Raw genomic sequence first — 57,122 nt, 5'->3', positions numbered from 1 at the left:
CGAGCAGCTTCAGGTCGCTGATGCAGCGCAGGATGTCCGAATGCATCTCCATCTCGAGCCCTTCGGTGATCTCGAAGGCCAGCCTGTTGCCGGTCACGCCCGTCTCGCCCAGAATGGTCGCGACGGACGCGGCGAAGCCAGGCGTCTTGAGCTGGATCGGCGAGACGTTGACACTGACGAGAGGGACGTGATCGTCCGCCAGCAGCTCGGCGCACACCGTCCGTATCGCCCAGCGGCCGAGTTCCAGGATCGCGCCGGTGCGTTCCGCCACGGGAATGAACAGGCTCGGCGGAACCAGGGTTCCGTCCAGCATCTTGAGACGCATCAGCGCCTCCACCGCTTCGACGCGGCCCGACACGACATCCTGGATGGGCTGGTAGACGAGTGAAACGAGGCCCTGGCCGATCGCGATCTTCAGCAACGCCGCGAGGTTCTCGCTCTCGTCGCTGCTCTGCGGATCGGTCGGGTCGAACAGCCTGGCGCAATTGCGGCCGCTGGCCTTTGCCAGATAGAGCGCGCGGTCCGCCTCGTGGATGATCTTCTCCAGCTTGGCGCCGGCCTGCACCCTGGTGAAGGCGGCGCCCACGCTCGCCGTCACGATCGAAATGCCGTCGCGCCTGAGCTCATGGGTGATCGCCAGGGTCTCCACCGTGCGGCAAATGGCTTCCGCCAGTTCCGCGACCTGATCCTTCTTGTCCATGCGGGCGAGCACGATGAATTCCTCGCCGCCATAACGCCCGATCGAGCCATTGTAGTTCTTGATCAGGTCGCTCAGCGCGTTGGCCACATGGATCAGGCAGCGGTCGCCTTCCTGGTGGCCGTAGCAGTCATTGAACTTCTTGAAGAAGTCGACATCGATGAGGATGGCCGCGAAGCCGTTGCCAAGCTTTTGCCACTCGCTCCAGTAATCGCGCAGCTTCTCGTCGATCGCGCGCCGGTTTTCCAGGCCGGTGAGCGGATCCGTCCGCGACAGTCTGAGCAGGGCCTTGCCGCGTTCGGTGGCCTCCTTGTGCTGGATCTTGGCTTCCAGCGCGTTCAGGAAGACGTTGTAGCGCTCCTCATTCAGCTTCCAGTTCACATAGGAGGTGAAGGTGAAGCACGAAACGTAGAACGTCCCGAACACCATCTTGTATGTCAGCGAGGCGGGCAGGAAATAGTTCACCACGTACAGGATGCACAATATGATCGTCGACGTTATGATCGACACCTTGAAGCTGAACGTGAAAAATAGATTGGCACTCATCATGAAAATGGTGCCGAACACCATGTAGTAGGCGACGGTTTCCTTGTTGGCGCCCAGGGATGCCGGGAACAACCAGCCGACATAGCCGAAGATGATCGCCGCGGCGCAGGTCACGTCGAGCCACTCCGTCGCCACGCCCCGGCGAAGCTGTGTTTCCAGGGTCAGCAGAGCGGTCAATCCGACCGCGAAGCGCGCCGTGATCGTGTAGGCCGCCACGTCGGGTATCAGCAGCAGGTCCGACACCGAAAACAGCACATAGATGACGACGGCGATCCAGAGCCCAGGCCTGGCGTCTTTCCTTCGCTTCGCCAGGGCTTCGGCGCGGTAGAGGATGCGCAGTTCCGCCACCCCCAGTTCCTGGCGCGGATCATACGGTTCCATATCCACCGTATCGGCCGATCTGGACGACGCGCGTTCGCTCACAAATCCCCGGGTTGGGGGATTTTGCGCTCCGAACTCTCTTCCAGCTTCTGCCCCCACGCAGGACGACTCCTTGGGACGCGACACGATCGCCACGCGGTAAAATGCGATGGCGCCAGACAAGTTTGCGTTAACTCGGACCCAGAATCTTATCCGCAATATCGCTAATAAACTGAGATGGTTAGCAGGAAATTAATCATAACAATAAAATGCGCCCGAAGCGCCGTTGGCAAATGGAGCATTCTACGCAATAAGTTAACTGACTGTTAACCAAGGAGTCCTGGTGTGCAAACCGTGTTCGATGGGCAAAGCCTGATTACCGCAGAGATTATCGCCGGCAGCCTGCCCCGGGGTAAGCTCGAGCATCACGGCGAAGAGTTCGAAACCGCACGTGCGGAACTGGCGCTCATCCTCCACGCCACACAGCAGCAGATCGAGCAGCAGAAATATCCCGCCGAGATCGTACGCCGGCTTCTGTCGCTGCTCAGCGCGCTGCGGGCCAAGGTGCATCCCGACGTCTGGCAGGCCTTGATACCGGTGGCGCAGAACCACCCGATCCTGAAGTATTTTCTGGAGGATCCGCTGACGAACTGGTCCTTCACCAAGCCCAGGGGCTATTCCGGCGACGCGCAGCTGCTCGACTACATCTATTGCGACCCGCATGTTGCCGAGAGTGTGGCCAACGCCTCGGAGATCGGCAAGGCGCTCTACAGCCATACCCAGAACGTTCCGTCATGCGTGGCGGCACGCGAACGGCGCGATCTCCTGACCCGCTATGTCGACGAGGCGGCGGCCAAGAACGGACCCGAAACCGAGGTTCTGGCCATCGCCGCCGGCCATCTGCGCGAAGCCAACCGCTCCGTCGCTCTGGCCGAGGGCCGTCTCAAGCGCTGGGTCGCGCTCGACCAGGATCCGCAGAGCGTCGGGCTGATCGCACGCGACTTCCAGGGCACCGCGGTCGAGGCCGTCGACGGCTCGGTGCGGACCGTGCTGACGCGGGGCCACAAGCTCGGCAAGTTCGATCTCATCTATGCCTCGGGCCTCTACGATTACCTCCAGCACAATGTCGCCGTGAAACTCACCAAGACCTGCCTGCAGATGCTGAAGCCGAACGGCACATTCCTGTTCGCCAACTACGCCGAGGGCACCCCTGACGCCGGCTACCGCGAAACCTTCATGGACTGGGTGCTGCTGCTGCGCTCGGAGGTCGACATGTGGAACATCGTCAACGCCAGCGTCGACCGCAACGCGGTAGAGGCCAAGGTGTTCTTCGGCGAGAACCGCAACGTGCTTTACGCCGTGATTGAGAAGCGCGGGTAAGCAGGCGGCGCGGGCATCCGGGAATGCCTGCGTGAATTGTTGGCTGTGTTTGGCTGAGAGGCGACCTTCGCCTCCTGGCCGCTTTCCGCCTCATCGCGGTTCTGGGAAGCCCTGAGCGGTTCGTCGGGCAGGCGCAAGGCCATGGCGTGGACGGTGTCTCCGTCCGTGCCGACGCCGGAACGCTTGACGAAGACGCGCTTGTCGACGGTGACGCCGACCCCGGTCATAGTGCGCCAAGAGCATGCCCGTGCGGCCTCATCGCCGATGCACTCGCGCCAGGCCTGGCGACCGAAGACCGAACGCAGGGGATCATGAGCACAGTCATCGTTGTCGGCCACGTCAATCACGACCAGGTCTGGTCGCTGTCTTCGCCCCTCGCCTCGGGCGCGCGCCTCACCTATTCCGATCGTGTTGTCAGGCTTGGCGGCGGCGGCTTCCACACCGGCACCCGGCTGGCGAAGCTCGGCAATGATGTCCGGCTGATCAGCAATCTGATGGACGACGGCCATGGCCGGGCAGCACTCGCCGAATTGCGGGCGAGCGGCATCGACACCGGCTACGTCACCATGTGGGCCGGCGAAACCCGGTTCACCGAAATCCTGCTCGAGCCGAACGGCGAGCGCACCATTTTGAACACCAGCGGCCAGCTGCGCCCTCTCTTCGCCGCACCGGAGCCTGTCAGTGGCGACGCCGCCTATCTCAACGCCCTGGTGCTCGACGACGGTCTTGTCGCCTCGCTGCGGACGATCCCGCTGGTGGTCTCGCAGTTTCCGCTGCGCAGCACCTCGCACCGCCCGGCCGACATCGTCATCGGATCGCGCGCCGACTTTCCCGGCGAGAACACGCACGCGATCTGGGAGCGGGCATCAAGGATTGCCGGGCCTCGCCTGAGGACGCTGGTGCTGACCGATGGAATGCTGCCGATCTCGCTCTATGACGGCGAGGCGCTCTATCACGTCACGCCGCTGAAGCAGGTCTCCGTGCCCGACACGATCGGCGCCGGCGACTGCTTTGCGGGGATCTTCCTGCACGGCCTGCTGCAAGGGCTGACCCTTGAGCTTTCCGCCGAACAGGCCAGCCGGCAAACCGCCGAATGGCTGTCGGAACGATCACGTACCGGCTGAATTAGTGGCTCCGGCAAGGCCGGCTTTCATGAAAATGTCATAAAAATCAAATGGAAACCGGCATTCGAGTGAACTAGAAAACATGTCCTGGAGAGATCGTGATCGAGGCGTCGGCAAGCCGGCGCATCGTCGCCATGATCGGCGTCTTCATCATCCCAACGATGTCGCCGACCTTGTCGCCCGCGCAATCCACCTTGAAATCGCTGCCTTGCAAGAGACATGACATGTGGCTGAGTGAATTCGAAATTGTCCTGCGCGACCGCGTCATCCCGAACGGCGCCGTCAGGATCGAGAACGGCCGGATCGCCGAGATCCGCGAGAAGCCTGTCGGGCACGCCGACATCGAGGGCGGCGGCCGCCTGCTGCTGCCCGGCTTCATCGACATGCATGGCGACATGGTGGAGAGGGAAGTCGAGCCGCGCATCGGCGTGCATGTGCCGATGCGGATCGGCATTGCCGAGCTCGACAAGAAGCTCGCCTCCTGCGGCATCACCACCGCCTATGCCGCGCTCTCCTTCATCGGCGCCAGCGTCACCAGCGGCGTGCTGCGCTCGGAAGACCATACGACAGAAATCATCGGCACCATTGCCGGGTTGAAGGACCACCTGTTGGTCGACCACCGCATCCATGCCCGCTTCGAAGTGACCTTCACCCCGGCGCTTCCCACGCTGCGGAAGCTGATGGACGCCGGCAGGCTGCACCTGATCTCGCTGATGGACCACACGCCCGGACAGGGTCAATACCGCGACGTCGAGCTCTACATTGCCCGCATCGCCAAGGAGCGCGGCATGTCGGTTGCCACGGCCTCCGAGGTCGTCGGCAAGCGCATGGCGGGCCGCGAAGGGCAAGGCGATGTGCTGAACGCCCTGCAGGACCTGTCGGCGCGAGCCCAGGCCGCCGGCATCGTGCTCGCCTCGCATGACGACGACACGCTGGAAAAGGTCGAACTGGTGCATGGCCTGGGCGCCGCGCTCAGCGAATTCCCGGTGACCCTGGAAGCGGCGCAGGAGGCCCGCAGGCTCGGCATGCATACCGCCATGGGGGCGCCCAACGCGCTGCGCGGCGAGTCCTATTCCGGCAATCTTTCCGCCCGGCAGGCCTATGAGGCCGGCTTGCTCGACATACTGGCCAGCGACTACCATCCGGCGTCCATCCTGCCGGCCGTGCTCGGCCTGGCGGAGCTGCGAGGCAATGGCCTCGCGGCGGCGGCGGCGCTGACAAGCGCCAACCCGGCCAACGCCCTGGGGCTCACCGATCGCGGCGCCATCGAGCCCGGCCTTCTGGCCGATTTCGTGGTGGCCGACCGCCATCCCGTGCCACGCGTCCGCGCCACCTTCCGCGCCGGCCGCATGATCTACGGTGATGGCACGCTTGCACCAGCGGGCAAGGCAGAACGCGTTGGCCCGGTCGCGGCTGAACGGCTACCTGCTGCCGCCCGGGAAAGCGCGTAGCGCTTTCCCGGGGAATTGCATCTAAACGTCGAGGACGACCGTCATGCCGCGCACCTCGGCCATTTCCAGCAGCATGTCCTGCAAGGTTTCGATGGTGTGCGCCGCGCCGGTCAATGCCAGCAACTCGGTGATACTCTCTCTCATGGAAATGACCGCGACTCCGGTCTTCTCGGAAAGCAACCGTCCGATGGCCGTGCGGATCATGGCATTGTGGTCAGGCATGATTCCCCCCTTTCATGCTGGATGACGGTAAAAGCCTTCTCAAACGGCATGCTTTTTGCACAACTTCTGCGAGCTTTAGCTTACGCTTGCAAGCCGTTTTGGTATGTCTGATCTCCAGTATTTTTCTGACAGTTGCTCGGCGGCGACAGCGACGGCAGCACCCATGGATTGCCGCTTGGCGGCAAACGGGCCGGCGGCGGTGCGACAGAGCCTGGTGAGAGCCCCGCCCTGCCGAGCCGGCAATTCCGGAAATCTGTCGAAAGCGGCCCAACGAGCCAAAACCGCTTCGCACCATTTTAAATCTTGACGCGTGTCAATTTTTTATCAAACATGCGCAAATGCTGACGGGGCTAGGTCAGCGCTCTGGGAGGAGAAATGCCTGGCATGGAAAAGGTCCCGACCGGGTCCGTCGTCCGCGAGACGTTTGGCGTTCGCCGGGCCGCGGGCCGCGCGGCGTTGCCGATGCAAGCATGGCTCTCGCAGCACCGGCCACTGGCGTCCGTGGGCTTGCCGACAAGACACATCCAACAATCAAGAAGCGGAGGAACAAAATGCGCATCTTCAACGGCCTGACGCTTGGCGCGGGCCTGCTGGCAACCATCGTCTCGGCCCACGCCGGGGACGCGGCCAAGGTCGCGGCCATCGTCAAGGGCCTCGACAACCCCTTCTTCCAGACCATGCAGAAGGGCATCGAGGAGCAAGGCAAAGCCAGTGGCGTCAATGTCAGCGTCCAGGCCGCCGCCAATATGGGCGACGCCACCGGCCAGGCCGACCGTCTGACCGCCATGGCCATGCAGGACTTCGATTGCTACCTGGTCAACCCGATCAGCGTCTCCAACCTCGTCCAGGCGCTGGTGCCGGTCGCCCAGAAGAAGAAGCCGATCGTCAACATCGACTCGACCATCGACCCCGAACAGGCAAAGGCCGCCGGCTTTGCCGTCTCGACCTATATCGGCACCGACAATGTCGCCGCCGGCGCGCTGGCCGGCGAGGAAATGCTAAAGCTGGTGCCGAAGGGCTCCAAGGTGGCGCTGATCGCCGGCATCGTCGGCGATGTCGGCTCCAATGCCCGCATCAAGGGCTTCAAGCAGGCCGTCGAAGGCAAGCTCGAGGTGGCGGTGATGGTGAGCGCCGACTGGGATCGTGAGAAGGCGTTGACCGCCGCCACCGACATCCTCGCGGCGCACCCCGATCTCGCCGGCTTCTTCGCCGCCAACGACATCATGGCGCTCGGCGTCGAACGCGCCGTGCAGACCTCGGGCAAGGACGTCAAGGTGATCGGCCTCGACGGCATCGTCGACGCGCTGAAATCGATCGCGGCGGGCGAACTCACGGCCACCGTCGCCCAATATCCCTATGTCGTCGGCGCCATGGGTGTCGAAGCCTGTGCGTTGGCCGCCAAGGGCAAGGAATTGCCCGCCAACGTGCCCGCACCCGTGCTCCTGATCAACAAGGACAATGCCGACGCCTCGCTGAAGAATTTTCCGCGTCCCGGCGGCGATTATCCAGATCCCTTCCGCGAGATGTTGAAGTGAGCAATCCCACGGACAACGCGCCCGTCGCCCATTCGGCGGGCGCGGCGGAGGAGAGCCGCCCCTCCCTGTCGGCTCTCCTCCTGGATCCTTCCTTCTGGGCCGACTGGGCATCCGTCGTCGGCCTGGTCGGTCTCGTCATCGTCTTCGGCATCGCCCAGCCGGTCTTTCTCAGCGTCGCCAATCTGCAGGCGCTCTTGCTGGCGGCGGCCATCCTGGTCGTGTTGTCGATCGGCCAGACCTTCGTCGTCACGACGTCAGGCATCGACCTGTCGCTGGCGGCGGCCGTCATGCTTGGCGCCATCATCCTCGGTCTCCTCAACGCGGCCGGCTATGGCATCTTCATCGCCTGCGTGCTCGCGGTGCTCGCCACCAGCGCCATCGGCTTCCTCAACGGCCTCATCATCACCGCAGGCAAGATCCCCGATTTCGTGGTGACGCTCGGCACGCTGTCGGGCATCACCGGGCTTGGCCTGATCCTGTCGGGCGGCGAACCGACCATGGTCGGCTCGACCTTCCTGCTGAAACTCGCTTCGGGCTCGTTCGGACCGTTCGGCTATCCGGTCTGGGTAGCGATCGCGGCCGTCATTGTGGCGCATATCACGCTCTACCACACGCGCTTCGGCGTCCATCTCTTGGCGACCGGCGGCCAGGTCGAAAGCGCCGGCGCGCTCGGCATCCGCACCAACCGCGTCAAGATCGCCGCCTACACCATCTCCGGCTTCTGCGCCGGCATCGCAGCCATTCTCCTGGTTGCCCGCATCGGCTCGGCCGAGCCGCAGATCAACACCAGCCTGCTCCTGAATTCGGTGGCAGCGGTGGTTCTGGGCGGCGTCAGCCTGTTCGGCGGCCGCGCCAGCATATTGGGCCCGGCCATCGGCGCGCTGATGCTCACCGCGCTGGTCAACGGGCTGACGCTGCTCAACGTCTCGGCCTTCTACCAACCGCTTGCCGTGGGCGCCATCGTGGTCCTGGCAGCGCTGATCATGCGGTACCAGAAATGAGCGCCGTCAGCCCCTCCTCCGCCTCGGACGCGATCATCGCCTGCAATGGTCTGAGCAAGCATTTCGGCGGCGTGCGCGCCTTCACCGATGTCGCCTTCCAGGCGCGCCGGGGCGAAGTCACCGCCGTCATCGGCGACAATGGCGCCGGCAAATCGACGCTGATCCGCTGCCTGGTCGGCGTGCATATGCCGGATGCCGGCTCGATCGTCTTCGATGGCCGCGAACATCCCTTCTCCAACCCGGACGGGGCACGCAAGGCCGGCATCGAGACCGTGCACCAGAACCTGGCGCTGATCGACGAACTGACGGTGGCACAGAACCTGTTCCTCAACCGCGAGCTCGTGCGCCGCATCGGCCCCTTCGCTTTCCTCGACCGCAAGGCGATGAAACGCGAGGCGCGTTCCATGCTGTCGCGCCTGTCGATCAACGTGCCGTCCATCAACCAGCGTGTGCGCCGTCTGTCTGGCGGCCAGCGGCAGGCGATCTCGATCTGCCGCGCCGTCGGCTCCGGCGCCAAGCTGGTGGTGATGGACGAACCGACGGCAGCGCTTGGCGTGCAGGAGACCGCCAATGTCGAGGCGTTGATCCGCCGCCTGCGTGAACAGTCGGTCTCGGTCATCCTGGTCAGCCACAATTTCGATCAGGTGCGGCGCCTGTCCGACCAGATCTGGGTGATGCGGGCGGGAAAGATGGCAGCGACGGTGCGTGCCTCCGAGACGTCAGGCAATGAATTGGTCGCGCTGGTCACCGGCGCGGCGTGATCGCCCAACCGTGAAATCGATCGCTGCCCGCCTCGGCCGCAAATGAAATCAAGGGAGTTTGAGAGTGGCGCCACTTCGTGTCGGGCTTGTGGGTCTTGGAGAGGTCGCGCAGTCGATCCATCTGCCCGTTCTGGCTGACCAGCGCGACCGCTGGGCAATCGCGGGCGTTTACGACGTTTCGCCAAGCCTGGTGACGCTCGTCACATCCGAATATGCCGCAAGAGCCTTCGACACGGCCGAGGCGCTGATCAATTCCCCTGACATCGACGTCGTCTTCGTGCTGTCGTCGGACGACACCCACAGCCGCTTCGTCCGCGCCGCCATGCAAGCCGACAAGCACATCCTGCTCGAGAAGCCCGCTTGTCTCACGGTGCGCGAGATCGACGAGCTGCTGGCGCTGATGCCGGCCTACAGGAAGACCCTGTTCGTCGGCTATATGCGCCGCTATGCGCCGGCCTATCTGGCGGCCCAGGACGAATTGCCTGATCATGCCGACATCACCCATGTCCGCATCTTCGACCTGATCTCGGAGGGCCGGCATTTCCTGAAGAAGAGCCAGAACATCCTCTACCCCAACGACATTGATCGTGCCCTGCTGGCGCGCGGCGCCAGGGAGCGTGACGCGCTGATCCGCGAGGTTGTCGGCACCGACGCGCCGGCCGACCTGGTGCGCGCCTATCGCGGGCTGACGGCGCTGTCCTCGCACCACATCTCGGCGATGCGCGGTCTCATCGGCGAGCCCAAGGGCGTGATTGCCGCGCACCGCACCAATGGCGGCGCCAACACGTCGGTCACCTTCGACTACGGCCATTTCGCCTGTCTCTATGATGCGGTCGTCGACGACCTCGGCCTGTTCGACGCCATGATCGAGGTGCGCTCCAACACCAGGCGCGTGCGCATCATCTACGACACGCCCTACATCCGCAGCCTGCCGACCAGGCTCGAGGTCACCGAAGCCGGCCCGCTCGGCCCGGTAACGAAAAGCTTCGGGCCGCTTTACGGCGATGCTTTCTCCAACGAGTTGGAGATTTTCCATCGGCATATCATCGAGGGCACCAAGCCGCTGACCGACCTCGCCGATTCCCGCCGCGACCTGGCGCTGATGGCCGCGATCATCGAGCGCATGAAGGAGAGCGGCGGAGACGCCTGAGCACTGTCGGCAAGGCAGGAAAACCACGTTCCGACAAAGATTGACTGCTGGCCCTTGCCGAAGGAAGCGGGCTCGCTCATCCATGGCATACAGATAACAGCCTGGGACCCGTGATGACCGATGCCAGCCTTCATCTCGTCGAAGCGACGATCCATCAACTGCGCCGCGCCCTCGATGACGGCACGGTCACCAGCGTCGAGCTGGTCGCGGCGTATCTCAGGCGGATCGCGCATTTCGACCGGCATGGCGTCAGCCTCAACGCCGTCCCCGTGCTCAATCCGTCCATGTTCGAAGAAGCAGCGGCTTCCGACCAGCGGCGGCGCAACAATACCTTGCTCGGCCCGCTCGACGGCATCCCCTACACCGCCAAGGACAGCTACAAGGTCAAAGGCCTGACGGTCGCCGCCGGCTCGCCGGCCTTCGAGCACCTGGTCGCCAATGAGGACGCCTTCACCATCGCCCGGCTGCGCGCCGGCGGCGCGGTGCTGATCGGCCTCACCAACATGCCACCGATGGCCAATGGCGGCATGCAGCGCGGCGTCTATGGCCGCGCCGAAAGCCCCTACAATGCCGATTACCTGACCGCCGCCTTCGCCTCGGGGTCGTCCAACGGGTCCGGCACCGCAACGGCCGCCAGCTTCTGCGCCTTCGGGCTCGGCGAGGAGACCTGGTCGTCCGGCCGGGCGCCGGCCACCAACAATGCGCTGGTCGCCTACACGCCGTCGCGCGGCGTCATTTCCGTGCGCGGCAACTGGCCATTGGTGCCGACCATGGATGTCGTGGTGCCGCACACGCGGACCATGCCTGACATGCTCGAACTGCTCGACGTGATCGTCGCCGACGACCCGCAGACGCGCGGCGATTTCTGGCGTGCGCAGCCTTGGGTCGCGCTGCCGAAAAGCTCTCAAGTGCGGCCGCAGCGCTGTGCCGATCTGGTGCTTGCGGGCTCACTGAAAGGCAAGCGGCTCGGCGTGCCGAAAATGTATATCGGCCGCGACAGCGAGGCCGATAAACCGATCGAAACCCGTGCCTCGGTGCTCGCCCTGTGGGGACAGGCGGCGGCCGACCTCGAACGGCTTGGCGCCGAAGTGGTCGAAGTCGATTTCCCCGTCGTCTCCAACTACGAGCGCGACCGTCCCGGCGCCCGCACCATGGTCGAGCGCGGGCTGGTGCCGCCGGATTTCGCCGACCGCGAAATCTGGGATCTCTGCATCTGGGGCTGGGACGATTTCCTGCGCGCCAACGCCGACCCGGCCCTGCACGATCTCGCTTCGGTCGATGGCCCGAAGATCTTCCCGCAGCCGCCCGGCACGCTGCCCGACCGCTATGAGGACGGCTTCGACCTGGCGGACTATGTCGAACGCGCCAAATCCGGCGTCACGCCCTTCAGGGACATCCCAACGCTTGAAGACGGCCTGAAAGGGCTGGAAGCGACACGGCGGATCGATTTCGAGGACTGGCTCGACGCGCAAGGCATCGACGCCGTGGTGCTGCCAGCCGCCGCCGATGTCGGCCCGGCCAACGCCGACATTAACGAGGCGTCGGCGGACCTTGCCTGGCGCAACGGCACCTGGGTCGCCAACGGCAATCTTGTCTGGCGCCATTTCGGCATCCCGACCGTCACCGTGCCGATGGGCACGATGGCCGACATCGGCATGCCGGTCGGCCTGACCTTCGCCGGCAAGGCCTATGACGATGAAAAACTGCTGCGCATGGCCGGCGATTTCGAGCGCGCCACCCAGCGCCGCACAAGCCCGCCACGCACGCCCGAGCTGACCGACGATGTGTTTTCAGGACGACCCAGCCGAGCCGGCAATGGCAAGGCGCCACCGCGACTTGCCATCGCGCTCGCCGCTGAGACGCGCAGTTCCGGAGATCAGGACGAGATCACAGTTACGCTCGACCTGCCTGTCGAGCCAACCGAAGCCAAAGACGCCGACGTCGAAGTCCATGTCAACGGAGAGCCGGTCGCGATGCAGCGGGCCGCGGCGCGCTTCAGCGGGCGTGCACTCGTGCCGGCCGCCGAGCATCAGCGCCTCCACAGCGTCTGGCGCGGCTCCTATGGCTCGATCGTGACAGTGGTGGTGCGGTTGGAGGATGGACGCAGCGCCGGCGCCTATGTGATCACGGGAGGAATTGAGTGAGGGCATGATGTGCCGTTCGGCACAAGCGGAAAGCAGTTCCATGGATTCTGGATTGACGCCGTTGGGCTATGATGCGCGGTTGGCGGCGATGAAGGCATCAATGGATCCATAGAAGGTCGGCAGGTCGGCCTTGATCCTCTCGTCGCTCCATTCCCACCAGCGTATAGCGAGCAAACTCGCGATCTGGTCATCGGTAAACCTGTTCCGGATGAACCTGGCAGGATTTCCCGCCACGACCGCGTAGGGCGCCACGTCCTTGGTGACGACCGAGCCGGCTCCGACAACGGCACCGTCTCCAATGGTTATTCCCGGCAGGATGATTGCGCGTCGACCAATCCATACGTCGTTGCCGATTTTTGTCGGCCCGTTGACCACCAGATCATCATATGCCGCGATCGAATTTGTCATGTGAACTTCGAATGGAAAAGTCGAGACAAAGTGCGTCGGATGATTGGCACGACAAAGGAATAGCGTCTCCTCCGCAATGGAGCAGAACGCTCCTATTTCAAGCGGTGAGGTCTCGTCACAGCCATAAATATTGCTGGGCTTTGTGTAGAAGAGCGTTCTTCGCCCGATCGATGCGTGCTGCGGTATGTTTTCCGGCTTTGGCGCTCGTCGAAGACCGAGCATGGTTCGAAGTCTTCTTGCAAATCCCATTTTTTCCAAGCCATGGTTGGTCTTGACCGGCCGTCACGGAAAGCTGGCCGAGCGACTCGCCACAAAGGCCAAGTCCCGCTGAATGACGTCTCGTTTGTCCTGCGACAAGCCGACAAGCAGCTTTTCATCGAGATAACCTGCGCGAATGAGCTGCGCAAACACGTAGAGAAGCTGGGAATAGCGGTAATCGAACGTCCGATCGATGTCCCGCCGCCGTTCGCGCAAATAGTCTTCCAGCTCCCACATCTCGGAGGGCTGCGTCACCGCACCGGCCTTGCTTTTGAATTCGGCCATCGTCTTTGCGAGGGCCGTCTCAAGAGCCGTATCGAAGGCATGGCGCGCGAGCTTCTTCTCGGATGTGGACCAGTTGAAATCACTCATTGGATATCTCCGTAGATGTCCCAGCGAATTCGGCCCAGATTTTCACGGGATTTCGCGTGCCGCTACCCCCGCGCCGCCCACAGCAGACCGCGCTCGACAATCAGCGCCATTTCCGGCACCGCGAACTCGTCCGCGGTGTGCCCAAGGGAACTGTAAAACACCTTCCCCGCGCCATACCTTCGCTTCCAGACCACCGGCATGACGACACCATCGATGCCCGGGAAATGCGCGTCGCTGAAAGTGGTCGTCGCCAGCACCTCGTTGCTGGGGTCTACATGCATGTAATACTGCTCCGACCGGTATGCGAAATCACCGACGCCTCTGGTGATCGGGTCGTCGGGCTGTGTGATCACCACCCGATAGTCGATGATGTTGCCGGGGTGCGCGACCCATTGGCCCCCGGTCATGAACTGGTAGTCGGGCTCGTTGCGGAAGCTGTCGCCCATCGTGCCGTGGAAACCGCCGAGGCCTGTTCCCTCGCGAACCGCGGCCGTCAGGTTCTGCAGCTCGGCCTTCTCGATCGTCGACATGGTGATGGCAGGCACGATGAGGTCGAAGGAAGGCAGTTCCGGATCGGCGAACATCGCCGTGCCCTGGCCCAGCGTGACATCGAACCCGTTGCGCTGAAGCAGCGCGCGGATGACGTTGGCGCTGCGTTCGGGCGTGTGGCCTTCCCAACCACCCCAGGCAATCAAAGCCTTCTTCGCCATGCCGTGAACCTCCTGAATCGCCAACCGCGATCGATGGTTACATGGCGCGGCCGTCAGCGCCAGCCCAGGGCCGGCGCGACATGGGTCAGGATCGCCTCGATGACGTGGGCGTTGTAGTCGACGCCGAGCTGGTTGGGCACGGTCAGCAGCAGCGTGTCGGCCTCGGCGATCGCCTCGTCCTGCGCCAGCTCCTTTATCAGCACGTCAGGCTCGGCGGCGTAGCTGCGGCCGAAGATCGCTCGCGTATTTTCCTCGATGAAACCGATCTGGTCGCGGCTCTCGTTGCCGCGGCCGAAATAGGCGCGGTCGCGGTCGTCGACCAGCGCGAAGATGCTGCGGCTGACCGAGACGCGTGGTTCACGCGCGTGTCCTGCCGCTTTCCACGCCTCGCGATAGATCCGGATCTGTTCGGCCTGCTGGATGTGGAAGGGCTTGCCGCTTTCGTCGAATTTGAGCGTCGAGCTCTGCAGATTCATGCCGAGCCTGGCCGCCCATTCCGAAGTGGCGTTGGTGGCCGCGCCCCACCAGATACGCTCGCGCAGACCTTCCGAATGCGGCTCGAGCCGAAGCAGGCCGGGCGGGTTGGGGAACATCGGCCGTGGATTGGGTTGCGCGAACCCCTCGCCGCGCAGCGTGTCGAGAAAGACCTCGGCGTGATGCCGCGCCATGTCGGCGTCGCTTTTGCCTTCCTGCGGCTGGTAGCCGAAATAGCGCCAGCCATCGATCACCTGCTCTGGCGAGCCACGGCTGATGCCAAGCTGCAGCCGCCCGCCGGCGATGATGTCGGCGGCACCGGCATCCTCGGCCATGTAGAACGGATTCTCATAGCGCATGTCGATGACCGCCGTGCCGATCTCGATGCGGCTGGTCTTGGCGCCCACCGCCGCCAGCAGCGGAAACGGCGAGGCAAGCTGGCGGGCGAAATGATGCACCCGGAAATAGGCGCCGTCAGCGCCGAGCTCCTCGGCCGCGACGGCGAGATCGATGGATTGCAGCAGCGCGTCGGAAGCCGAGCGCACCTGCGATTGCGACGAGGGCGTCCAGTGCCCGAATGACAGAAAACCGATTTTTTTCATGGCCCTGAAGTATATGCGAGCGGCGCGTGCTTCAATGCCAAAACAGCGGGGTTACACACCGTCACCTTGCGCCGTACTCTGGGCTTGAACGCCGTGGAGAATGGAATGCTGAAAGGGACGCGAATCGTCGAGATCGAGGCGCTCGGGCCGGCGCCTTTCGCCGGCATGTTGTTCGCCGATCTCGGCGCCGATGTCATCGTCGTCCACCGCAAGCAGGCGCCTGTGCCTGGCCTGCCCGAACGCTCGCTGCTCGATCGCGGCAAGCGCTCCATCGCGCTCGATCTCCGGGATGCCGGGGATGTCGCCGTGCTGATGCGCCTCATCGCCACCGCCGAGGGTCTGATCGAGGGATTTCGGCCCGGCGTCATGGAGCGCCTCGGCCTCGGCCCGGAGGCCTGCCTTGCGGCCAATCCAGGCCTGGTCTACGGCCGCATGACCGGCTGGGGCCAGGACGGCCCGTTCGCCCGCACCGCCGGGCATGATTTGAATTATACCGGCGTGTCCGGCGCGCTGTGGTACGCCTCCTTGCCGGGCGAGCCGCCGATGGCGCCGCCGACGCTCACCGGCGACATAGGCGGCGGCGCGCTTTACCTGGTGATCGGCATGCTGGCCGCCATCATGAGCGCGCGTGCCGGCGGCCAGGGCACGGTGGTCGACGCGGCCATCGTCGACGGCTCGGCCCACATGATGAACCTGCTGATGGTGCTCGGCCAGTCCGGCGGGCTCGTCGCCGAACGCGGCCAAAGCCTTCTCGACGGCCCGCACTGGTGCCGCGTCTATCGCACCGCCGACGACGGTTTCATCAGCGTCCAGTGCATCGAGCCGAAATTCTATGCGCTGTTTCTCGACCGGCTCGGCCTCGCCGCCGATCCGCAATTCGCCAAGCAATTCGACCGCGATCTCTGGCCGGAACTCGGCAGCCGGCTGGCGGCGATCTTTGCCGCAAAACCGCGCGACGAATGGACCGGCCTGTTCGAAGGTTCCGACGCCTGCGTCTCCCCCGTGCTCAATCCATGGGAGGCGGCACAGCATCCACACATGGCCGCGCGTGGTTCCTGGCTGGCGGTGGACGGCGTCCTGCAGGCAGCCGCCGCTCCGCGCTTTTCCGGGTGGGCGCAAAAGACGCCGACGAAAGGTCCCGCGCGCGACGAACACGGTACCGAGATTCGCGCGGAACTGGCGGGTCCCGCTGCAAACCGTTGAAATCAGCCAGTTTCAGGCTGCTGGAATTGCTATTGGCTGCCGGGCCTGACACTGGCTTGCGCTGACCGCCCAGCGGCCAGCTATTTCCCGCAATGATGATCGTTGATCTTGTTCAACGCGTTCGCATCCGGCCCGACCCGGTGGTAGGAACAGGCGCCCGCCGCCGTCGTGAACAGCTGCTGGTCGTAGTAGCGCGGACCGCCGAACAGGAAGCCGATGAGATCGTCATCGGCGGGAACGTAGCGTTCCGGCTCGGCCTGGTGGTGGCGATGCCTGGACCCGGCGAATGCCGACATTGACATGCCACATGCCATCGCCACGGCAAGAGCGCAGATCGCAACCCGTTTCGTCGTCATCGCCAACACCCTCCTGGCCATTCGTATTTCCTATATAGGCAAAAATCACCAGCCGAACAAAGGTTCCCCCGGCAGGTTCGCCTGCCCCGCGATTTGCCTGCGCCGGACCGAACTGCACAGCGCATCAGACCCGCACACGCGCCAGGGTGTGTCGAGATTCACCCGTCAGTCTGTCTGGATCCAGACAGACTTGGTCTCCAGATACTCATGCAGATGCTCGATGCCGCCCTCGCGTCCATAGCCGGACATCTTCATGCCGCCGAACGGCACCGCCGGGTCGATGGCGTGGTACATGTTGACCCAGACCGAGCCGGCCTTGATGCGGCGCGCCAGCTTGTGCGCGGTGCCGAGATGCGTGGTGAAGATGCCGGCGGCGAGCCCATAGGGCGTCGCATTGGCGCGCGCCACCGCTTCGTCGAGCGTGTCGAAGGGCATCGCCGAGATGACCGGTCCGAAAATCTCTTCACGCGCAATGGTCATCTTGTCCGACACTGCACCGAAGACGGTCGGCGCGATGAAGTTGCCGCCGTCATAAAGCGCGCCCGCCAGCCGCGAGCCGCCGGCGACCAGTTTCGCGCCCTCGTCGCTGCCGGCCTTGATATAGCCCTCCACCTTGCCGGCCTGCCTGGCATTGATCAGCGGCCCGATTTCGGTTTCCGCCTCGATGCCGTGGCCGATGCGCAGCCTGCCGGCGAATTCCGCGACGCGGCGCACGAACTCGTCGTGGATTTCGCGCGCCACGAACAGCCGCGAACCGGCGATGCAGATCTGCCCTGAATGCACGAACACCGCCATCGCCGCGACCGGAACGGCTTTGTCGATATCGGCGTCACGGCAGACGATGATCGGCGACTTGCCGCCGAGTTCCAGCGAAACCCGCTTGAGGTTGGCCACTCCCGCCCGCGCGATGGCTTGTCCGGTCAGCGTCGAGCCGGTGAAGACGATCTTGTTGACGTCGGGATGTTCGGCGAGCCGCGCCCCGGCCTCCGCCCCGGTGCCGGTGACGATGTTGACGACGCCGTCGGGCACGCCGGCTTCCTGCATCAGACGCGCGATCAGCAACGGCGTCAGCGACGCCTCCTCCGAGGGCTTCAGCACGATGGTGCAGCCGGTGGCCAGCGCCGGCGCGATCTTCCAGATCGAAGCGGCGGTCGGCGCGTTCCAGGGAATGATCGCGCCGACGACGCCGACCGGCTCGCGCCTCGTGAAGGAGACGATCTCGCCAGGGATCGAGTTGTCGATCGCCTCGCCATGCAACGCCGTCGCCATGCCGCCATAGAAGCGCAGCATGCCGATGACACGGCGCCGGTTGGCCAGCGTGCGGGTGATCGGCAGCCCCATGTCGAGCGTGTCGGAAACGCTGAGCTCTTCCCAATGCGTCTCGAACAGGTCGGCGATGCGCAACAGCACGCATTGTCGCTCATAGGGCGAGAATTTCGACCACGGCCCTTCGAAGGCCGCGCGTGCGGCGGCCACGGCCGCGTCGACATCGGCCGCCCCGCCGCGCGGCACCGTGGCCAGCACCTCGCCCGTCGCCGGGTTCAGCGCCTGCATCTCCTCGCCGGACCGCGCCGCGACCCACTTGCCGCCGACGAACATCGGCCGGAATTCGCCATGGTAGAGCGTCGTGGCCTTCGCTCTCGGGTCGAAGTTGAGCGTCATCTCTTCCTCCTCACGAACTCCGCCGCGACTATTACTCCCGGCGCGGTCGACCTCAACATGGAAAGGGGAGCTTGGGCTGCATGCCGGCGACGTTGAGCGAAAGAAGGATGGTTCAGTCGAAGAAGCCCGCATCCTCTTCGCTGAGATACTTCCTGGCCGCTTCGGCGTCGATGTCGAGCCCCAGGCCAGGCGCTTCCAGCAGGTCCACCATGCTGTCCTTGACGATCCGCGCCGGCAGGCCGATCACCAGATCCTCCCACCACGTGTCCGAGGCGCTGGGATATTCGAACGCGACGTAATTTGCCGGCAAGGTGGCGCAGACATTGATCAGCGCGCCGAGGCCGAGCAGGCCGTTCGCGGTGCCGTGCGGCGCCATCAGGATCGAGTGCATATAGGCGTGCTCGGCAACCCATTTGAGCTCGGCAATGCCGCCGATATCGGCCGGGTCCGGACCGATCACCCGCACCGCCTGCGTCTCGATCAGTTCCTTGAAATTGTGCCTGAGGTAGATCTGCTCGCCGGTATGGATCGGCGTCGATGTGGAGGTGGTCAGCTCGCGATAGGCCTGCGGATTGACCCATGGCACATAGTCGCCGGTCAGCATGTCCTCGAGCCACATCAGATTGTACTTCTCGACCGCGCGGGCGAACTTGATCGCATCGGGCAGCATCCAGCCCGGGCCGCAGTCGAGCGCCAGGCTGACCTTGTCGCCCAGCACCTCCTTCATCGCGATCACGCAGTCGAGCATGTGATTGAAGCCGCGCTCGCTGATCACGCCCTGATCCATGGCGCCGTGATAGCCGGCCTTCTTCTGCGTCACGCCGTAGTGGAAGCCCTCGATGCTGTCCTTCATGTTGGAATGGAACGAGATTCCCTGCTTGATCATGAAGAAATTCTGCGGCTGCTCCATCATCCATTTGGCGTCGGCGGCGTAATCCTCCGGCCGGTCGCCGGCGCGCTTGCGGCGGATCGAGCCGTTGTAGACGCGTACCTTGTCGCGCACCTTGCCGCCGAGCAGCTTGTAGACCGGCACGCCCGCCGCCTTGCCGGCGATGTCCCACAAGGCGTGCTCGATGGCGGAGACGGCGGCGCCATAGGGCTTGAACGAGCCGCGCTGGCGGATCTTCAGCATCACCCGCTCGACGTCGGTCGGATCCTCGCCGATCAGCGCCTCGCGGAAATGCAGCACGAAGGGCTTGAGATAGGTCTTTGTGAACTCGACTTCGCCCAGACCGTAGAGACCCTCGTCAGTGACGACGCGAACGATGGGATGCCGCCCGATGACGGCGCAGCGCAGGTCGGTGATCTTCATGGCGCAGTCCTAGTTCACAGACGAGAAAGCTGTCGGCGTGAGCAGCTGGCTGCTGATATTGGCAATGATCTGCCCGTCGCGCTCAGACTCGTCCCGGGCCCTGTGCCATGCCGGATCGGTGACGAAAGCCGACCATTTCGCCTCACGCTCGGCCAGCGATTCCCAGGCGAGGAAATAGGTGAGGCGATTGCTGTTTTCGCCGATCGCCGTGGTGAAAAACCCGGCTTGGCGGATGCCATGCCTCTCCCAGATGGCCAGCGTTTGGTCGGAAAAGCGCTTGAGCAAAGCCGGCAGCCTGCCCGGCAGGCAGTCATAGATACGCAGTTCGTAGATCATGGTTTCGTCCGTTTCTTTCTTCACCTCTCCCTTGGGCGAGGTCGACACGAATGGTCGGTGGTTGGCCCTGTGAGCCTGGCGGGAATGATGGCAGGGGGTCTGGGCTAACTCCAGGTCCGGTCCCAGCTATATTCATTGTTCCAATGCTCGGTGGATTGCCATATCCCCGTGACACCGGGCTGCAGATGCTGGCTGATCACCTCGTCGACCACATCGTCTATGCCCAGCCCCGGCTTGTCGGGCACGGTGATGAAGCCGTCCTTGACGAGCGGCTTGGGCAGGCCGATGACGATATCGTCCCACCAGTCGACATCGGCGGAATGGTATTCGAGCGCCATGAAGTTCTCGGTCGCGGTGGCGACATGCGCGGCGGCCATCGCGGCGATCGGGCTTTCGGCCATATGGATGGCCATGGCGACGCCGTGATCCTGCGCCATGTCGCCGATCTTCTTGGTCTCGAGAATGCCCCCGCTGGTAAGCAGGTCCGGGTGGATGACGGAAAGGCCGCCGCTCTTCAGCAGCGGCTCGAAGCCCTCCTTGAGATAGATGTCCTCGCCGGTGCAGATCGGCACCGTGGTGGCCCCCTGCAACTGCCGGTACTGCTCGGTGTGTTGCCAGGGGATCACATCCTCCAGCCAGGCTGGAACGTATTTCTCGATACGGCGCGACAGGCGTATGCCGTCCTGCAGCGAGATGTGGCCGACATGGTCGATGGCGAGCGGGATCTCGTATCCGATCACCTCGCGAACCTCGTGGATGTACTGCTCGAGCAGGTCGATCCCCTTTTCGGTGAAATGCAGGCCGGTGAACGGGTGCTGCACGTTCTGCGCGTCGTAGGCGAGATTGCGGGCCTTGCGCTCCTCGAGCGTGCCGCCACGGCCGCGCGGATTGGCATGAAATCCTTCGAGCGCGCCGGCGGGCGCGGACACGGCGCCCGGGACATGGGCGATCTGCATCAAGCCCAGGTCCATCTTGAGGAAGGTGAAACCGCGGTCCATGCGCTGCTTGAGGCGCTTTCCGGTTTCGGTGCCGCTCGGTTTCTCGGCATCGGTATCGCAATAGACGCGCACCTGATCGCGGAACTTGCCGCCGAGCATCTGGTAGATGGGGACGCCATAGGCCTTGCCTGCGAGATCCCACAACGCGATCTCGACCGCCGAGACGCCGCCGCCTTGCCGGCCGTGACCGCCGAACTGCTTGATGCGGCGAAACAGGCGATCGATGTCGCAAGGGTTCTCGCCAAGCAGCCGGCTCTTCAGCATCAGCGCGTAGGTGGCGCTGGCGCCGTCACGCACCTCGCCGAGCCCGACGATGCCCTGGTTGGTATAGATCTTGAGCAGCGCCGAGGTGAACGGCGCGCCGACGATTTCGGCCACCCGCATGTCGGTGATGCGAAGGTCGGATGGCTTGGAATTCGTGTTGACCCGATTGAGAGCCTCGCCGGCTCCACCCGTTTTTGGCATGATTTGTCCTCGTTCTGGTCGGGGGCTTGTCGCCCCAGGCGCGTGCCGAAGTTGAGCCTTGCTAGCTCAGCTCGATCTCATGGGCTTGCAGGTAGTCGCGGTTCATCTCGACACCGAGACCAGGCTTCGACGTCAGCTTGAGGCTGCCGTTCGAAACATCGAGCGGTCTGTCGATGAGGTGATCGTATTTGCCCAGGTTCCACTCCGACGTTTCGAGCTTGTAGAAGTTCGGAACGGTCATCATCACCTGCGCCCCCGCGACCACGTTGATCGGCCCCGCGGCATCGTGCGGCGAGACCGGGATGTAGTAGGCTTCGCACAGGGCGGAAATCTTCTTGAGTTCGGTAATGCCGCCGGTCCAGGTGACGTCAGGCATGATGTAGTCAGCGAGCTTGTTCTCGAGCACCGGCACGAAATCCCATTTCGTATGGCCGCGCTCGCCCCACGAGATTGGGGCGCTGACCTTGTCACGAACCTGTTTGAGCGCGTTGAGGCTTTCGGGCGGACAGGGCTCCTCGAACCAGTCGATCTGGCCGGCTTCCTCCAGGCTGCGGCAGAGGCGAATGGCGGTGGGGACGTCGAAGCGGCCATGCGCATCGATGAGGATGTCGACGTCGGGGCCTGCCGTTTCGCGGATCAGAGCCGTGAGTTCGGCTGCTTCGCGCTCGTCCTTGCGGGTCATGCTGCCATCGAGATAGCCGTCCCGCTGCTCGCGCGACAGCCCATCGGCGCCGCGGCCCTGATGCGGAAAAGGGTCGAACTTGAGCCCTGTGTGCCCGGATTCGACGATGTCGCTGATTTCGCGGACCACAGCCTCCTTGCTGGTGAATTTGGCCTGGTTGGGATGGGTGTAGAGCGCGATTTCCTCGCGCACCGGTCCACCCAGCAACTCGTAGATTGGCTTGCCGAGGACTTTGCCACGGATGTCCCAGAGCGCTATGTCGATGGCGCTCACGCATTCGACGGCGGCGCCGCGGCTGCCCATATAGGTGAAGCTGCGGAAAATCTTGTGCCACAGGTGCTCGATGCGCGCCGGATCCTCGCCGGTCACGGCGGCGCCGATCTGTCGCAGGATCGTGCAGAGCGCACGGTTGGCAAGCTTTGTCGTGGTGGTGATCTCTCCCCAGCCGCTCACCCCTTCGTCGGTCGTGACTTCGACGAACAGGTACTCTCCCCAATAAGAAGCATCGGATTTGATCAGCCACGGCCGAATGCTCGTGATTTTCATCTCTCAACTACCTTTATCTGGAAGACCCGAAGAGCGGTGTTCCGGGCCGATTGCTCTACCCTGCCCGCGCGGCGTTGCGCGCGCGCATGTGTTCGAGGACATGCCGCCCGGACCCCTCGACATGGCGCGCGATGAGTTCGGCTGCCTCGTCGGCATTTCCCGCCTTCACATGCGCGATGAGTTCGCGGTGCTCGCGAATGATCGCGGCACGCCGGGCGAGCGTGAAATTGAAACGCCGGCTCACGGCGCGCAGCACTTCGCGATGCTTCCACCAAAGCTCGGCGGCATGGCGGTTGTAGTGCCGCTGGTACATCACGGTGTGAAAGGCGGTGTCCAGCTCGCTGTGCCTGAACGTGTCGGCGAAGTTGTTCTCTTCGATCAGACCTTGAAGACGTTCGAGTTCGGCGATGTCCTCGTCGGTGGCCATGCTCACGAACCATCGCGTCAGGGCCGGCTCGATCAGCACACCGATCTCGTAGATATCGCGGACAAAATCCTGGTCTATGGGCCGCACGCGCGCCCCGCGATTGGGGAGAAAGGTGACAAAGCCTTCCCCACGCAGCAGTTGCAGGGCCTCGCGCACGGGATTGGTCGAGGTGCCGTGACGCCGGGCCAGATCGGTGACCACAAGCCGCTCGTTGGCGGCGAGCCGGCCCTCGATGATGTCCTCCCTGATCAGCTCATAAAGCGAGGCGCCCTCGCTCGAGGCCCCAAGAGGATCGATCCCCTCGGGTGGCTCTGCTTTGAATTCCCGCGTTTCGGCCAAGGCCGGTTCCCCTTCCATGAATACACGACTTTTTCGATATCACGCACGATTTCCATAAACAATGTACGATTTGTTGCGTTGACAGCCAATCTGCGATCTGAAAACGTGTAAAGCGCTCGAAGGGATACATTTGAGGAGATGTCCCCGCGGTCGACGAATAAAGCCGCTCGCCTCGATGCAGAGCGGCATGGGAGAGAAACCTGGAGGATACCTATGACGAGGTTCACACTCGGCGGTGCCGTCCTGCGCGGCACTGTCTCCACTGCATTAATCGCATCGTTGATGTCCGCACCGGCTCTGGCTGCTCCGCCGGTCGACTTGAGCAAGTGGTCGCCGGAATATGTGCGCTCCATTGCGGGCACGCAGGAATTTGACACGGCGGCCGATTGCGCCAAGGTCACCCCGCTCGACTACAAGGGGCGACTGACCTTCTGGTATCAGGGCGTGTTCGAGGGCGACCCCGATCTCTTGCGCCAGTACTACAAGGATTTCTTCGAGACCTTCCGCAAGACTTATCCGAACATCCAGCTCGAGGAACAGGCCCTCACCTACAACGATCTCCTGGACAAGTTCCGCACCGCGCTCCTTGGCAATGCGGCGCCGATGGCGGTCCGCCTGCAAATCCTGGGCGGCACCGAGTTCGCTTCAAAAGGCTATCTGCAGCCGCTCAAGCCCGAGGATGTAGGGTATTCGACGGATGATTTCTGGCCCGGCGCCATGAAAGCCGTGACCTGGGATGGCGTGACCTACGGCATTCCAACCAACAATGAAACGATGGCGTTCATCTGGAATGCCGATATCTTCAAGCGCGCGGGCCTCGATCCGGACAAGGCTCCGGCAACCTGGGACGACGTCGTCAAATATTCCAAGCAGATCCACGACAAGCTCGGCATTGCCGGTTACGGCCTCGTGGCGCGCAAGAATGCCGGCAATACCCCGTATCGCTTCATGCCTCAGTTGTGGGCCTATGGCGGCGGCGTCTTCGACGAAGCCAAGGCGAACCCGACCTATCAGCAGATCGAACTCGACAGCCCGCAGAGCAAGGCGGCGCTGCAAGCCTCTTACGACATGTACGTCCGCGACAAGTCGGTTCCGGTTTCGGCGCTCACCAACCAGCAGGCCGACAACCAGCCGCTGTTCCTCGCCGGCCAGCTCGGCATGATGATCTCGCACCCGTCCGACTACAACGTCATGCTCGACCTGCAGAAGAAGGCGACCGGCACCGACAAGGACAAGGCGCAGACCGTCATCGACAACATGCGCTACGGCCTTATCCCGACCGGCCCCGACGGCAAGCGCGCGGTCGTGTTCGGCGGCTCGAACATCCACATCCTGAAGCCCGAATATGTCGAGGGCGGCAAGGTGGACGAACCGGCCGCGAAGGCCATCATCTGCATGTGGACCAGCCCGGAATGGTCGCTGAAGATGGCCTATGCCGGCTCGAACCCGGGCAATCTCAACGGCTTCAAGACCAAATGGATGAAGGAGCGCCTGGACAAGATCAAGTTCCTCGATGTCACCACCTCGATGCTGCCATACGGCATCCCGTTCCCGGCGCTGCCGCAATCTCCCGAGATCATGAACATCATCATCCCAGACATGCTGCAGAATGCCCTGACCGGAGCGATGACCGTCGATCAGGCAGCGGACGACGCGGCCAAGAAGGTGAAAGACCTGATGGGCGGACTCTAGTCCGAGCCTGACCTGCGATCTTAGCCGGCTGCTCCGAGGGTCAGCCGGTTCGTTCCGAAGAACAAGGGCACGCCAAAGTGACGATCGTGACCGGCAAGGCCGAGGCTCGCCGAAGATTGCAATCCGGTGGAGCCGGCGTGCTGCGCAAGATCTGGGAGCATCGCGCCGACTACGCGTACGTGCTGCCCGCGATCGCCGTGATGCTCGTCGTCATCGCCTATCCGATCTACTACACGATCGAGCTGTCGTTCTTTAATACGCCGCCTGGCCTGCAGCTTCGCGACAAGACCTTCATCGGCTTCAACAACTACACCGCCATCCTCACCAGCGCGGTGTTCTGGAAGGTCACCTGGAACACGCTGATCTGGACTGTGGGATCCACCGTCATCTCCTTCGTCCTGGGGTTTGCCGCCGCGCTGGCGCTCCACCGCGACTTTTTCGGCCGTGGTGTCCTGCGCGCCATTCTGATCATTCCCTGGGTCATCAGCGCGGTCGCCGCCTCCTATATCTGGAAGTGGATCTACCACTCGGACTTCGGCATCATCGGCGCGGTGCTGGTCGGCCTCGGATTGGCCGACCGGCCGCCGAATTTCATCGACAGCGTCTCAACGGTGCTGCCCTCCCTGATCGTCGTCAACATCTGGCGCGAATTTCCGTTTGCCATGATCATGATGATGGCAGGCCTGCAGACGGTTCCCGAGCAGCTGCTGCGCGCCGCAAAGGTCGACGGAGCCAATGCGTGGCAGCGCTTCTGGCACGTCACCTTCCCGCATTTGAGCAATGTCTCGACAGTGACGATCCTGCTGCTGGCAGTCGCCAACTTCAACTCCTTCATCATCCCCTGGATCATGACCGGCGGCGGGCCGTCGAACGCATCGCATATCTGGATCACCCACATCTATGAGCTCGCCTTCGGCCGGCAGCGCTGGGGGGTGGCATCGGCCTATTCGGTGCTGCTGTTCATCATCCTGATGACGTTGGGCTACTTCTACGTCCGCGCGCTAAGTGGCAACGACCGCAAGGATGGGGGCGCATGAGCACGATTGCCGAGACTCCTCCTCGAGGCCAGGCCCCTCGCCGCATGCGCATAGACGGATGGCGCTGGGGCGGGCGCATCTTCCTCGTGTTCATGCTGCTTTACACAGCGTTGCCGATGGCCTGGATGCTGATCACCTCGATCAAGTCCGGCTTCGCCGCGATGCAATTCCCGCCGCAATGGTGGCCTGACCAACCGACCCTCGCCAGCTACCAGAAGCTGCTCGATCCGCAGAACAGTGTCGGCCAGGACTTCCTCCGCTTCTTCTGGAACAGCCTTTTCGTCTCCACCGCCACGACTGTCCTTTCGGTGATCGTGGCGGTTCCCGCAGCCTACGCGTTTTCGCGCTTCACCTTCCCGGGCCGGAACTTCCTGTTCTTCACCGTCTTGCTTCGCAACATGTTCCCGGCGGTGATCTTTCTCGTGCCGCTCTTCATCCTGATGCGCGCGATCGGGCTGGTGAACACGCATGGCTCGCTCGTTCTCACCTATCTCACCTTCGGCCTGCCGCTGGCGATCTGGCTGCTCAAGGGCTTCTACGACAACATCCCGGTGCAGCTCGAACAGGCGGCGCGCATCGACGGGGCAACGCGGTTCCAGGCCTTCATCCTGATCGTCATGCCGCTCTCGACGCCGGGCATCATCGCCACGGCGATCTATTCCTTCATCGGCGCCTGGAACGAGTACATCTACGCCTACACCTTCCTCTCCAAGAACGAGCAGTTGACGCTGCCAGTCGGCATCCAGCGCTTCTTCTCGGAAAACACGACGGACTTTCCAGGCCTGATGGCGGCCAGCTTCATGATGAGCGTGCCCGTCGTGGTGCTGTTCCTCGTCCTGCAACGATACTTCGTACGCGCCCTTACAGAAGGCGCGGTCAAGCACTAGGGAGTTGCCGATGGCCCATGTGGTCCTCAAAGATCTCGTCAAGACCTATGGCGGCTTCAAAGCCGTCAACGAGGTTTCGCTGACGGTCAATGACGGTGAGTTCGTCGCGCTTGTCGGCCCCTCGGGCTGCGGCAAGACGACGACGCTCAACCTCATCGCCGGGCTGATCCCGATCACATCGGGCGACATCGTCATCGGCGACCAGGTGGTCAACGACCTCGACCCCAAGGACCGCGACATCGCAATGGTGTTCCAGAACTACGCGCTCTATCCGCAAAAGTCGGTCTACATGAACCTCGCCTTCCCGCTGCAGATGCGCAAGCTGCCCAAGGCCGAGATCGACAAGAAGGTCCGGGAAGCGGCGCGGGTGCTCGACATGACGCAGTTGCTCGAGCGCAAGCCGCGCGAACTCTCGGGCGGGCAACAGCAGCGCGTGGCACTCGGCCGCGCGCTCGTTCGGGATCCGGCGGTGTTCCTGATGGACGAACCGCTCTCCAATCTCGACGCAAAGCTGCGCGTGCAGATGCGCTCCGAAATCAAGCGGTTCCATCAGGACCTCAAGGCGACGATCGTCTATGTGACGCACGACCAGCTCGAGGCCGTGACCATGGCGGACAGGATGGCTGTGATGAACGGCGGCTATCTGCAGCAATACGATTCGCCGGCGCAGGTTTTCGCGCATCCCGCCAACATGTTCGTCGCCAGCTTCGTCGGCAGCCCGGCGATGAGCCTTATTCCGCTGGAGGCATCGACGGCAAACGGCGACACCGTCCTGAAGAGCGCGGAAGGCTGGAGCCTCCAGCTGTCGCAACGCAACGCGCGCAAGGCCCAGAGTGCGACCACCAGGAAGATCGTGCTCGGTGCGCGACACTCGACGATCAAACTCCACAAAAGCGCGGTCCCCGGCGCCATTCCGGCCAAGGCCTATACGGTGGAACCAACCGGAGACGTCACCTTCGTGCAGGCGCTGCTCTCCGGCGCCATCGTCAACATCAGCGTGTCCCCCAACATTGCCGTCAAACCTGACGAGCAGATCTGGCTCGAGTTCGACCAGGAGCGGATGCACCTGTTCGACGGCGAAACTGAAATGGCTCTCGAGGCCGCCTGAGACAGGCGTTTGGGACGTGGGCGTTGATGACGACGAAGCTCAAGATCACCGCGATCAAGCCCTACCCGGTGTGGGTGGGAACGCGCAACCAGATGCTGGTGAAGGTCGAGACCGACCAGGGCATCTTCGGCTGGGGCGAGAGCGGCTTGAGCGGCCGCGAGAGGGCCGTGACCGGCGCGGTCGAACACTATCGCGAATTCCTCATCGGCCGCGATCCCCTGCAGATCGGCCGCATCTGGCAAGAGGCCTATCGCAGCCAGTATTTTGAAGGCGGCCGCGTTTTGCAGGCGGCGATTTCCGCCATCGACATCGCGCTTCACGACATCAAGGGCAAGGCGCTGGGCGTGCCGGTCTACGAATTGCTCGGCGGCAAGCAGCGCGACCGCGTCCCCACTTTCGCCTCGACCGGAGACGAGGCCGAGGGCGATGTTGCCATCGAACGAGCCCGCGAATTGTACGAACAGGGCTGGCAGGCGATCCGCTTCTTCCCCGCCGGGCAAAGCAGCAAGGACATCTTCGAGCCGCGCGAGTCGATCGGCGTGACCGCGCGGATGCTGAACAAGGCCCGCGAGGCCCTGGGCGACGACGCCGTCCTCGGCATCGACTATCATCATCGGCTGTCGGTGGCCGAGGCGGCGAGCTTCTGCAACAAGCTCGGCCGCGGCGTGCTCGATTTCCTCGAGGAACCGATACGCGACGAAACCCCGGAAGCCTACGAATCCCTGCGCACGATGACCGACATCCCGTTCGCCATCGGCGAGGAATTTGCCAGCAAGTGGCAGTTCCTGCCCTACATCGAGCGCGGCATCCATCAGTTCAACCGGCTCGATGTCTGCAATGTCGGCGGGCTCACCGAAGCGATGAAGATCGCTGGCTGGAGCGAGGCGCACTATGTCGACCTGATGCCGCACAATCCGCTCGGCCCGGTGTGCACGGCCGCGACCGTGCATCTCGCCGCCGCGGTCCCCAATTTCGCCTGGCTCGAGACCAGGGTGCCGGAAAGAATGCTGGGTTTCGACAGTTCCGAGTTCTTCCCCGTGCAACCACAACTCGACGGCCCCGCCTATCCGGTCGGCGATCTGCCGGGGCTCGGCGTCGAGGTCAACGAGGCGGCGATCCAGGCGCAGAGCTTCCGCTTCTGGGAAGCGCCCCACCTCAAGCGCCGCGATGGTTCTGTCACCAACTGGTAGTTCAATTTCAACCGGAGTCCACCATGACGCATACCTCCGACATCATCCGGCCGCCCAAGGACCTGATCGAGGGACTGAGGGAGATCGGCGCCGCGACCGTTGCCGGCACGCTCGGCCACATGGGCTTCCGCAATCCGCATATGGTCGGACCGGTGGCGCAGAACCACGGCAAGTCGATCGTCGGGCCGGCGCTGACGCTGCAGTTCCTGCCGCAGCGGCCGGATCTCTTCAACGAGGGAGAATATGCCGATCCGGAGACGCAACTGCATCGGCATGTGCTCTATCACGCCCAGGACGGCGACGTGGTCGTGGTCGACGCGCGCGGCGACATGAGCTCGGGTGTCTTCGGCGATATGATGTCCACCTACTTCAAGGGCAGAGGCGGCGCGGGCATCGTCATCGATGGATGCATGCGCGACAGGCCCAATGTCGAGAAGCTCGACCTGCCGCTATGGCTGCGCGGCTGGACGCCGAACTATCATGTGCAGACCAGCATCTATCCCAATGCCGTCAACGTTCCGATTGCCTGCGGCGGTGTCACGGTGATCCCCGGCGACATCATCGTTGCCGACGATGATGGCGTCGTGGTGGTTCCTGTCGCAATGGCCGCAAAGGTCATCGAAGAGGCGAAGAAGCATCATCACTGGGAAGAGTTCTCACGCGAGAAGCTCCTCCAGGGCGCCCCGTTGCAACGCTATTATCCGCTGCATGACGACGCACGCGCAGAGTACGAGGCGTGGCGCAAGACAAACGGCTTGAGGAATCCGAAGTAGCACAGGGATCACCCGCGGCGGGTGGCAGCCCTTCCGGCAGCGCGATGGCCACTCGCCATATCGTCGAGCGATATTTTGAGCCCGCCTCGCCCACAGGTGGGCTTACAGAAAACGGGACGTATCGAGCAGCTCGGCCACGCCGTCCAGTTCCTTGTGCAGGCGATGCCAACGACGGTCGAGATAGACCAGCGAATGCGCCTCAGGAGGGACCTCGTCCGGCTGTACCTCGCCTTCCAGCAACTCCGCCGCGACCAGCGTCGCGCCCTCGATCGGCAGCAGGCCGAGCCGGCGTGCGCGAAACCAGGTCGAAACGCCGGTATAGCGCGGCTCGCCCGTGGGCAGCCGCGCCCAGGCGCCCCCGGGCGGAAAGCGTTCCGCACCGCTCGACGCGCAGAGTTGCGCCAGGTCGATATCGGTGAAGCGGAGCAGGTGGATCACCATGGTCTCGGCCCGCAGCAGGGGCTCGGACGAGGTCGATTTCATCGACAGCGAGAAGGCGACGACCGGCGGCGCGGCACTCACCGAGATCAGCGAGGACACGGTCATCGCCACCGGTCTGTCGCCGGGGTCGGCCGTGATCACGGCGACGCCCGCCGGATGGCGGCGAAAGGCTTCGCGAAAGGCGTTGGTCATCGGATGCGGCGCGTTCATCGACATGTCTCTTCTGCTGCGTGGAAAGGCGGCCGGGCGGTGTCCACCCGCCCGGCCCTTCGGACTACTTCTTCTCGATCAGGTCGTAGAACTGCCAGACGCGGTCGCTCCACATGCCGCCGATGTCGCGGCCGGCCGAGGTGACGATCGACGGCGCGATCGTGAAGTGGTTGGCCGCCACCATCATCTCGCGGAAGGTGCGCTGGATCACACCGGCGCGCAGCGACGCACCGCCACCTGCGCGGTAGGCGAAGTTGCAGATATCGACGCCAACTTCGTGAATCTCGGACTTGGCCAGATGCACAAGGCTGATCTGCCGCGTCGACATCCTGTTGCCGGCCTCGACCGTCGCCTCGACGTCGCACCAGGTTTCGAAGACAAAGGCGCGGGCGGCACGATAGCGGGCCTCGGCGCGGCCATAGTCGTGCCAGAACTTCTCGCTCTCGCCGATCAGCCCGGCGCGGCCCGACTTCGAGCGGGCGAATTTGGCGATCTCGTCCAGCATCCGCCGGCCGGCACCGAGAGCCCAGCCGGTATGGCCGATGGCGGCGAGGCCCACGACACCGAGGCTGAAGAACTCCTTCTGGCGCAGCGGCGGCGCGGTCAGGATCGGGAAGACGAGATCGTCGGCGATGAAGACCTCCTCGGCCGCATAGTCGATGGAGCCGGTGCCGCCGAGGCCCAGCACGTCCCAATTGCCGAGCTGCTTGTGCTCGGAGATCGGCGCATGCGCGCACATGACGATGACATTGCCGTTCTCGTCCTTGGCGGGCTTGCCGGTGCCGTCATCGACGAAGGCGGCGCTGTGGCTGTAGGTGGCGTGGCTGAAACCGCTGCCATAGCTCCACTTGCCGTTCAGCCGGTAGCCGCCGCCGACCTTCTTCAGCATGCCCAGCGGCGCGCCCTGCCCCGAGAAACGGTTATCGGTGCCCGGCGCGAAAAGCCGCGCGACCGCGCTGTCCGGCAGGAAGGCCGCCGACATCGCGCCGATGCAGCAATGCACCATCGAAACCCAGCCCGCCGATCCCGAATGCCAGGTGATCGCCTCGATCAGCTCAAGGCCCTGCGTGGGTGGCAACTGCGCGCCGCCAAGGCTCTCGGCGGCGAAGATATGCGACATGCGCAGCGGCTTCAGCGCCTCGAACGTAGCCTGGGTCAGTTCGCCGCTCTCCTCGTCGGCGGCGGCATTGGCTTCCAGGATCGGCCCGATCTCGGCGATCTTCTCCAGCAGGTCGCGATGGTCGACGGTCGTTCCCCATGAGCCATGCTTGATGGGTTTGTTCATCGTTTTCTCCTCCTTGTTTGAAATGTGATCAGCCGGCGAGGAAGTCGCCGATCTTGTTCAGCGTTTCTGGTTTTTCCTGCATGACGAAATGGCCGGCATCCTCGACCAGGATCAGGCGTGCATCCGGGAGCGCCTCGACGAAGAGTGGCGCCTGGCTGGCCGGCAGCAGACGGTCCTTGGTGCCCCAAACGACCAGCGCCGGATTGGTGATGCGCGCCAGGAAGCGGCGCAGATTGGGATGGCCCATGCCGAATGGCGCCAGCAGGCGGCCCAGCGTCTCGCCTTCGCGGGCGCGGTCGGCGCCGAAGGCCTCCGCAAAGGCCGGGTCCGAGCCGTCGGGGAAATAGCGCAACGCCACCGAGACGTCATGCGCCAGAAAGGCCGGCAGCTCCTGCGGCGCGACCGCGCCGAGATCGGTGGCCGGGTGCGCGGGATCGTTGAGCCCTGCCGGCGCGACCAGCACCACCTTGTCGAAGCGCTCGCGGGCAAGGCCGGCCAGCTCCGTCGCCATCCAGCCGCCCATGGAAAAGCCGATGAGATGAGGTTTTTCCGACAGTTTCAGGGCATCGAGCAGATTCAGATAGTGTAGAACCATGTCGGACATCCCAGCCACATGCGGCGCGGCACCCGAAAAGCCGAAGCCCGGATGGCTGGGGCACAGAACGCGGAACCGGTCGGCGAGACCTGCTGCAAAGTCGAAACCTTCCAGCGTCGAGGCGCCGTGCAGGAACAGCACGGGCTTGCCCTTGCCGATGGCCTTCACCACCGTTTTTATGCCGCCGACATCGTAGTCGAGCGTTTCGAACTGAACGGTCATTCTTATTCCTCCTCAGACAAGGTCGGGCTGGATCAGCACTTTGCACTGCGTGGTACGGCGGCGAAGGCTCTCGAAAACCTGCGGAACCGGCGAGAGGTCGATCCGATCGGTGATCAGCGCCTGCGGCGCGAAAGGTCCGCCGCGCAGCGCATCGAGGGCGGCGCCGAACTCGTTGCGCTGATGGAAGAAGACCGAGAACAGCAGGTTCACTTCCTTGGTCAGCGCGACGAACGGGTCCCATTCGTCGCCGCCGATGCACAGCCCGACGCCGACCACCGTGCCCTGCAGCCGGACCGCCTTGACCGCCGCGTCGGTGAGACCGCGCTTGCCGACGCATTCGAAGACGATATCAGGCGCACCGCCACAGAGATCGGCAAGGTTCTCGGCCAGCCTGTTGCCCGATAGCGCGAACCCGGTCGCGCCAAGCGCCAGCGCGCGGTCGCGCTGATGGCTGTGGATATCGGCCACGACCACGCACGACGCCCCCATCCGCCGCGCCCAGAAGGCGACGAGCAGGCCGATCGGTCCGGCACCCAGGATCGCGACCCGGTCTCCCGGTTTCATGCCCGAGCGCACGATGCAGTGCAGCGCGACCGAGAGCGGCTCGGCCAGCGCGCCGTCCTCCAGTGCCACCTCTTCGGGCAAGACATGGCACTGGCGCGCGGCGACGGCCGCGTATTGCGCATAGCCGCCACCAATCAGCACCATGTCGGGGCAGCGGCCTGGATCGCCGCGCCTGCAGGCCTGGCAGTGCCCGCAGCCGCGCATCGGCACGACGGCAACACGATCACCGACCCCAAGGCCCGCCACGCGTGATCCCAGCGCGATGATGTCACCGGCGAATTCATGGCCGAGAACGAAGCCTCCGCCGATGCCGAAAGGCACCGGATCCTCGGTGATGTGCAGGTCGCTGCCGCAGATGCCGCAAGCGGCGACACGCAGGACGACCTCGTCGGGCGCCGGCGTCGGGTCCGGCACCGTGCCGACGCGCAGCGGACTGCCGACCGTATCAAAGATGGCTGCTTTCATAAAAACCTCCCTCTCAGCGGTCCGGATCGACGAGCTTGCGTCGGATCGGGAACCATGGCGCATCCCACCGTTTCGAGATCAGGCCCCAGATGCCCGTACGGGCGTAGAGCGCCACCAGCAGCGTCATCAGGCCGAGGACGACGAAATAGGTTGCGCCGTATTCACCGAACCAGCGGTCGGCGATGAAGAAGATCAGGGATCCGATCAGAACGCCCTCGATGGAGCCGATCCCGCCGACCATGACGATGAAGATCGCCACATTCGCCCACATCGGGTCGAAGGCCGAACCCGGCGTGATCCGCAACTGCGCCATGAAATAGATCGCGCCCGCAAGGCCGCAGCCGACCGCCGACGCGACGTAGACGAGGAAGCGCAGCTTTGCGACATTCACGCCCTGGCTGGCAGCCGCAACAGGATTGTCGCGCATGGCGATCAGCGCAAGGCCGAAGCGCGAGCGAAGCAGCCAGTAGCTGCCGCCGAGCGTGACCAGCAGCATGCCGGCGCAGAGCAGCGACATGGCGACATTGCGCTCGAAGGCCGAATAATCCTTCATCACGCGCAGCGACATGCCCGCGCCGGAATTGACCAGCGGCAGGTTCGAGGCGGTCAGCCGGAAGACCTCGGCCACCACCCATGTGCCGATCGAGAAATACGGGCCATCCAGGCGATGAAGCAAAAGGTAGATCGGCACGGCAAGTGCGGCCGGCACCAGCAGTGACAGGAAGACCGCCGCGAACGGATTGATGCCGTAGGTCTGCGCCAACACGAAAAGCGCGTAGCCGGCCGCGCCCATGAAGGCGTGCTGGCCCACCGAGACAAGGCCGGCATAGCCGGCGAGCAGGTTCCACATCTGCGCGACGGCGATGTAGCAGCACAGCACCAGGATCGAGCGGATCGTGCCGGTCGAGGCCCACCACGGCATGGCCGCGACTGCGATCATCGCCAGCACCGCCAGCGTCATCGCGACGCGGCCGGAGCGGGTCTGGCGCTGCACCAGGACTTCGGGCGCCTCGGTTTCCAGATAGGGGATCGCACTCATGACAATGCCTTTCCGAACAGGCCCTGCGGGCGGGTCGCCAGCACGATCAGGAAGACGATGTGTCCGGCGAGCACGCCAAAGCCCGGATCGATGCGGAAACCAATGGCCTGCGAGATGCCGAGGACCATCGAGCCGACGAAGGCGCCCCATACCGTACCCATGCCGCCGATGATCACCGCCTCGAACGCGTAGATCAGCTGGGCCGGTCCATCGGCCGGCGCGACGGTCGACCGCAGCGCCTGGAAGACGGCGGCAAAGCCCAGGATGCCGACCGCCGCCGCCGTCGCCATCGCATAGACGGCGCGCGGGTTGATGCCGGTCATCGCCGCCGCCTCGACATCGGCCGACGCGGCGCGCAGCGCCCGGCCGAAGCGCGTGCGCTTCAATGTCAGATCGAGGCCCCAGGTCAGGCCCGTGGCGACCGCCAGCACGATCAGCGGCAGCAGGCCGACATAGACGCTGCCGATCTCGATGGATTGGCTCTCGATCCCATGTCCGGGCAGCGACCGGCTGTTCGCAGACCAGATCTGCAGCATCAGGTTCTGCAGCGCGATCGACAGTCCGAAGGTCGCGATCAGCGAAGGCAGCGGGTCGCTGCCCACCACCCGGTTCAGCACGGCCTTCTGCAGCACCCAGCCCATAAGCACCGCGAGCGGCACCAACACGATCAGCACAGGCAGCGGTCCCAGGCCCCAGGCCGTAGCCATCGAGATGCCGATCAGCGACAGAAGGATCACCAGATCGCCATGGCTGATGTTGACGATGCGCATGACGCCGAACATCAGCGCCATGCCGAGCGCGTACTGGGCATACATGCCGCCCAGCAGGATCCCCTGCACCAAGGCGTCAAACCACTCCATGGCCCGCTCCAAAATAGGCTTTGCCGATCTGCTCGCGCGTGATTTCGGCCGACCTGCCGGTCAGGGTCACGCGCCCCTCCAGCATGCAGTAGAGACGGTCCGAGGCGGTCCGGGCGAGGCCGACATCCTGTTCGACCACGATCATCGCCGTCCCGGTGGCACGGATTTCGGGCAAGGCGGCATAGATCTCGCGGATCACCTTGGGCGCAAGGCCGAGGCTGATCTCGTCGCAAAGCAGCACGCGCGGCTGGCACAGCAGCGCGCGGCCGATGGCCACCATCTGCTGCTGCCCACCCGAGAGGCTCTGCACCTGCGTGCGGGCCTTCTCCTTGAGGATCGGGAACAGCTGGTGCAGCCGTGGCAGCGTCCATCCGCCCTTGGCGCCCATGCGCGCGGCCTGGTCGATGGCGACGCGCAGATTGTCCTCGACCGACATGCCGGTGAACAGGCGGCGGCCCTCCGGCACGATGGCGACGCCCTTCTGCACCATGCGGTCGGTCGCGGTACCACCGACAGGGTCGCCGTGCAGCCGCACCATCTCGCGCCCAACCGGGAGCAGGCCCATGATCGAACGCAGGAGGGTGGACTTGCCTGCCCCGTTGGCGCCGATCAGGGCCACGGCCTCACCCTGGTGCAGCTCGATGTCGATGCCGTAGAGCGCCTGGAAATCGCCATAGCGGGCCAGCAGCCCGTGGGTGGAAAGAACGGCCGTCATGCCTCGATCCCCATATAGACGCGCTGGACCTCGGGCAGCGCGATCACTTCGGCGGGCACGCCTTCGGCGATCTTCTCGCCGAAGTTCAGCGCCAACAGCCGGTCCGCCACCGCCAGCAGCGCGTGCAGCACGTGCTCGATCCAGATGATGGTGATGCCGCGGTCGCGGATGCGGCGCACCAGCGCCACCAGCGCTTTCGATTCATCGTCGGTCAGCCCGCCCGCGATCTCGTCCAGCAGCAGCAGCTTCGGATCCGACGCCAGCGCGCGCGCCAGTTCCAGCCGCTTGCGGTCGAGCAGCGGCAGGGCGCCGGCCGAGACATTGGCCTTGTCGGAAAGCTCGCAATCGCGCAGCACCTGGGCGCAGAAAGCATAGCTTTGCTTCTCCGACCGGCCGCCGCCGAACGCGGCGGCGACCAGCAGGTTCTCGAAGGTGGTCATGCCGGAATAAGGACGCGGGATCTGATAGGTCCGTCCGATTCCCATCTGGCAGCGACGGAAGGGCGGCTCGCCGCGCAGCGCCGTGTCGCCGAGCTGGATCTCGCCGCCGGATGCCTTCAAATCGCCGCTGATCATGTTGAACAGCGTCGTCTTGCCCGCCCCGTTCGGGCCGAGGATGCCCAGTACCTCGCCCCGATGCACGTCGAAACTCACCTCATGCAGGACGCGGACGGCGCCGAAGGACTTCGACACGCCGCGCGCCGTCAGCAGGATTGCCCTATCCATGGATCCGTCCGCGTCCCTGCTCATGTCACCAGGCGATCGGCTTGATCGCCTGTTGGGGCGCGAAGAGCTGATTGACCGTGTTGTCGACGATCTTCAGGTCGTAGGGCCATTTCTCGCCCTTCACCCACTGGCCGCCGAAGATCGGCGTCTTGCAGATGTTCTTGTGCGGCGAACCGTCGAACTTGATGTGGCCGACCAGCGTCTGCAGATCGGTGGCGACCAGCGCGTCGCGGTTGGCCTGGCGGTCGAGCGGATTGGAGGAGCGCTTCAATATGTCGAGCGCGACCTCGAGCAAGGCATGCGAATAGCCCAGCGGCTGCGTCCACTGCCGCTTCGCGTCGGCTTCCCACTGGTCGGCGATGTCGCGGCTGACCTGCCCGGTCAGCGACGACTTGAACGGGAAGGCCGGCGTCCACCAGACCTCGGAGGACATGCCGGCGCCGAGCGGACCCATCGCCTCGACGCCGCCTGGGAACAGCAGCGCCGCCGCCACCGTGACCGCCTTCGGCTTGAAGCCCTGCTGGTTGCACTGGGTGACGAAGGTCTTCAGATCGTCCGGATAGGTGATGCCGCCGATGATGTCGCAACCCTGCTTCTTGAATTCGGATATCTGGGCGGAGAAATCATTGGTGCGCGGCTGGAAGTAGCCGGGCACGACGACGTCGTAGCCGGCCTTGCGGGTCGGCGCCGGCAGGCCGTATTCGTCATTGCCCCAGGTCTCGCCGTCGATGTTCTGGGGAAACAGCATCCCGACCTTCTTGTTGGTCTCCAGATGGTTCCAGAGCCCGACGAAGGTGTTCAGCGCTTCGTCGAGACCCCAGAAGAAATGGTAGGTCCAGTCGAAGGTCTGCTTGCCGCCGCCGCGCGGCATGATCACCGCCTGCCAGGGCGCGCCCGAGGAGATGCACGGCGTCTCATAGAGTTCCGACTGTTCGGCCGCGGGCAGGATCGTGTCGGTGGTCGAAGCCGGAACGAGCAGGTGCACCTCGTCGTTCAGGATGAGGTTGCCGGCGATTTCCGATGCCTTGTTCGGATTGGACTGGCTGTCGCGATCGAGGATCTCGATCTCGTAGGTATTGCCGTTGGCGCATTGCAGCTGGCCGCCGAGCAGGGCGCGGATCTTCTGCAAGGTGTAGCCGTCCGTCTCGCCGAAGAGGGCGAGCGGACCGGTGGTGGGGCTGAGATAGCCAAGCTTGATCTTGCCAGCGGTCGCGGCGCGCACATAGCGCGGCATGGCCAGCGTACTGGCGGCCGCAACACCGGCCCCAATCCCCTTCAGCACGGTCCGGCGGCTGGGCAAACCCGATTTCACGAGTCTGTTGTAGTAGGTCATGTCATTTCCTCCCTGGGTTAAGCCGGCCCGTCCCCTCGACGAGACCGGCGTCGGTTCAAAGCTCCTTCAAGTCATGCGCAGCAGCGAGCCGCCATCGATGACGATCAGCGAGCCGGTGACGTAGGACGCGGCGGGCGACGCCAGGTATAGCGCCAGCCCCTTGATCTCCTCCGGATCGCCGATGCGGCCGACGAGCGACTGGGCCTCGAAGGCCTGGCGGTCGGCCGGATTGCGCAGCCGGCTACCGGCGATGTTGGTGATGAACGGGCCGGGCAGAATGGCGTTGATGCGGATGTTGTAGGCGCCGAGTTCCATCGCCATATGGCGCACGAGATGGTTCACCGCGGCCTTGGCGGGCATGTAGGGCGTGCCCACGATGCTCTCGTTGATCAGCGAGGCGATGGACGACGTGACGATGATCTGGCCGCCGCCATTCGGCTTCATGTGCCGGACGGCATGCTTGATGGTGGTGTAGACCGAAGTCAGGTTGATCTCGATCACCTTGTCCCAGTGCTCGTCAGCCAGGTTCTCGATGGCGCCCTCGGGGTTCCTCTCGCCGGTCGGGCTGTTGAAGCCCGGTCCGGCGTCGATCCCGGCATTGGCGAACACGACATCGATCGAGCCCGCCTTGTCGGCCACCTTGTCGAAGGCTTGGGCCATCGCCGCGCGGTCGCCGACATCGACGACCTGGCCCCAGACATCGCCGCCCGCGGCCCTGATCGCGGCGACGGTCTTGTCCAGCCCGGCGGGGTTCAGGTCGAAGATGCAGACCTTCGCGCCATGCTCGGCCATGATCTCTGCATAGGCCTGGCCGATGCCGCTGGCGCCACCGGTGACGATCACCGACTTGCCTCTGACATCGAACATCTTCTCAAGTGCGGCCATCAGTTTCCTCCCATTTTTGCGCGATACCGACCTGCGTGCGGGCGCCTTCGCGGCACCCACGGCGCGGGGGTCACTTCTTCTTTCGCGAAAGCACGAAATCGAACTCGACGTCGTAGAACGGCGCGGCAACCTTGGCCTTCGCCGCGGCCTCGGCGTCTTCGACCTTGCGGAATTCGGCGAGCAGGCTCTGCTTCACGCCGAAGACGGCGTCCGTATCGATATACGGGTCATCCGGATCGAAGATGTGCGTGGTCAGCGCGTCGAAACCCTCGGCCTCGACGATGTAGTGGAGATGCGCCGGGCGATAGGGGTGGCGCCCCAGCGCGCCGAGCAGCTTGCCGACCGGCCCGTCATCCGGGATCGGGTAGTATTTGGGCTTCGCGCCGCGGAACCAGTAGCGTCCGTCCGCACCAGTACGGAAGACGCCGCGCAGGTTGAAGTCGGGCTGGATGCCCTTCTGCTGCACATCGTAGAAGCCCTCGTCATTGGCCTGCCAGACATCGATCTTGGCGCCAGCGATCGGGTTGCCCTCGGTGTCGAGGATGCGGCCATGCACGAACATCGGCTCGCCCTTCCGGTCGAGGCAGATGTTCGAGCCCATCGGCAGTTCGGGCGCGTCGGCGACATGGAATGGCCCCAGCACGGTGGATTCCGAGGCGCCGGACGGCTTGCGGTTGTTGATCGCATCGACCAGCATCGAGACGCCGAGGATATCCGACAGCAGGATGTACTCCTGCCGCCACTCGTTGCAGATCTGGCCCGTCCGCGTCAGGAACATGATCGCCTCGAACCATTCCTCCTGCGTCGGCTCGATCTCCTTCACCGCCTCGTGCAGCTTGCGGGTGATGACCTCCATGACCTGGCCGAGCCGCTGGTCCTTGGCGTTCTTGTTGCGCGCCACGACGACTTCGGCCGAGTTGGCTTCAGTGAAATAGCCGTGTTCGTGTTCGTCGGTCATGGGATCCTCCTCAGCGCGCCAGAACGGATTTGAAGACGCGGCGCAGCTCGGTCGCCGGATCGGCCGCCAGCGTTTCGGAACGCCAGGCGACGTGATGGTCGGGGCGCACCACCAGGCAGCCGGAGTCGCGGATTTCGCGTGCGCGCGCCCAGTCGCCGGTATGGTCCTCGATCGGGCGGCGCGGGCCGATCACATGGGTGCGGATCGGCAGACCGAGTTCCGCGGCGACCGTCTCCGCGGCGGCGAGCCACGCCTCGCCGCCAATGCCGGTCAACAGCGTGAACTCGCCATGTCCGCAAAGGTCGAGTGTCGAGAGCTTCCTGCCCGCGCGCTCGAACACCCAGACATGCGGCAGGCGCGCGCCGGGCCAGGTCGTGGGCGCATAGTGCAGCTCGCGATCCTTCTCGAAAGCCGGCTCGGGGTAGCCGTCGGTCACCACGGCGCCCGACGCATAGCGATGGTTCATCTCGACGCCATGGGCATCGAACTCGTATTTCTTGAAGGCGATAGCCTTGCGCAGCGCCTCGCGCTGCGTTTCGGCGGCTTGTGTGGCGTCGGCGCGGGCCTCCATGTTCCTCTGGATCTTGTCGTGATCCACGCCTCCATCCATGCCGAGCGCCTCGAAGATCGGGCCGAACTCGGCGATCGACTGGTTCGCGCGCGTCACGATCTGGCGCGCGATCGGCGCACGCTCGGCCGAGTAGCTATTCAGAAGCCCGATCCCCGCCTGCCCTTTGACGACCTTGGCGAGTTTCCAGGCGAGGTTGAACCCGTCCTGGATCGACGTGTTGGAGCCAAGCCCGTTCGAGGGCGGATGCCGGTGCGCGGCGTCGCCCATGATGAACACCCGCCCCTTCTGCATGTGGGTGGCGAAGCAGTTGTTCACGGTCCAGGTGTTGGCGCCCAGGAGCTCGATCTCGAGCTCGGGATCTCCGACCAGCTGGCGCGCGACGCCGGTTGCCAGTTCGGGCGTCACATCGGGCGGCGGCTGGTTGATGTCGTAGCCCCAGACGATGAGCCACTCGTTCCACGGCCGCACCATGCGAACGAGACCCATGCCGATCCCGCCGACATCGGCACCGGGCTGCATGACCCAGTAGAGGACGCTTGGCCGGTGCGCGACGTATTTCGAAAGATCGGCCCGGAACAGGATGTTCATCGACCCGCCGACGCCCATCTTGCCCTCGAAAGGCAGGCCCAGATGCTCGGCCACCAGCGAGTTGCCGCCATCGGCGCCGACGAGGAACTTCGACCGCACGGTGAAGTCCCTGCCCGACAGCCTGTCGTGGCAGGTCGTGGTGACGCCGTCCGCATCTTGGACATGGCTGACATATTCGGTGCTCATGCGCGCCTGCGTGCCGCGCGCGCACGCCGTCTTGAACAGGATCGGCTCCATGAAGGTCTGGGGCAGATCGTTCATGAAGGACGGCGACGACTGGAGATGTTCAGCCTTGGAGAGCGGGTCGGTGCCCCAGCTTTTCATCCGGCCAAGCTCTTCGCCGGCCAGGCTTTCGCAGAACACGTTCTCGCCCATCAGCTCCTGCGGCGAGGCGTGCATCACGGCCTCGGCCTCGACCTCCGGCCCGAGGTCGCGCAGCACTTCCATGGTGCGCTGGTTGGTGATGTGGGCACGCGGCGTATTCGACAGCCAGCGGTAGCGGTTCACGACCATGTTGGCCACGCCGCAGCTGGCGAGAAGTGCCGCCGTGGCCGAGCCGGCCGGGCCCGTGCCCACGATCAGCACGTCGGTTTCGATATCCGCCATCAATGTCCTCCCTCGATCTTAGGACCGGCCAGCCTGCGGCGGACCGGAAACAGGTGCAGGCCGCTGCGGGCCGAAATCAGCCCCCACAGCCCCTTCGGTGCGAACAGCATCACCGCGATGGCGGCGAGGCCGAGTGTCATCAGGTACCAGCTGCCGTAGTCGGCCAGCGCTGAACGCAGCGCAAAGAACACCAGCACCCCGACGATGGGTCCCTCGATGGTGCCGATGCCGCCGATGACGACGATGAAGATGACATAGGCCGTCCAGTCGGTGACGGCGAAGGCCGCCTCCGGCGAGATGCGGGCGGTCTGCACGAAGATCAGCGCGCCGGTCAGTCCGGTGGCGGCCGCGGCGATCAGAAACACCGCCCATTTGAGCCGCCGGACATCGACGCCGACCGCCTGGGCCGCATCGACATTGTCGCGCACGGCCGCCAGCGCCAGCCCGAGGCGACTGCGCAACAGCCAGTAGATGCAGCCGGTGACGGCCACGACCAGCGCCAGCGCCAGCCAATAGGCGAGAATGTCGCGCGCGGCCGCTTCGCGCACGCCGAACAGCGTCCGGATCGCATCCGTGCCCATGATATTGCTGGTCGCCTCGCGTGGCAGCGAGGTGCCGGTGCCGCCGCCGAGCGCCTTCCATTGCGCGATCAGCAGCCGCGTCACCTCGGCGATCACCCAGGTGCCGATGGCGAAATAGGCGCCCTGCAGGCGGAAGGCGAAGAAGGCCGTGGGAACGGCCAGAGCCAGCGCCGCAAGGCCGCCCAGCAGGATCGCGGCAACCGGGTTCCAGCCGAGCAGGATCACGCCGGCGAACATCGCATAGGCGCCGATGCCGACGAAGGCCTGCTGACCCACCGAGACGAGACCGCCATAACCCGCCAGCAGGTTCCAGATCTGCGCCAGCGTCAGCATGGTGAGAATGAAGAACAGGTCCTGTATGACACCGCGCGAGGTCACGGCGGGCAAGGCGAGCCCGGCCACGACGAGAACAATCACGGCGATCTCCGTGGCAGTTCCGGCGCGGGTGCGGGTTGTCAGCCGATACATGCCGCCCTCAATCCACTGCGCGCGGGAACAGGCCCCGCGGCTTGAGCAGCATCACGGCCAGAAAGGCGATGTGGCCCGCCAGGATCTGCCATTCCGGATTCACCGCCGCGCCGGCCGTCTGGGCCACGCCGATGATGATCCCGCCCGCAAGCGTTCCCCACAGGCTGCCGAGGCCGCCGATGATCACCGCCTCGAAGGCATAGATCAGCCGCGCCGGCCCGATCGAGGGATCGAAGTTCGCCCGCATGCCGAGATAGAGCGCCGCCAGCGTCACCACGACCATCGCGATCCCGGTGGCGATGGCGAACACCCGTTTCGGCTCGATCCCCATCAGGCCCGCCGTCACGGCGTCGTCCGAGGTGGCGCGGAAGGCGCGGCCGAGGGCGGTGTGATAGAAGAGCCCGTTCAAGGCCACGATGGCGCAGATCGCGGACGCAAAGGTCATCAGCGGCATCACGCCCACCGTGACCAGCCCGAGATCGAGCGAGGCCCCCTCCAGCGCGCCTGCCGGAATGCGCCGGCTGTCTGCGGAAAAGGCTTCGAGCAGCCCATTCTGCAGGGCAACCGACAGGCCGAACGTGACGAGAAGCGGCGGCAGGATATCCTTGCCAAGCACCCGGTTCAGCACGGCGGCCTGCAGCAGCCAGCCAAGCATGAACATCACCGGCATGGCGATGAGCGCGGCGACCCAGGGCGACAGGCCAAGCAGCGTGACGCCCATCAGCACCAGATAGGCGGCAAAGACGATAAGGTCGCCATGGGCGAGGTTCACCAGCCGCATGATGCCGAAGACCAGGCTCAGCCCCGCCGCGAACAGCGCATAGAGCCCGCCCAGCAGCATTCCCTGCACGAGGGTGTCCAGCCAGATCATCGCCGCGCCCCCGTCATCAGGCGGCGGGAAAATTGCGCGGGCATGCGGGACTGCCTCGTCATGCCGCCACCCCGAAATAGGCGGAATGGATTTCTTCGCGCGTGACATCGGCCGTCTTGGCGACCAACGTCACGCGGCCCTCCATCATGCAATAGACACGGTCGGCCACCGCCAGCGCCTTGCCGATGTCCTGCTCCACCAGCACCATCGCGGCGCCGCTTTCGCGGACCTTGGGAAGTGCTGCGTAGATGTCGCGGATGACGACGGGCGCGAGGCCGAGGCTGATCTCGTCGCACAGCAGCAATTCAGGATTGGACATCAGCGCCCGGCCGATCGCGACCATCTGCTGCTGGCCGCCCGAGAGCGCCGTGCCGGGGTTTTTGCGCCGCTCGCGCAGGATCGGGAAGAGGTCGTAGACCGCCTCCAGGCTCCACGGCCCCGGCGCCTTGCGCGCCTGCCCGCCGATCACCAGGTTTTCCTCGACGCTCAGCGAGGCAAAGAGCCGGCGCCCTTCCGGCACCATGGCGATGCCGCGCTTCATGATCTCGGCCGAGGACAGCGCGCCGATGGGCTCGCCCCGGTGCAGAACCATGGCGGCCTCGTTGCGGATCACGCCCGTGATCGAGCGCATCAGCGTGGACTTTCCCGCGCCGTTGGCGCCGATGATCGCCACGCACTCGCCCGCCGCCACGGAGATATCCAGGCCGAACAGCGCCCGGAACTGGCCGTAATTCGCGGTGAGGGCGCGCGTCTCCAGCAGCATCAGACCTCGAGCCCCAGATAGATTTCGCGAACCTGCTGCGAGACCATGATCGCGTCCGGCGCGCCGATCCCGATCACGCGCCCGAAATCCAGCACGAGAAGCCGCTCGACCACCGACGTCAAAGCATGCAGGACATGCTCGATCCAGATGATCGTGGTTCCCTTGGCGTGGATGGCCTTGATCGTCGCGACCAGCGCCTTGCATTCGCCCTCGGTCAGCCCGCCCGCGATCTCGTCCAGAAGCAGCAGCTCGGGTCCCGTCGCCAGGGCGCGGGCGAGCTCCAAGCGCTTGCGGTCGAGAAGGCTCAGCGATCCGGCCAGCACATTGGCCTTCCTGAGAAGTTCGGTCTCTTCGAGGATACGCGCGCAATCGTCGACCATCTCGGCCTCGCGGCCGCCCCGGCCGAACGCGGCTGCGGTCAAGAGGTTCTCGAACACGCTCAGCCCCTCGAAGGGCTGCGGGATCTGGAAGCTGCGGCCGACACCCATGCGCACCCGATCCATGGCCGGGGCGCGGGTTACGTCGCGGCCGAGGAGTTCGATGCGGCCCTCATTGGCGAGCAGATTGCCGGTGATCAGGTTGAAGAGCGTCGACTTCCCCGCCCCGTTCGGGCCGATGATGCCCAACGCCTCGCCGCGCCGCACCGAGACGGTTACGCCATCGGTAACCTTCAAGGCCCCGAAGGACTTCGAGACGTTTTCCAGCCTGAGTATCATCACTGTCATCCTCGGGTCGCGCCGAACGAGGGCGGCGGCATCCGCCGCTCTCGGCGGCGTCAGGCCAGGGCTTCCATCTTGCCCGCGGCGGGGATCTCCGGCGCGGTGGCGTTTTCGACGATCACCAGATCGAAGCCGCCGCTTGCCTTCTTGCGCCACTGGCCGCCGACGAGCGGCGTCTTGCAGACGTTCTTCGCGGCGAAAGGCGGCAGTCCTGCGCCGCTCCAGGCCACCTTGCCGACCACGGTCGTCATGTCGGTGGCCGCGATCGCCGCCGCGATCGCCTCGGCATTCGTCGGATCCGAAACGCGGCCCATGACATTGGCCGCCACCTCGAACAGCGAATGGACGAAGCCGATCGGCTGGGTCCACGGGCGCCCGGTCTTGGCGGTGAAATCCGCCGCCAGGTCCGCTGAACTCTGACCCGTCACCGACGACTTGAACGGATGCGAGGCCGACCACCACACCTCGGACGAGAGGTTGTGGCCGGCGTCGCCGAGCGTCTCGACCGATTGCGGGAAGAGGATCGCCTTGGCCACCGTCACCGCCTTGGGCTTGAAGCCTTGCTGGCGGGCCTGGTTCCAGAAAGTGGTGAAGTCGGGCGGAATGACCACGCCGGTGACGATCTCGGCATTCGCCGCCTTGAAGGCGTTGACCTGCGCGGTGAAATCGTCCGAGAGGTTCTGATAGCGGCCGGGATCGCTGAGGCTGAAGCCTGCGGCATCGAGGCCGGGCTTCAGCCCGTTCTTGGGGTCGCCCCAGGCATTGCCGTCGGCATCGTTGGGGAACAGCCCGCCCACCTTGCCGTTGGAGGAAAGCTGCTTCCACATGCCCGTGTAGACGGCGATGATGTCTTCGAGGCCCCAGAAATAATGATAGGCGAACTTGAAAGGCTTCCACGACGACGGATCGGCCGGATTGCCCTGTTGGCCAATGAACCAGGGCTGCCACGGCGCCATGGTCGAGATGACCGGCGCGCCCTCCGCCTCGCAGGTGGTGGCGACAGGGTTGGTGTTCTCGGGCGTCGAGCCGACCAGCATCAGGTTGATCTCGTCGTCGACGATCAGGCTCTTCGCCACCTCGGCGGCGCGATTGGGGTTCGACTGGCTGTCCTTGACGATGACGTCGAAATTCTTGCCCGCCTCGGATGCGAGGAAAGCCTTGATGTTGTACGCATCGCTTTCGGCGAAGCCGGCGAGCGGCCCCGTCTGCGGCGAAACATAGCCCAGGCGAATCTTGGCGCCCTGCGCGAGCGCCGGCGTCGCCAGCCGAGAACCGGCGAGCGCAAGACCTGTCGCCGCCGACGCTTTCAGTAAGCTCCGTCTTGTAATCATCTGCTCTTCCTCCCTCTTGCCTCTTGTCAGCCCCCTGGACGGCGTCCCTCAAACGCCGCCTGGAGGAGTTCCCTTATCGACCCCAAGTCGATTGGCCTCGGATTCGCATAGGCGTTCCTCACCGCGATCGCCGCCGCGCGGTCGAGATCGGCTTGCCTGATGCCGATCTCCTTCAGGCTCAGCGGAGAGCCGACGGAGCGTGCGAAATCCCAGAGCCCGCCGCCCGCCGAGCCACCACCGAAGGCTTCGGCCATCGGCCGCAGCAGATCTGGCACCGCCGCTTCGTTGAAGGCGGTCGTGTAGGGCAGCAGGATGGCGTGGGTTTCGGCATGCGGCGTGTCGAACGAGCCGCCGAAGACATGCGCCAGCTTGTGATGCAGCGCCATCGAGACATAGCCGAGCGCGGTCGAGCAGCACCAGGCCGCGTACAGCGCCTGCGTCCGCGCCGCGCGCTCCTGCGGATTGTCGATCAGCCGCGGAATGCCGTCCCGGAACGCAGCCATGGCATCCCTGCACATCAGCACGATCACCGGGTTGCGGTCGGGGGCGTAGAAGGCCTCCATGGCGTGGGCGATCGCATTCATCGCCGAAGTGACGGTGAGGCCAACCGGAAGGCTCAGTGTCAGATCGACGTCGTAGATCACCGTCTCGGGACGGATGTCCGGCGAGCGGCGCGTGGTCTTTTCGCCGGCCGCCGTCTCGCCGAGGATGTCGGTCATTTCCGAGCCGGCATAGGTGGTCGGGATCACCACCTGATCGGCGCCGGTGCGCACGGCGATGGCCTTGCCGAGCCCTGTGGTCGAGCCGCCGCCGAGGCTGACGACCACTGTGGCGCCGCTGGCGCGGAAGGCGTCGACGGCCTTTTCCGTGACCTCGACCGGGGTATGCATGACCGCGCCGGCAAAGACCCCGGCGGCGAGGCCGCCAAGGCTTTGAGCCAGCTTGTCCGCATCGGCCTTCTGATGTGGCGTCGACAGCACCAGCGCCTTGTCATGGCCGAGCCGCCGCACCTCCTCCTCGGCGCGGGCCATCGTGCCGGCACCGAAGATCACCCGCGTCGTGAGCCCGGGAAAGGTGAAACTGTCCATCATCGCGCCGCTCCCATGCGCGCACCCCGGCCGGCCTCCAGGTCGGCGATGATGGTGCCCAGCATTGCAATCTCGGCGTCCGAAACCTCATGGCTCCGGCCGGGAAACAGATCGGCCCGCAGGCTCGCACCACTGCGGCCCAGCGACTGCGCCGTATCGGCAAAGGCCGAGACCGGAATCCAGGGATCGGAATCGCTGCCGGAAAGATAGACCGGCACGCCGGCCGGCACGGCTTCGGAGCGCCCGTCCGCCGGCACACCGACGCGACAGCCCGTGAAGGCGGCAAGCGCGTCCGGCGGCGGCAGCCCGGCGCAGAGATATTCGATCGACAGGCATGCTCCTTGCGAGAAGCCCGCCAGAAGCAGCGGCAGTCCGGGCAATTCCGCCCGCGCCGCCACCACAGCGGCCGCCAAATGGTCGAGCGCGTCGGAAAGGTGCGCGCGGGCGACCGGCGTCAACGGGTCGACGGCGCGCGCCTCCCACCATACGCCGAGCGGCGCGCGCGGCAGGATGAATGCCACGGCCGGCGCGGAAAGCCGCGACAGCACATGCGACTGCATCTCCTCCGGCGATTGGCCGCGGCCGTGAACGAAGACGCAGATCGCCTTCGCTTGCGCGCCCTTTGGCCCGAGCCGGAGTGGACCGCTGCCTGAACTCACGCGAAATCCGCCTGTTCCAGACCGGCCTGCAATTCGCTCTCGCGGTCCTTGAACCATGGCGGGAAGACCAGCGTCTTGCCGATCTGGCCCGGGGGTTCGTCCTTGGCCCAGCCTTCCGGCGTGGTCCAGGCGAGTTCGAACAGCGCGCCGCCGGGCGAGCGGACATAGCACGACTTGAAGTAATTGCGGTCCTTCTGCTCCGAGATATCGGTGAAGCCGAGGCCCTCGATATGAGCGCGCAACTTCAACTGGTTCTCTTCGTCGCCCGTGTTGAGGGCGAGGTGGTGGATCGTCCCGCCCGCCAGCGTCCAGGTGCCTTGCGCGCTGTCGCGATCGACGATCACCTCGACCCGCTGATTGACGCCGGTCGCGTCCGGCACGCGGAACACCAGTCCCTCGTGATTGTCCGCCTCCTTCTCCAGCGGCAATGCGACGGTCAGGAAATCGTCCATCGCGGTGCGATCCATCACCGCCACGACGGCGCCGTAGATGCCCTTGATGCCGTGGGCCTTGCCGATGCCCTGCGCCTCGCTGGTGATGGGCGCGCGCGGATCGCTGTCGCTTTCCACCAGCTCATGCGAGATGCCGCAGGGATGCGCCAAAGCCACGCGGTCGGCGCCAAAGCGTGTGATCTTGGTGGCCTTGATGCCGCGCGCGTTCAGCCGGTCCACCCAGAAATCCGCCGCCCCCTTGGGGATGGATTGCATGATGGTGCGCGACTGGTTGGTGCCGCGGCGGCCATAGACGCCCGGCTTACGGAACGGGAAAGTGGTGATGATCGTCGAAGCATCGCCGTCGGGCGAGCCGTAATAGAGGTGATAGACCGGGATGACGCCGTCGAACAGCACGGTGCGCTTCACCGAATGCAGGCCGAGTGCCTTGGTATAGAAATCAAAATCTTCCTGAGCGCCATCAGTCGACAGCGTCAGATGGTGGTAGCCGCTGACACGGGCCATCGGTCATCTCCTCCCAGAGGTTTCGGTTTCGCCCGGCCGCTGCGGGCAGAGCACGAGATTGAGGTCGAGTGCGTGCTTCCGCTTTCCTCCATGGGGCGGCAGCGCGCGGAACTCGGCCATGAGTTCGGGTTTGACCCCGAAAATGGCATCCCGGCCGATCGCGGGGTCCGACCGGTCGAAGATGTGGGTCGTCAGCGTTTCGAAGCCCGGTGCCGAAACGCGAAAATGGATGTGTGCCGGCCGCTCGAGGCCAAGACCGAGCGCGGACATCAATTGACCGACAGGGCCGTCCGCCGGCAGCGTGTAGCCCTTCGGCTTGACCGTCATGAAGCGGAACCGCCCCTGCGGATCGGCACGGAAGCGTCCGCGCAGGTTGAATTCCGGTTGTCTGTCCGGTTCCTGGTTCTCGTACAGGCCCTCGGCATTGGCCTGCCAGATCTCGACCATAGCATCGCCGATCCCCGCGCCGCCGAGCGCCACGATCCGCCCTGTAACCTCCAGCGGCTCGCCCTTGTGGTCGCGCGAAATGTTCCCGCCGATCGGCATTTCCGGCACATCGGCCCGGTAGAAAGGTCCGGCCAGGGTGTTGGGGGTCGCCCCGGCGGGGCGCGGGCTGTTTTGATCCTCGATCAGCGAGGACACGCCCAGCACATCGGCGAACAGCACCCATTCCTGGCGCCGCGCATCGGCGTAATGGCCTACCTCGGTCAGGAAATCGATCGCCAGCCGGAATTCCTCGCCGGAAGGCCGCAACTCCACTATCAGCGCGTGCAACCCATCCACGGCCGCCTGCGCCGCCGCCGCCAGGCGGGACTGGCCCATCGCCGCCAGGCGCCGCGCGAATTCTTCGGCCTGCGTCGAGATCGCCTTGGGAAATTCATCCCTCTGGGGGTCGTGCTGGCCGTCCATTTCGCCGGGGCCTCCCTTCCCCTTGCCAAACGGGATAACACGGCCCGACGCGATGCTTGATGAGATGTCGCGCCCCTTGTATAGCATTTTGCTATGAAGCTGAATGAGCGCCACCTGATGCAGCTCGCCGCGGTGCTGGATGCAGGCGGCGTGTCGGAAGGAGCCGCCATGCTGGGCCTGACCCAGCCCGCGGTCAGCCGATCGCTGGCCATGCTGGAGGCGCGGGTCGGCGAGCCCCTCTTCCTCAAGGGCCGCCGGCCGCTGCAGCCGACACCGCTCGGTTTCCAGCTGGCGGCGCAAGGGCGCACGATCATCACGGCCTCGCGCAAGGCGTCGGATGCGGTGCAAGGCTTCATGAAAGGCACCAAGGGTGTTGTCCGCGTCGGCGGCGTGCCTTTCTTCATGGATGCCATGATCAGCCGGATGATCGGCGAATTCCAGAAGCTCGAGCCTGAGGTCACCGTCCAGCAAAGCTATATGAACCTGCCCGAGATGGTCGCGGCGCTGGAGAGCAACCAGATCGACCTCGGGATCGTGCCGATCGGCGTGCTCGACCTCGGACCCGGCTTCGAATTCACCGAGATCCTGCCCGGACGCAATGTCGTGGCTTGCCGGCCAGACCATCCGCTGCTGCGCAATCGCCGCCTCAGGGCGCATGACCTGACCAGCTTTCCCTGGGTGGCGCCCCTGCCCGGCTCTCCGCTGATGTCGGACCTGCAGATGATCCTGATGAGCATCGGCATGTCGGACCTCAACGTGCGCTATTCGGGCGGCTCGCTGATGAGCGTGATCAACTTCCTCGCCGAAACAGATGCACTGGCCGTGCTGCCATTTTCCGTGGTCTTCGCGCAGCGCAAGGAGAACCGGGTGACGGTGCTCCCCTATGAAATCCCGCAGCCTAGCCGCTCACTGGGCATCCTGCGCCGGGTTGGCGGGCCGCGCTCTCCGGCGGCGGAGCGCTTCGCCGGCCACGTCACGACCGCCTTCGAGAATCTGAAGCACATCATAAAACGGCACGAGAATGCCGTCATCTGGGGTCGCTAGAGCAATTCACCGTTTCACGGAAACGACGCCGCAAGCGGCCGTCTGGCCTGTTTTCCGAATACGCATATTCCCGAGACTCGCGATCGCGACGGGAACCGCTGTGAGCGGTTGCACTTCGGGTGACGGCGCGTTGGCATGGCGGGTCTGAGTCTTTAGACTTGTCATTTCGGCCAAGTTCAGTAATTGCGCCAGTTGACCGGCCAGCATCCGGAAGCACACAACGAAGGATTGAGGAACTTGGTCGAACTCAACACCAACATTGCGCATGCCGCGCGTGATCGGAAATCCCCGCGAGTCGTCGCAGTCCTTACAACACGCAACGAGGAACGGTTCGTCGCCGGATGTCTCGAGAATCTCTTTCGTCAAGGCGTACAGGTCTACATTTGCGACAATCAGTCGACGGACCGAACGCTGGAGATTGCCCAGCGCTACCGCGGGGCAGGGTTGATAGGATTCGAAAGCATCCCGCACAACGGCTGGTATTGCTGGGAACAGCTTCTTCGTCGCAAAGAGGAACTATTTCAGTCGCTCGAGGCTGACTGGTTCATGCATCTTGACGCTGACGAGATCCATCTTCCGCCGACTTCGTACTCATCGTTGGTCTCCGCCATTGCGGCAGCCGACGCACTTGGCTTCAATGCGATCGAGTCTTCCGAGTTCACGTTCATTCCCACCAGGGAAGCCCCCGACCACGACAATCCCAATTATCAAGACACGTTGCGCACCTACTACCCGTTCCGGCCGTTCTCCCCACACTGCGTCCGTGCGTACAAGAAACAGGACGGCCCCATGGAGATTGCGTGGTCAGGGGGCCATCGCGTGCGCTTCGGGGAGCCGGTGAGGCTCTCCCCCGAGCGTTTTCGCATGAAGCATTATCTGTTCCTGAGCGCGGAGCACGCCGCGCGCAAGTATGGTGGCCGCCGGTTCCTGAGCGAGGAGGTCAATGGTCGTGGTTGGCACGGATGGCGACCCCGCTTGCGACCAGGCGATATCCAACTGCCGGACACTACCCAGGTGCGCACCACCGCGACGGACGATGATCTGGACGAGGCCAATCCATGGTTGGCGCATTGGCTTGAGCGGTACACCTCGTGAGCGATGGACACCTCCCCCGCATCCTGGCGATCGCGGACCGACCCGGCTGGGCGATCGATAGAAAGACCCAGAATCTCCGGCGCGTGCTGGCAAGGAAGTTCGAGATCGTCGAACGATTTCAGCATGATGTGACTGAGTCCGACGTGAACGCCGCGGATGTCGTGCTCATCTTCTATTGGTTCCAGATCGCGAAGCTGCCTCTGCCGGAATCGGTCCTCGCCCGGCGCTCTGACAGGCTGCTCATCGGGATCTGCAGCCACAGGGAGATGGAGGGCGAATTCCGCGAGCCCGGGCTCGCTATCCTGCAGCGGTTGGCGCGCGCCGTCTTCGTCAACAATCGGCAGCTCGAGCGCGAATACGCTCCTCTACTGCGTATTCCGGTCCACTACACGCCCAATGGAGTCGACACGACATTCTTTTGCCCCCGGCCAGAGCCGCAACCCTATTCTGGCGAGCTCCGCGTCGGATGGGCGGGAAGTCTCGGCAACCATGGTCCGGCACATCGCGGCTTCCACGACGTCATCGAGCCCGCGGTCGCTGCCGTGCCGGGCGTGCGACTGCAGACTGCGATTCGGGAGCAGCACTGGCGCAACCATGACGAAATGCTCGACTTCTACCGGGATCTCGACGTTTATGTCTGCGCCAGTCGCAGCGAAGGCACACCCAATCCTTGCCTGGAGGCGGCGGCGTGCGGTGTCCCCGTGGTGACGACCCGTGTGGGAAACATGCCCGAGCTGATTCGGGATGGCGACAACGGGCTGTTCTTCGATGGAACCGCGGAAGGGCTTGCGAACAAGCTCGCCCTGTTGCGGGACACGCCATCGCTCCGGTCGCGGATGGCCGCCCGCATGATCGAGACGATCCGGGAGTGGGATTGGGGCGTGCAGGCGGAGAACTACGCGCACATGTTTACCTCGTTGCTCACCGCAGCGGAGCGGTCGGGCCGATGAGACGTGCGGCTTCAGACGTGCCCGGCCAAACCTGATCTTTGGCGGCCGAATTCGATGCCGAAACACGTCGCGCAATGCTCCAGCAAAACGAAATAAATGCCGTATGACCTGTGGCACCGGCAGCCTCTGCTGTCGGTGGATTTCGAGCGCCTCTGCTGCGAAGATCGACAGGATGGCGAGCAGCTTCGGGTATTTTGAGCCTGCGGCGTGCGCCCCCTTGGCCGGCGGTCGATCCAGGGTCATTGTGTGGCGGGTAAGCTTTCACTAGTCTTTCGGCTGGGTCGAGGATAGCACGCATGACGCCGAAACTGAACCGCTGGAAGCGCTTCGCCGACTGGGACGAGCGGCCGTTGCGGCTGGACAAGTTTGCGGCGGAAGACCCCGCCAACGGCTTCTCCGCTTTCTCCAGTCCGGCCGATCCCCAACCCGGCATCGGCATCAGGGACGGGCGCGTCGTATCCCTCGATGGGGTGCTCGAACACGACTACGACATGATCGACCGCTTCATCGCCCGCCATCACATCGATCCGGAGGTGGCACCGGAAGCGATGGCGCTGGATTCGGCGACCGTCGCACGCTGGCTGGTCGACATGAACGTGCCGCGCGAGACGCTGGTGCGGCTCGCCCATGGCATGACACCCGCCAAACTCGCCGAAGTGGTGTCTCAGCTCAACGCGCTGGAGATCGCCTTCGCCTACTCGAAGATGCGAGCCCGCAAGACGCCGGGCAACCAGGCGCACGTCACCAACGCCAAGGACGATCCGCTGCAGCTCGCCGCCGATGCCGCGACCGCCGTCGCCTTCGGCTTCGACGAGATCGAGACAACGATGCGCGTGTCGCGCAACGCCTGGTCCAACGCAGTGGCATGCGCGGTAGGCGGCGCGGTCGGCCGCTGGGGAACGCTGTTCCAATGCTCCAGCGAGGAAGCCGAAGAGCTGCGCATCGCCATGGCCGGCTTTACCTCCTACGCCGAAACCGTTTCCGTCTACGGCACTGAAAAGTCGTTCACCGATGGCGACGACACGCCGTGGTCCAAGGCATTCCTGGCCGCCGCCTACGCCTCGCGTGGCGTCAAGATGCGCTGTACGTCGGGTGCCGGCTCCGAGTTGCTGATGGGCTTCCACGAAGCCAAATCGCTGCTCTACCTGGAAGCGCGCTGCCTCTGCCTGCAGCGCGGCATGGGTGTGCAAGGCACGCAAAATGGCGGTATCGACGGAGCGCCCTTGACCGCCACCATACCCGGCGGCGTTCGCGAACTGATGGCCGAGAACCTCATCGCCGTCTGGCTCGATCTCGAATGCGCCTCGGGCAATGACGCGCGCTCGACCGAATCGGAAATTCGCGTCGGCGCCAAGATCCTTCCCTACCTGATTGCCGGCTCGGATCTGATCTGCTCCGGCATGGGATCGATCCTGAAATACGACAATTCGTTCAACCCGTCGCTGATCAACGGCGAGGAACTGGAAGATTATCTTGTGCTGCAGCGCGATTTCGAGGCCGATGGCGGATTGACGCCGCTGCCCGAGTCGCGCGCGATCGAGCTGCGCGAGAGGGCGGTGGAAGCGATCGCCGCCGTGTTCGAGGAACTCGACCTTTCCTCACCGACCGAGGACATGAAGAGCAGCGTGGTCTACGCTTCCGGTTCCGACGATACGCGCAGCCTGATGCCGCGCGACGTCAGCTTTATCAGCGAAGCCATCAAGGAGCGCGGCATCACCGTGATCGACGTGGTCAAAGCGCTGGCCAAGCGTGGGTTCCGCGAAGAGGCGGAGAACCTCCTCGACGTGGTCAAGCTGCGCCTTTCCGGTGACTATCTCCAGACATCGGCGATGATCCGCAATGGGCGGATCGTCAGTGCGGTCAACGATCCAAACGACTATCTCGGCCCCGGTTCCGGCTACCGCGTGTCTGAAGAACGGCGCCTGCAGCTCAATGACATCCGCGATGTGCTGGACCAGAAGGAGGTGCTGCGCTCGGAAGCCCTGCACGAGAAGGACGAGGCAAGGCACATCCGCTATCGCAACCTTGGGCCGGCGGCCAATGGATCGGCGAAGGACGATGTGGTCATCGGCATCAGCCCGGCCTTCGGGCTGAAGCTTTACCGGACGACGGCCGGACATCGGCTCTCCGAAGTGCTCGGCGCCATGCTGGATGCGATCCAGGCACGCGGGCTCAAGGCGCGCGTCGTCCGCTTTCGCCATACGGCCGATACCTCCTTCCTCGGCCTGTCCGCCGCCCGGATGGCCGGCAGCGGCATCGGCATCGGCATCCAGGCCAAGGGCACGGCCGTCATCCACCAGCGCGATCGCCAGCCGCACAACAATCTGGAACTGTTTTCCAATGCGCCGATCACCAGGCTCGAGCACTATCGCGCGCTGGGTGCCAATGCGGCGGCCTATGCGCTGGGCGAAATGCCGGAGCCCATCGTGGTGCCGCAGCGGGGCGAGGCCATGGGGTCTCGCTACCACGCCCGCGTCGCCCTCATCTACGCCATCGAAACCGGGCTGACCGAGGCCGGCGCGGCTCCCGAAGAGGTCGACGTCACCCTGACGGGGGTGAAATCGTGACCCACACGCGCGCCGACTATCCGCTCGCCGAAACACAGCCCGGCGCCGTGACGGGCAAGCGCGGCAAATCGCTTGCCGAGATAACGCTGGATTCGGTGCTCGCGGGCGACGTGACGATGGAAGACCTTCGCATCACCCCGCAAGCGCTGCAGGCACAGGCCGATGTGGCGCGCGATGTCGGACGGCCGACACTGGCCCTCAACTTCGAGCGTGGGGCGGAGCTTGTCGAGGTGCCGCAGGATTTCATCATGCAGGTCTATGAACTGCTGCGCCCCGGCCGCGCCAAAGCCAAGGAAGAATTGCTCCAGGCCGCTGCCACGATGCGCGATACCTACCAGGCCGAACGCATCGCCCGTTTCATCGAGGAAGCCGCCGAGACCTACGCGGCGCGAGGCCTCTTCACGTTCCGCTTCTGAAAGGACCGCATGAGCTGGAAAACCGGATTCCGTTCGCTCTACTATCTCGGCGCGCCCGAGCCGGATGATCCGATGCTGGTGCCGGCGCAAACCGCCATCCTGGTCATCGACGTTCAGAACACCTACCTGGAACGGCCGGATCGCGCATCGCTTTCGCAGCAGGAACAGCATCGCTACGATCTGTGGACGCCGTTCCACGAGCGTATGCACGGCACGGTCATACCGAACACGGGACGACTGCTGGCGCTGGCACGGCAAAACGGCATCGAATGCCTTTTTGCCCGCATCGCCTGCCACACCAAGGACGGGCGTGATCGCTCGCTCTCTCAGAAAATGCCGGGCTGGAACAATTTGCTGCTGCCGAAGAACGACGCACCGTCGCAGCTGGTTGCCGAGCTTCAGCCGGCCGGCGACGAGATCGTGGTGACCAAGACC

General features: G+C 64.5%; 55 protein-coding genes and 1 pseudogene (2 of these 56 cut by a window edge). 21 read left to right on the top strand and 35 right to left on the bottom strand.

Going from position 1 to position 57,122, the window contains the following annotated elements; all coding sequences use genetic code 11:
- A protein-coding gene (locus CK226_RS25085; protein WP_245437837.1) for an EAL domain-containing protein crosses the window boundary here: on the bottom strand, nt 1-1,624 show its 5' portion. Its footprint begins 335 nt before the window's first position; only the first 1,624 of its 1,959 coding nucleotides appear in the window; it begins with the start codon at nt 1,622-1,624; its stop codon lies beyond the left edge, outside the window.
- 324 nt (nt 1,625-1,948) lie between these two features.
- Here CK226_RS25085 and CK226_RS25080 point away from each other — a divergent pair, with 324 nt between their 5' ends.
- Nucleotides 1,949-2,983 carry a class I SAM-dependent methyltransferase gene (locus CK226_RS25080; protein ID WP_095774959.1) on the top strand — a complete coding sequence of 345 codons (1,035 nt, stop codon included), beginning with the start codon at nt 1,949-1,951 and terminating at the stop codon, nt 2,981-2,983.
- On the opposite strand, the gene CK226_RS25075 is transcribed toward CK226_RS25080, so the two are convergent.
- Complete coding sequence (locus tag CK226_RS25075; protein ID WP_095774960.1) at nt 2,956-3,210, bottom strand: hypothetical protein; 255 nt, start codon at nt 3,208-3,210, stop codon at nt 2,956-2,958. The two genes, CK226_RS25080 and CK226_RS25075, sit on opposite strands and share 28 nt — an antisense overlap.
- 84 nt (nt 3,211-3,294) lie before the next feature.
- Between CK226_RS25075 and CK226_RS25070 the strand changes: the two genes are divergently transcribed.
- Nucleotides 3,295-4,107 (top strand): PfkB family carbohydrate kinase, encoded by an 813-nt coding sequence (locus CK226_RS25070; RefSeq protein WP_095793372.1) that lies wholly within the window; start codon nt 3,295-3,297, stop codon nt 4,105-4,107.
- Between the two features lie 224 nt (nt 4,108-4,331).
- Nucleotides 4,332-5,558: an alpha-D-ribose 1-methylphosphonate 5-triphosphate diphosphatase gene (locus CK226_RS25065; protein ID WP_095793371.1), complete on the top strand. Its 1,227-nt coding sequence runs from the start codon at nt 4,332-4,334 to the stop codon at nt 5,556-5,558.
- A 21-nt stretch (nt 5,559-5,579) separates the two neighbouring features.
- Here the strand turns inward: CK226_RS25065 and CK226_RS25060 are convergent, their stop codons facing one another.
- Entirely contained in the window at nt 5,580-5,780 is a 201-nt protein-coding gene (locus CK226_RS25060; RefSeq protein ID WP_095774963.1) for a hypothetical protein, read from the bottom strand.
- Between the two features lie 551 nt (nt 5,781-6,331).
- On the opposite strand from CK226_RS25060, the gene CK226_RS25055 reads away from it, so the two are divergent.
- The 5 genes from CK226_RS25055 (at nt 6,332) to CK226_RS25035 (ending at nt 12,371) form a co-directional block, all read left to right on the top strand.
- Complete coding sequence (locus tag CK226_RS25055) at nt 6,332-7,315, top strand: substrate-binding domain-containing protein (protein ID WP_095789891.1); 984 nt, start codon at nt 6,332-6,334, stop codon at nt 7,313-7,315.
- Nucleotides 7,312-8,316, top strand: a complete 1,005-nt coding sequence (locus CK226_RS25050) for an ABC transporter permease (RefSeq protein ID WP_095774965.1) — start codon at nt 7,312-7,314, stop codon at nt 8,314-8,316. The genes CK226_RS25055 and CK226_RS25050 overlap by 4 nt, the downstream gene beginning before the upstream one ends.
- Nucleotides 8,313-9,077: an ATP-binding cassette domain-containing protein gene (locus tag CK226_RS25045; RefSeq protein WP_095793370.1), complete on the top strand. Its 765-nt coding sequence runs from the start codon at nt 8,313-8,315 to the stop codon at nt 9,075-9,077. Before CK226_RS25050 ends, CK226_RS25045 begins: the two co-directional genes overlap by 4 nt.
- A 64-nt stretch (nt 9,078-9,141) precedes the next feature.
- Nucleotides 9,142-10,227: a Gfo/Idh/MocA family oxidoreductase gene (locus CK226_RS25040; RefSeq protein ID WP_095793369.1), complete on the top strand. Its 1,086-nt coding sequence runs from the start codon at nt 9,142-9,144 to the stop codon at nt 10,225-10,227.
- A 113-nt stretch (nt 10,228-10,340) separates the two neighbouring features.
- Nucleotides 10,341-12,371, top strand: a complete 2,031-nt coding sequence (locus CK226_RS25035; protein ID WP_095793368.1) for an amidase — start codon at nt 10,341-10,343, stop codon at nt 12,369-12,371.
- Nucleotides 12,372-12,437: 66 nt separating this feature from the next.
- Here CK226_RS25035 and CK226_RS35645 read toward each other — a convergent pair.
- The 4 genes and pseudogenes from CK226_RS35645 to CK226_RS25015 form a co-directional block, all read right to left on the bottom strand.
- Nucleotides 12,438-12,737 (bottom strand): annotated as a pseudogene (locus CK226_RS35645) (CatB-related O-acetyltransferase); the annotation flags it as partial.
- A gap of 324 nt (nt 12,738-13,061) precedes the next feature.
- The gene (locus CK226_RS25025) at nt 13,062-13,409 is read right to left on the bottom strand and encodes a hypothetical protein (RefSeq protein WP_095774970.1); all 348 of its coding nucleotides are present in this window, start codon (nt 13,407-13,409) and stop codon (nt 13,062-13,064) included.
- A gap of 62 nt (nt 13,410-13,471) precedes the next feature.
- A complete protein-coding gene (locus tag CK226_RS25020) occupies nt 13,472-14,119 on the bottom strand; it encodes a ThuA domain-containing protein (RefSeq protein ID WP_095793367.1) in 648 nt (215 codons plus the stop codon).
- Between the two features lie 53 nt (nt 14,120-14,172).
- A complete protein-coding gene (locus tag CK226_RS25015) occupies nt 14,173-15,195 on the bottom strand; it encodes an LLM class flavin-dependent oxidoreductase (RefSeq protein WP_095793366.1) in 1,023 nt (340 codons plus the stop codon).
- 105 nt (nt 15,196-15,300) lie between these two features.
- Between CK226_RS25015 and CK226_RS25010 the strand changes: the two genes are divergently transcribed.
- Nucleotides 15,301-16,398: a CaiB/BaiF CoA-transferase family protein gene (locus CK226_RS25010; protein WP_095793365.1), complete on the top strand. Its 1,098-nt coding sequence runs from the start codon at nt 15,301-15,303 to the stop codon at nt 16,396-16,398.
- A gap of 80 nt (nt 16,399-16,478) precedes the next feature.
- Here the strand turns inward: CK226_RS25010 and CK226_RS25005 are convergent, their stop codons facing one another.
- From CK226_RS25005 to CK226_RS24975, 7 genes are all read right to left on the bottom strand, one after another.
- A complete protein-coding gene (locus CK226_RS25005) occupies nt 16,479-16,754 on the bottom strand; it encodes a hypothetical protein (RefSeq protein ID WP_095793388.1) in 276 nt (91 codons plus the stop codon).
- 165 nt (nt 16,755-16,919) lie between these two features.
- Nucleotides 16,920-18,416 carry an aldehyde dehydrogenase family protein gene (locus tag CK226_RS25000; protein ID WP_095793364.1) on the bottom strand — a complete coding sequence of 499 codons (1,497 nt, stop codon included), beginning with the start codon at nt 18,414-18,416 and terminating at the stop codon, nt 16,920-16,922.
- 112 nt (nt 18,417-18,528) lie between these two features.
- Entirely contained in the window at nt 18,529-19,728 is a 1,200-nt protein-coding gene (locus tag CK226_RS24995; protein ID WP_095793363.1) for a mandelate racemase/muconate lactonizing enzyme family protein, read from the bottom strand.
- A gap of 9 nt (nt 19,729-19,737) precedes the next feature.
- Nucleotides 19,738-20,064 (bottom strand): NIPSNAP family protein, encoded by a 327-nt coding sequence (locus CK226_RS24990; protein ID WP_095793387.1) that lies wholly within the window; start codon nt 20,062-20,064, stop codon nt 19,738-19,740.
- 104 nt (nt 20,065-20,168) lie between these two features.
- Entirely contained in the window at nt 20,169-21,527 is a 1,359-nt protein-coding gene (locus CK226_RS24985) for a mandelate racemase/muconate lactonizing enzyme family protein (RefSeq protein WP_095793362.1), read from the bottom strand.
- Nucleotides 21,528-21,588: 61 nt separating this feature from the next.
- The gene (locus tag CK226_RS24980) at nt 21,589-22,755 is read right to left on the bottom strand and encodes a mandelate racemase/muconate lactonizing enzyme family protein (RefSeq protein ID WP_095793361.1); all 1,167 of its coding nucleotides are present in this window, start codon (nt 22,753-22,755) and stop codon (nt 21,589-21,591) included.
- A 55-nt stretch (nt 22,756-22,810) separates the two neighbouring features.
- Complete coding sequence (locus tag CK226_RS24975; RefSeq protein WP_095775052.1) at nt 22,811-23,521, bottom strand: GntR family transcriptional regulator; 711 nt, start codon at nt 23,519-23,521, stop codon at nt 22,811-22,813.
- Nucleotides 23,522-23,734: 213 nt separating this feature from the next.
- Between CK226_RS24975 and CK226_RS24970 the strand changes: the two genes are divergently transcribed.
- The 6 genes from CK226_RS24970 (at nt 23,735) to CK226_RS24945 (ending at nt 30,208) form a co-directional block, all read left to right on the top strand.
- On the top strand, nt 23,735-25,213 hold the full coding sequence (locus tag CK226_RS24970; protein ID WP_095789864.1) for a sugar ABC transporter substrate-binding protein: 1,479 nt from the start codon (nt 23,735-23,737) through the stop codon (nt 25,211-25,213).
- 77 nt (nt 25,214-25,290) lie between these two features.
- Nucleotides 25,291-26,250, top strand: a complete 960-nt coding sequence (locus CK226_RS24965; RefSeq protein ID WP_095793360.1) for a sugar ABC transporter permease — start codon at nt 25,291-25,293, stop codon at nt 26,248-26,250.
- Nucleotides 26,247-27,137, top strand: a complete 891-nt coding sequence (locus CK226_RS24960; RefSeq protein WP_095774980.1) for a carbohydrate ABC transporter permease — start codon at nt 26,247-26,249, stop codon at nt 27,135-27,137. The genes CK226_RS24965 and CK226_RS24960 overlap by 4 nt, the downstream gene beginning before the upstream one ends.
- 10 nt (nt 27,138-27,147) lie before the next feature.
- Nucleotides 27,148-28,245, top strand: coding sequence for an ABC transporter ATP-binding protein (locus CK226_RS24955; RefSeq protein ID WP_095793359.1), 1,098 nt, complete (start codon nt 27,148-27,150; stop codon nt 28,243-28,245).
- Between the two features lie 26 nt (nt 28,246-28,271).
- Entirely contained in the window at nt 28,272-29,435 is a 1,164-nt protein-coding gene (locus CK226_RS24950; RefSeq protein ID WP_095793358.1) for a mandelate racemase/muconate lactonizing enzyme family protein, read from the top strand.
- A 23-nt stretch (nt 29,436-29,458) separates the two neighbouring features.
- Nucleotides 29,459-30,208: a ribonuclease activity regulator RraA gene (locus CK226_RS24945; RefSeq protein ID WP_095793357.1), complete on the top strand. Its 750-nt coding sequence runs from the start codon at nt 29,459-29,461 to the stop codon at nt 30,206-30,208.
- A gap of 102 nt (nt 30,209-30,310) precedes the next feature.
- Here CK226_RS24945 and CK226_RS24940 read toward each other — a convergent pair whose 3' ends face one another.
- The 21 genes from CK226_RS24940 to CK226_RS24840 all read right to left on the bottom strand — a co-directional run bounded on the left by CK226_RS24940 (nt 30,311) and on the right by CK226_RS24840 (nt 50,615).
- Complete coding sequence (locus CK226_RS24940; protein ID WP_245318270.1) at nt 30,311-30,865, bottom strand: flavin reductase family protein; 555 nt, start codon at nt 30,863-30,865, stop codon at nt 30,311-30,313.
- Between the two features lie 58 nt (nt 30,866-30,923).
- Entirely contained in the window at nt 30,924-32,144 is a 1,221-nt protein-coding gene (locus CK226_RS24935; protein WP_095793356.1) for an acyl-CoA dehydrogenase, read from the bottom strand.
- A 28-nt stretch (nt 32,145-32,172) separates the two neighbouring features.
- The gene (locus tag CK226_RS24930) at nt 32,173-32,961 is read right to left on the bottom strand and encodes an alpha/beta hydrolase (protein ID WP_095793355.1); all 789 of its coding nucleotides are present in this window, start codon (nt 32,959-32,961) and stop codon (nt 32,173-32,175) included.
- Nucleotides 32,962-32,973: 12 nt separating this feature from the next.
- Nucleotides 32,974-33,990, bottom strand: a complete 1,017-nt coding sequence (locus CK226_RS24925) for an alcohol dehydrogenase catalytic domain-containing protein (protein WP_095793354.1) — start codon at nt 33,988-33,990, stop codon at nt 32,974-32,976.
- A gap of 13 nt (nt 33,991-34,003) precedes the next feature.
- A complete protein-coding gene (locus tag CK226_RS24920) occupies nt 34,004-35,029 on the bottom strand; it encodes a branched-chain amino acid ABC transporter permease (RefSeq protein WP_095793353.1) in 1,026 nt (341 codons plus the stop codon).
- Nucleotides 35,026-35,889, bottom strand: coding sequence for a branched-chain amino acid ABC transporter permease (locus CK226_RS24915; RefSeq protein ID WP_095774988.1), 864 nt, complete (start codon nt 35,887-35,889; stop codon nt 35,026-35,028). The genes CK226_RS24920 and CK226_RS24915 overlap by 4 nt, the downstream gene beginning before the upstream one ends.
- Entirely contained in the window at nt 35,876-36,604 is a 729-nt protein-coding gene (locus CK226_RS24910) for an ABC transporter ATP-binding protein (RefSeq protein WP_095789856.1), read from the bottom strand. The genes CK226_RS24915 and CK226_RS24910 overlap by 14 nt, the downstream gene beginning before the upstream one ends.
- Complete coding sequence (locus CK226_RS24905; RefSeq protein WP_095793352.1) at nt 36,601-37,329, bottom strand: ABC transporter ATP-binding protein; 729 nt, start codon at nt 37,327-37,329, stop codon at nt 36,601-36,603. Before CK226_RS24905 ends, CK226_RS24910 begins: the two co-directional genes overlap by 4 nt.
- Before the next feature lie 25 nt (nt 37,330-37,354).
- Entirely contained in the window at nt 37,355-38,662 is a 1,308-nt protein-coding gene (locus CK226_RS24900) for an ABC transporter substrate-binding protein (RefSeq protein ID WP_095793351.1), read from the bottom strand.
- Between the two features lie 66 nt (nt 38,663-38,728).
- The gene (locus tag CK226_RS24895; protein WP_095793350.1) at nt 38,729-39,547 is read right to left on the bottom strand and encodes an SDR family NAD(P)-dependent oxidoreductase; all 819 of its coding nucleotides are present in this window, start codon (nt 39,545-39,547) and stop codon (nt 38,729-38,731) included.
- 70 nt (nt 39,548-39,617) lie between these two features.
- Nucleotides 39,618-40,505 (bottom strand): intradiol ring-cleavage dioxygenase, encoded by an 888-nt coding sequence (locus CK226_RS24890; RefSeq protein WP_095793349.1) that lies wholly within the window; start codon nt 40,503-40,505, stop codon nt 39,618-39,620.
- A 10-nt stretch (nt 40,506-40,515) separates the two neighbouring features.
- Nucleotides 40,516-42,270 (bottom strand): FAD-dependent monooxygenase, encoded by a 1,755-nt coding sequence (locus CK226_RS24885; RefSeq protein WP_095793348.1) that lies wholly within the window; start codon nt 42,268-42,270, stop codon nt 40,516-40,518.
- Nucleotides 42,270-43,319: a branched-chain amino acid ABC transporter permease gene (locus tag CK226_RS24880; protein ID WP_095793347.1), complete on the bottom strand. Its 1,050-nt coding sequence runs from the start codon at nt 43,317-43,319 to the stop codon at nt 42,270-42,272. Before CK226_RS24880 ends, CK226_RS24885 begins: the two co-directional genes overlap by 1 nt.
- Nucleotides 43,320-43,326: 7 nt before the next feature.
- Nucleotides 43,327-44,190, bottom strand: a complete 864-nt coding sequence (locus CK226_RS24875) for a branched-chain amino acid ABC transporter permease (RefSeq protein WP_095774995.1) — start codon at nt 44,188-44,190, stop codon at nt 43,327-43,329.
- A gap of 58 nt (nt 44,191-44,248) precedes the next feature.
- Nucleotides 44,249-44,956 carry an ABC transporter ATP-binding protein gene (locus CK226_RS24870; protein WP_179301126.1) on the bottom strand — a complete coding sequence of 236 codons (708 nt, stop codon included), beginning with the start codon at nt 44,954-44,956 and terminating at the stop codon, nt 44,249-44,251.
- Nucleotides 44,953-45,672 carry an ABC transporter ATP-binding protein gene (locus tag CK226_RS24865; protein ID WP_210202257.1) on the bottom strand — a complete coding sequence of 240 codons (720 nt, stop codon included), beginning with the start codon at nt 45,670-45,672 and terminating at the stop codon, nt 44,953-44,955. Before CK226_RS24865 ends, CK226_RS24870 begins: the two co-directional genes overlap by 4 nt.
- A gap of 56 nt (nt 45,673-45,728) precedes the next feature.
- Nucleotides 45,729-47,003, bottom strand: a complete 1,275-nt coding sequence (locus CK226_RS24860) for an ABC transporter substrate-binding protein (protein ID WP_095793346.1) — start codon at nt 47,001-47,003, stop codon at nt 45,729-45,731.
- A 26-nt stretch (nt 47,004-47,029) separates the two neighbouring features.
- Nucleotides 47,030-48,091: a maleylacetate reductase gene (locus CK226_RS24855; RefSeq protein ID WP_245437836.1), complete on the bottom strand. Its 1,062-nt coding sequence runs from the start codon at nt 48,089-48,091 to the stop codon at nt 47,030-47,032.
- Nucleotides 48,091-48,750: a phospholipase gene (locus CK226_RS24850; protein WP_095793344.1), complete on the bottom strand. Its 660-nt coding sequence runs from the start codon at nt 48,748-48,750 to the stop codon at nt 48,091-48,093. Before CK226_RS24850 ends, CK226_RS24855 begins: the two co-directional genes overlap by 1 nt.
- Nucleotides 48,747-49,706: a VOC family protein gene (locus CK226_RS24845; RefSeq protein WP_095793343.1), complete on the bottom strand. Its 960-nt coding sequence runs from the start codon at nt 49,704-49,706 to the stop codon at nt 48,747-48,749. The genes CK226_RS24850 and CK226_RS24845 overlap by 4 nt, the downstream gene beginning before the upstream one ends.
- Nucleotides 49,707-49,709: 3 nt before the next feature.
- Nucleotides 49,710-50,615: a dioxygenase gene (locus tag CK226_RS24840; protein WP_095775001.1), complete on the bottom strand. Its 906-nt coding sequence runs from the start codon at nt 50,613-50,615 to the stop codon at nt 49,710-49,712.
- A 93-nt stretch (nt 50,616-50,708) separates the two neighbouring features.
- Between CK226_RS24840 and CK226_RS24835 the strand changes: the two genes are divergently transcribed.
- The 6 genes from CK226_RS24835 to CK226_RS24810 form a co-directional block, all read left to right on the top strand.
- Nucleotides 50,709-51,659 carry a LysR family transcriptional regulator gene (locus tag CK226_RS24835; protein ID WP_019859771.1) on the top strand — a complete coding sequence of 317 codons (951 nt, stop codon included), beginning with the start codon at nt 50,709-50,711 and terminating at the stop codon, nt 51,657-51,659.
- A gap of 183 nt (nt 51,660-51,842) precedes the next feature.
- Nucleotides 51,843-52,754, top strand: coding sequence for a glycosyltransferase family 2 protein (locus CK226_RS24830; protein WP_245437834.1), 912 nt, complete (start codon nt 51,843-51,845; stop codon nt 52,752-52,754).
- Complete coding sequence (locus tag CK226_RS24825) at nt 52,751-53,704, top strand: glycosyltransferase family 4 protein (protein ID WP_095789845.1); 954 nt, start codon at nt 52,751-52,753, stop codon at nt 53,702-53,704. Before CK226_RS24830 ends, CK226_RS24825 begins: the two co-directional genes overlap by 4 nt.
- 296 nt (nt 53,705-54,000) lie before the next feature.
- Nucleotides 54,001-56,271 carry a propanediol/glycerol family dehydratase large subunit gene (locus tag CK226_RS24820; protein WP_095793342.1) on the top strand — a complete coding sequence of 757 codons (2,271 nt, stop codon included), beginning with the start codon at nt 54,001-54,003 and terminating at the stop codon, nt 56,269-56,271.
- Nucleotides 56,268-56,687: a diol dehydratase small subunit gene (locus tag CK226_RS24815; RefSeq protein WP_095789843.1), complete on the top strand. Its 420-nt coding sequence runs from the start codon at nt 56,268-56,270 to the stop codon at nt 56,685-56,687. The genes CK226_RS24820 and CK226_RS24815 overlap by 4 nt, the downstream gene beginning before the upstream one ends.
- A 9-nt stretch (nt 56,688-56,696) precedes the next feature.
- Nucleotides 56,697-57,122: the 5' portion of a cysteine hydrolase family protein gene (locus CK226_RS24810; protein ID WP_095793341.1), read on the top strand. Its footprint extends 273 nt past the window's final position; the window shows 426 of its 699 coding nt (coding positions 1-426); it begins with the start codon at nt 56,697-56,699; its stop codon lies off the right edge, out of view.

This window comes from Mesorhizobium sp. WSM4311, from assembly GCF_002295115.1.
In the GTDB taxonomy this organism is placed as follows: Bacteria; Pseudomonadota; Alphaproteobacteria; order Rhizobiales; family Rhizobiaceae; genus Mesorhizobium.
This window is presented reverse-complemented; position numbering and strand designations above follow the sequence as displayed.

Coding starts and splice junctions, on each gene's coding strand:
- CK226_RS25075 (WP_095774960.1), bottom strand. CDS start 3,210: ATGACCGGGGTCGGCGTCACCGTCGACAAGCGCGTCTTCGTCAAGCGT.
- CK226_RS25070 (WP_095793372.1), top strand. CDS start 3,295: ATGAGCACAGTCATCGTTGTCGGCCACGTCAATCACGACCAGGTCTGG.
- CK226_RS25065 (WP_095793371.1), top strand. CDS start 4,332: ATGTGGCTGAGTGAATTCGAAATTGTCCTGCGCGACCGCGTCATCCCG.
- CK226_RS25060 (WP_095774963.1), bottom strand. CDS start 5,780: ATGCCTGACCACAATGCCATGATCCGCACGGCCATCGGACGGTTGCTT.
- CK226_RS25055 (WP_095789891.1), top strand. CDS start 6,332: ATGCGCATCTTCAACGGCCTGACGCTTGGCGCGGGCCTGCTGGCAACC.
- CK226_RS25045 (WP_095793370.1), top strand. CDS start 8,313: ATGAGCGCCGTCAGCCCCTCCTCCGCCTCGGACGCGATCATCGCCTGC.
- CK226_RS25035 (WP_095793368.1), top strand. CDS start 10,341: ATGACCGATGCCAGCCTTCATCTCGTCGAAGCGACGATCCATCAACTG.
- CK226_RS25025 (WP_095774970.1), bottom strand. CDS start 13,409: ATGAGTGATTTCAACTGGTCCACATCCGAGAAGAAGCTCGCGCGCCAT.
- CK226_RS25020 (WP_095793367.1), bottom strand. CDS start 14,119: ATGGCGAAGAAGGCTTTGATTGCCTGGGGTGGTTGGGAAGGCCACACG.
- CK226_RS25015 (WP_095793366.1), bottom strand. CDS start 15,195: ATGAAAAAAATCGGTTTTCTGTCATTCGGGCACTGGACGCCCTCGTCG.
- CK226_RS25010 (WP_095793365.1), top strand. CDS start 15,301: ATGCTGAAAGGGACGCGAATCGTCGAGATCGAGGCGCTCGGGCCGGCG.
- CK226_RS25005 (WP_095793388.1), bottom strand. CDS start 16,754: ATGACGACGAAACGGGTTGCGATCTGCGCTCTTGCCGTGGCGATGGCA.
- CK226_RS25000 (WP_095793364.1), bottom strand. CDS start 18,416: ATGACGCTCAACTTCGACCCGAGAGCGAAGGCCACGACGCTCTACCAT.
- CK226_RS24995 (WP_095793363.1), bottom strand. CDS start 19,728: ATGAAGATCACCGACCTGCGCTGCGCCGTCATCGGGCGGCATCCCATC.
- CK226_RS24990 (WP_095793387.1), bottom strand. CDS start 20,064: ATGATCTACGAACTGCGTATCTATGACTGCCTGCCGGGCAGGCTGCCG.
- CK226_RS24985 (WP_095793362.1), bottom strand. CDS start 21,527: ATGCCAAAAACGGGTGGAGCCGGCGAGGCTCTCAATCGGGTCAACACG.
- CK226_RS24980 (WP_095793361.1), bottom strand. CDS start 22,755: ATGAAAATCACGAGCATTCGGCCGTGGCTGATCAAATCCGATGCTTCT.
- CK226_RS24970 (WP_095789864.1), top strand. CDS start 23,735: ATGACGAGGTTCACACTCGGCGGTGCCGTCCTGCGCGGCACTGTCTCC.
- CK226_RS24960 (WP_095774980.1), top strand. CDS start 26,247: ATGAGCACGATTGCCGAGACTCCTCCTCGAGGCCAGGCCCCTCGCCGC.
- CK226_RS24955 (WP_095793359.1), top strand. CDS start 27,148: ATGGCCCATGTGGTCCTCAAAGATCTCGTCAAGACCTATGGCGGCTTC.
- CK226_RS24950 (WP_095793358.1), top strand. CDS start 28,272: ATGACGACGAAGCTCAAGATCACCGCGATCAAGCCCTACCCGGTGTGG.
- CK226_RS24945 (WP_095793357.1), top strand. CDS start 29,459: ATGACGCATACCTCCGACATCATCCGGCCGCCCAAGGACCTGATCGAG.
- CK226_RS24940 (WP_245318270.1), bottom strand. CDS start 30,865: ATGTCGATGAACGCGCCGCATCCGATGACCAACGCCTTTCGCGAAGCC.
- CK226_RS24935 (WP_095793356.1), bottom strand. CDS start 32,144: ATGAACAAACCCATCAAGCATGGCTCATGGGGAACGACCGTCGACCAT.
- CK226_RS24930 (WP_095793355.1), bottom strand. CDS start 32,961: ATGACCGTTCAGTTCGAAACGCTCGACTACGATGTCGGCGGCATAAAA.
- CK226_RS24925 (WP_095793354.1), bottom strand. CDS start 33,990: ATGAAAGCAGCCATCTTTGATACGGTCGGCAGTCCGCTGCGCGTCGGC.
- CK226_RS24920 (WP_095793353.1), bottom strand. CDS start 35,029: ATGAGTGCGATCCCCTATCTGGAAACCGAGGCGCCCGAAGTCCTGGTG.
- CK226_RS24915 (WP_095774988.1), bottom strand. CDS start 35,889: ATGGAGTGGTTTGACGCCTTGGTGCAGGGGATCCTGCTGGGCGGCATG.
- CK226_RS24910 (WP_095789856.1), bottom strand. CDS start 36,604: ATGACGGCCGTTCTTTCCACCCACGGGCTGCTGGCCCGCTATGGCGAT.
- CK226_RS24905 (WP_095793352.1), bottom strand. CDS start 37,329: ATGGATAGGGCAATCCTGCTGACGGCGCGCGGCGTGTCGAAGTCCTTC.
- CK226_RS24900 (WP_095793351.1), bottom strand. CDS start 38,662: ATGACCTACTACAACAGACTCGTGAAATCGGGTTTGCCCAGCCGCCGG.
- CK226_RS24895 (WP_095793350.1), bottom strand. CDS start 39,547: ATGGCCGCACTTGAGAAGATGTTCGATGTCAGAGGCAAGTCGGTGATC.
- CK226_RS24890 (WP_095793349.1), bottom strand. CDS start 40,505: ATGACCGACGAACACGAACACGGCTATTTCACTGAAGCCAACTCGGCC.
- CK226_RS24885 (WP_095793348.1), bottom strand. CDS start 42,270: ATGGCGGATATCGAAACCGACGTGCTGATCGTGGGCACGGGCCCGGCC.
- CK226_RS24880 (WP_095793347.1), bottom strand. CDS start 43,319: ATGTATCGGCTGACAACCCGCACCCGCGCCGGAACTGCCACGGAGATC.
- CK226_RS24875 (WP_095774995.1), bottom strand. CDS start 44,190: ATGATCTGGCTGGACACCCTCGTGCAGGGAATGCTGCTGGGCGGGCTC.
- CK226_RS24860 (WP_095793346.1), bottom strand. CDS start 47,003: ATGATTACAAGACGGAGCTTACTGAAAGCGTCGGCGGCGACAGGTCTT.
- CK226_RS24855 (WP_245437836.1), bottom strand. CDS start 48,091: ATGGACAGTTTCACCTTTCCCGGGCTCACGACGCGGGTGATCTTCGGT.
- CK226_RS24845 (WP_095793343.1), bottom strand. CDS start 49,706: ATGGCCCGTGTCAGCGGCTACCACCATCTGACGCTGTCGACTGATGGC.
- CK226_RS24840 (WP_095775001.1), bottom strand. CDS start 50,615: ATGGACGGCCAGCACGACCCCCAGAGGGATGAATTTCCCAAGGCGATC.
- CK226_RS24835 (WP_019859771.1), top strand. CDS start 50,709: ATGAAGCTGAATGAGCGCCACCTGATGCAGCTCGCCGCGGTGCTGGAT.
- CK226_RS24820 (WP_095793342.1), top strand. CDS start 54,001: ATGACGCCGAAACTGAACCGCTGGAAGCGCTTCGCCGACTGGGACGAG.